The following is a 57671-nucleotide window of genomic DNA, read 5'->3' on the forward strand; positions in this document are numbered from 1 at the left end:
TTAAATATTCCTTCTGTGGAAAGAGTATTGGCAAGTGGATGGGATGAAACATCAAAAAACTTACCATTTAAACTTGTTTGATTTTCAATAAAACTAAATAGTGCATTTAATCTCTGCATTCCATCAATAATTTCAAAAACTGTCGGACCATCCTCTTCTAACTTAACTTCCGCTAATAAGATCAAAGGAATGGGATACTGTGAAATAACACTATCTATTAATGCTTCTTTTTCTGCCTTAGTCCAAACAAGTTTTCTCTGGTATTTTCTGTTTACTACTAACCTGTTTGTCCTGTATAATCTGTAAAATTCCATTACACTCATGCCTCTTGGAACAATGTTCATATTTTACTCTCTCTTTCTTTCTGTATTTTTTCCACACTGGATTTAGTAAAAATATACTACTATGAAATGAGTCTTTCAACCGCACATCAAAACCGTTGCTGTCACTTATGATAAGGTTCCCCCCGATTGATCTTCACCGCGCGATAAATCTGCTCCACCAGCACCAGGCGCATGAGCTGGTGCGGTAGCGTCATGCGCCCGAAGCTCAAGCGCTGCTGGGCGCGGCGCAGCACCTGATCGGAGAGCCCGTGGCTCCCTCCGATCACGAACACGACATGGCTCGTCCCGTAGGTGCCGAGCCGGTCGAGTTCGGCGGCCAGCTCCTCCGAGCTCCAGAGCTGGCCGCCGATGGCGAGCGCGATCACGTGCGCGCTCTCCTTCACCTGCGCGAGGATGCGTTCGCCCTCGCGCTCCTTCACGATGGATACCTCCGCTTCGCTTAAGGTGTCCGGCGCTTTTTCGTCCGCGACCTCGATCACTTGGAATTTGATGTACGGGGTCAGCCGCTTGGCGTATTCCTGGATGCCCTGCACCAAATACTTTTCCTTCAATTTGCCGACGCCAATGATTTGAATCAACATGAAGAATCCTCCATCCCTCATACATGGGTTATGTATTTATTATGGCAGGCGCTGCCTGCTTTCATTTTCTAAGGCTAAACGTGCAAAAAGGAGCGTGCTCCCACGCTCCTCTTTCGCTTTTTCACTTATGTCAGACCACCAGAAACTTGCCCTCCTGCTCGCAATGCGCACACTGCACCGGCGGATCCCAGTCGGAAAATTCCGTTTCCTTCAAATCCACGATGTCCGGAGCATCCTCGTATTCGTCCACGAACATGTCGATGGCAAGTTCCAAATGTTCTTTGCATACTACGTACATATCGAAAGCATCCCTTCCAGCGCTACACAAGGTTGTGATCCTGCCCTAGTTTTACTGACTTTAGCCCTTCATCAGGCGTATGCGCGCCCGGTTTTCCCAGAGCTTTCTTTTGATTATACCACGGACGGGCCTGCGGCGGGGGAAACTTCTGCCTGCCCGCAAAGGGAACCGCAAGCATCGTCGCATGCCGCTGTTCCCTTTCTTATTTTGGCTCCAATGCGTTTTATTGATCCGGCTTTTCCGCCAGCTTCACGTTGGTTGTCTGCTCTTTTCCGTCGCGATAAAACGTGACCTTCACGGTGTCGCCGATTTTGACTTTGTCGTACAGGAATTTTTTCATTTCCAGCGTCGTCGGGATCGGCGTATCGTTGAATTTTACGATGACGTCATTCAGCCGGAGTCCGGCCTCCTGCGCCGGTCCGATCGCATCCAGCACCACGACGCCTTCTTTGACGCCGCTTGGCAGCTTCAGCTCTTTGAGCTGGTCTTCCTCCAAAGGAGCATAGGAGTTGTTCAGGTCCATCGAATAAATGCCGATATACGGACGGGCAATTTTTCCGTGCGTCATCAGCTCGTCGACCGTCTTCATCACTTGATCCACCGGGATCGCGAATCCCAAGCCCTCTACCCCGGTATCCGCGATTTTCATCGTGTTGATCCCGATCACTTTTCCGTTCAGATCCACGAGCGCCCCGCCGCTGTTGCCTTCGTTGATGGCCGCGTCGGTCTGGATGACCTCCTGCTCCCAGTCGTATACGCCGTCCTGGTTCAGCGACACCGGCACCACGCGGTTCGTGTAGCTTACGATGCCGGAGGTCAGCGTATCGCCCAGCCCCAGCGGATTGCCGATGGCCAGCACCGTCTCCCCGAGCCGCAGCTTCCGCGAGTCGCCCATTTCGGCCACTTCGCTAATGTTTTTATCGTCTACGGCAAGGATCGCGATATCGTTCACTTTATCGGCCCCGACAAGCTTCGCCTTTTTCATCTCCCCATTGACCGTCACCGCCTCGAGCTCCTGCGCGCCTTCGATGACGTGGTTGTTCGTTATGATGAAGGCCTGCCCCTTGTCTTTTTTGAAAATGACGCCCGATCCTAAGGCCGACTCTTCCAGACTTTTATCCTTTTTATCGTCCTTGTAATTCACGATGCTCACGACGGTCGGACGCACCTTGGCCGCAGCCTGAACCAGTCTTTCATAGGGATCGGCGGCGCTGTCCACCTGCTTGGAATTCAGGGCGGCGACCGCATGCGGCGCCTTCCCGGAGGCAGGCAGACCCGTAATCATGCTGAACAGCAGCACGGCCACGAACGCACTGATAACCGAACTGATCGTTGCGATCTGAAGCGTCGACAGCCCGCGGCTGCTCCTGGATCTCGGCCAAATTTCCCGTGCCTTGCGAACACGGCCGAATACACGTCTGCGTTTCGTCACTTTGGTTGAATAAAAATCATCTTGAAACAGCCCCATGAGATCCTCTCCCCTTCGTTATCAAGCGCCTAAATTCCGTTTCTGCCGCCTTTCTCCAATACCCATATAGGTATGTAATCCATCCGATGTCCTATACCTAAAGATTACCTCTTCGGCGCCGTTTTTTCTGTAGTGCAAAAGTCTCCATTCGGAAAATATTTCCGAGCAAAGGGCCTACAAAGCAAACAGGCCGTTTTAAGCCAATATTGTCTCGGGATACAAGGCTGCATGTTCTTGAAAGTTAGGCTCCCATATATCTTAAACTAACCGATGGCCATAAAGGTTTCGTTTCGTCGGCCCTTTATTTTTCTATCACCCTAAAAATGCGCCTTCAAGCAGAAAATCAGGAAATTTTTATGGAAAATGGGCCGTTTTGCAAACCTTCTCTTTGAAAATAGGAATAATTCGGACGGCGGGCTACTAGAATAAAAGAGAATGCACCTCTTATACTCACAGCATACCTGAACATGATGGCATTCCCGCGGCAAAAAACGCGATGCTCCTGCCAAAATAAGGGTTGGGGGTCGAACGCCATAAGCCCACGCACAGCAAGGCATTTCAGGTTTTTCAGGTACTAATCATTGTACCACAAGGGGGCTTTAGGTCCCAATTGAAATCGAAATCGGCTGCTGGTGATTTGTGGAATCGATTCGCCTGTATTTGGAAAAAACAGTATTAGCGATCCAGGCGTCTTCAAAACGATAAAACGATATAAGGAGGAAGAACAGATGATAGAGCGGTTTCCGTCCGGCATGGACTACGTGCAGTTGATGGCCAAGCTTGGGGATTTGAAAGAAGAGCATTACCGCAATACCCTTGCCTTAAGCACCATCATCGAGCTGCTGATCGACAAGGGCATCCTCACCCGCGAAGAGGTGGAGAAAAAAGCGGCGGAGCTCGACCAGTTTATGGTTCACTCACCTTATCCCACGGTGTAGGGCGGTCGTAATACGTATCGCATAATTTGAACTCGCTGTCTTTATAAAAGCAGCCGCGTTCCTCCATGCTGTCGCGCACCGTCATTTTGGCCAAATCCATCATGTTATGGTCGCGGCTGAGATGGGCCAGGTACGTTCGCTTCAGGTCGCCGGTCAGCAGCTCGCTTAAGGCTTCCCCTGCGTCCTCGTTGGACAAATGCCCCATGTCGCCCAATATGCGGCGCTTGATGTTCCACGGATACCGGCCCATCCGCAGCATCTCGATGTCATGGTTCGATTCAAGCACAAGCACGTTCGAATCGCTGATGGCCTGCTTGACCTTGTCGCTCATGTAGCCGAGGTCGGTCGCCACGCTCAATTTTTCGTTTCCGTCGTAAAAGCAGTATCCTACCGGCTCGGCCGCATCATGCGAAATCCCGAACGATTCCACCCGCAGCGTGCCGAAGTCGCGAACCTCGCCGGTGCCCAGGACGACCCGGTTTTCCTCCGCGATTTTGCCGATGGACTTCTCCATCGCTTCCCATGTTTTCTCATTCGCATAAATCGGCAGGTCGTATTTCCGCGCCACGGCGCCGAGGCCTTTGATATGGTCGGAATGTTCGTGGGTGACCAGAATTCCGTCGATCTCCTCTCCCGTCACGTCCCGCTCCTTCATAAGCTCGTCAATCCGTTTGGCGCTCAGGCCCGCATCGATCATCAGCGTCGTTTCTTCGTTTCTGACGATCGTTGCGTTCCCCGTCGACCCGCTGGACAACACTGTAAAAGATATCCCCATTCCCGTTACTCCCTTTCTTTCTCGGTCTTCGGACTGGTCACAGTGACATCTCCGCTGATGCCCTGAACGTAATACATATCCCCGCTTTCCAATGTGAACCGCCACGACGGGGCGGCTACCTGGCTTTCCGAATTGTATACTTGCCCGTAATATCCAAGCTGTATGTCCTTGATCGCCGATCCCGGCGGAAGATGCCGCTCGACCAGCGTTTTCAGCGCGTTGCTCGCAGGCATCATTTTTTGGTGCTCTTCATCGTCCACCGCGGTGATTTCAACCGACGACTGACGGTAGGAGATGATCCGTTGCTCACTGTAATACAGCTCCAGCTGATCGTTAAACAGCGGCCATTTGTGGTCCACAAGCGTATGCATGACGAACCGGCCGGCCGCTCCGGCTTCCTGGATGCGTTCGAGCTCGCTTTTGGTCGCGTATTCGCTGGCCTGCGGGTCATACTGATAGTTCGCGATGTCCGGAATCGATTGCTTCAAGGCATTGACCAGCTCCCGTTCTTTGAAAATCAGCTGGCTTTCGATATGCTCCCCAAGCGTAACCTGCCGCCCGACGCTGTCCCCGTTGACGTATTGGTACGTAATTTTCGGCAGCTGCGGCGTCATGCTCGGAATTTGGCACAGCAGCTGGATCGACTTTTCCTTCATCACCTTTTGCGTGCTCTCCGATAAGGAGGCGAAATCCAGACTGGTGTCCGCCTGCTCGCGCATGTCGATCCACAGCTGGTACCCCAGCACCAGGTTCAACAGCAAAAAAGCGTATATCAGCACGTTTTTGGCCCGTCCCCAATCCATCGCTTCGCCTCCTTGAATCGTTTATGAAGCTTGTTCAGCGGCCGCTTCGCAGGCCCGCCAGCGGTTCATCCGCCGGCCGGTCCCGCCGCCAACCCGGATCTTGCGTTTCTCTATCGGATGGTACGGATTTGCCCGTTGGCCAGCTTCACCGCCCAGACCGGGGCCAGTTTCAGCTTTCCTTCATCCAGCTTGGGCAAATAGGCCGGGTACAGATCTTCGATCGGCGAATCCTTGCTGATGGCAAGCAGCATCGGCTTTAAGCCGTTTCCGGCCGGAAGCTTCTTCACCTGCTTCGATTGCCCGGGCTTCATGTAAATCAACGACCGCTCATAGGTGGACACGTTGCCCTGCTGCAGGTCCAGCTTCATTTTGCCGTAATGGAAGCCAGGCGTATCCAAGACGGGGTAGGAGCCGAAATACTGCTGGAACGCGACCTGGTTCTGCCCGACGCCGACGCTGGACAAATCCACGCGGTATTCGCCGTTCCAGCCCCCATGCTCATTCACGAAGTCCACGGCGGCCAACATATCCTTGCTGTCGCTGCTTTCCCCCGCAGGGGGCGCGGCCGGATCGGTGTAGCTCATCCATTTTTGCTCCTGGCGCACCTGCAGGCTGCGTTTCGAATCAGTATAGATCTCCGAGCCGTCCTTCTCCCGAATGTACCGGGTGATGCCCGGGTCGAAAAAGAGGCTCTGCTGCATTTGCGCCACCGTATACGATCCGATCTCCAGATCCGCCTCCACGACGTCGAGCGGCTTTTCCGGCACGTAATAAGCCCCGCCGTTTTGCATCGAGTACGGAATCCAGTTCTTGCCGAAATCCACGTGCTGCTGCACGTCCTGGACGGTCAAATCGACCTTGGCCGCTTCGTACATCACGTCCCCTTGGGTGCTGAAAAAGAGCGCGTGAGTCTTCGATTCGCTTGGCGCGTTGTAGATCCAAATCCGGTTGATGCGCTCCGCCCCAAACAGCGAATCGGGCTGAATCTGCATCACGCGTTCGAGCAGCGATACGGGAATTCCCGCGCCGAAGGTCAGCTCGATGCCGGGATGTTCGGTCCTGATTTTGTTCCAGTCCACGTTTTCCACGGATTCCCGCTGGAAATTTTCGAAGCTGCGCCCCTTGAGGCGCGCGTAGATCAATTTATAAAACGTCGAATTCGGATAAAAAACGGTATGCTTGCCTTCGCCCATATGGATGAGCATCTTGTCCGGATACACCATGTTTTCGATCCGCTGCTGCGGGCCCATGTTATCCGTCTTGATATAGGTATTGGTCGCTTTGGCGGCCGTATCGCTTCCCGGAAGCCGGTAGATGAGATAATAGCTCTGCACCAGGCTGCCCGCGACGAGCAGCAGCAGGAGGAGCGATTTCAACCGTTCCTTCATGACGCCACCCCCTCGTCTTCCGCCGGCGGCAGCGTAAACGTCACTTTCGTGCCCTGCCCAAGCTCGGATTGAATCGAAATGGTGCCGCCGTGCGCCATGACGATCTCCCTGGCAATGGACAAACCGAGACCGGTGCCGCCCATGCTGCGGGAGCGGGCCTTGTCCACCCGGTAAAAGCGCTCGAAGATCCGGTCCAGATCCTTCTTCGGAATGCCGATCCCCGTATCCTGCACGGCGATGGCCAGCATGCCCCCGGGCGCTTGCACGGCCCCCATCGTGATGCTTCCGCCGGGCTGCGTGTATTTCAGCGCATTGGACACCAGATTATCCAGCACCTGGTCGATCTGGTCGCGGTCGCACAGCGCTTTCGGAAGCCCGGCCCCCGCCTTGACCTCGGAGCCGATATCCTTCTGCTGCATCTGGAAGGAGAAGCGGTCCGCCACGTCCTCCAGCATCTCCAGCACATCGGTCGGCTGCTTGCGCATGAGGGCTTCCTTGCTGTCCAGCCGGGACAGGTGGAGCAAATCGGTCACAAGCCGGATCATCCGGCCGGTTTCGTTCTGAATGACTCCCACGAACCGCGAAGCCAGCGGCGGATCGTCCAGCGCGCCGTCATCCAGCGCTTCGGTATAGCTTTTGATCGTCGTCAGCGGCGTCCGCAGCTCATGCGATACGTTCGCCACGAATTCGCGCCGCGACGCCTCGAGCTTTTCCTGCTCGGTAACGTCCTGCAGCACGGCGATCGTCCCCGTAATGCCGACCTCCCGGCGGTGGATCGGGGTAAAGGTCACCCGGATCATATAAGACCGGTCCGCCTCCTGGCTCATTTGCAGCAGCATCGTCACGTACGTCCCCTCCGTGAACATCTGCGTCTGTTCCTCGCTCAGCCCGAGCACCTCGGCGATGGCGGAGCCGGACACTTCCTCTTCATCCACGTTCAAAATGGCCGCCGCGCGGCGGTTCATCAGAATGATGCGCCCCGCTTCATCCGTCGCGATCACGCCGTCGCTCATGTTGGTCAGGATGGAGGCCAGCTTCTCTTTCTCCTCTTCATTGACCAGCAGCGCTTCCCGGAGGCGGGTCGTCATATAGTTAAAAGCTTCGCTCAACTGCCCGATTTCATCGTTGCCGAAGACCGGCATCTTGAGGTCGAATTTGCCTTCGGCGACCGCCGTGGCATGCCGCGTCATTTCCTTGATCGGGTGCGTGATGGTATGCGCCAAAATGACGCCAAGCACCGCCGTCAGCCCGAGCGCCAGCAGGATGCCCGAAATGAAGATGTTGTTGACCCGCCCCATCGTCGTGTACAGCTCTTTCATCGAAGCGACGATATAGACCGCGCCGATGATTTTCCCCTTGTTGATCAGCGGTTTGGCGACGACCTTCTTGCGGACGTTGTCCTCGTCGATGACGTATTCCTCGTTGTCCTTGCTGCCTTGAAGGGCACGGCTCACCACCGTTTGGGTGTTTTTGCGGCCGACGATGTCCATATGCGACTGGTTGGACGTGATCAATACTTTTCCGCTTGCGTCCAGCACCTGGATTTCCGCCCCGTCCATATTGAACAGGTTCGTCACGATCGGCCCCAGGGTTTCGACGGAATTATTCTCGCCCGTATCGGCGGCGCTCTCCAGTTTCTCCGCAGCCAGCACAGACAAGAGCTCGGCTCTTTCCTGCAAATCTTGGGTGAAATTCCGGGTTAGCGAGTTTTTCATGGCACTCACGAAATAAACGCCAATCAGCTGCATGGCGATCAGGATGAGCAGCACATAAATAATGATCAGCTTCGCCTGAATGGTGCGGAAAAAGGAGGTCCACTTCATTTACAGGCCTCCGCTTTTGGGACTTCGCATCATGTAACCGAGACCGCGGCGCGTCAAAATATACTCCGGCTTGCTCGGGTTTTCCTCGATTTTTTCGCGCAGCCTCCGAATCGTGACGTCCACCGTCCGGACGTCCCCGAAATATTCAAAGCCCCACACCGCCTGGAGCAAGTGCTCCCTCGTCATCACTTTCCCGGCGTTTTTCACCAGATAATACACCAGTTCGTATTCCCGGTGCGTCAAATCGAGCGCCTCGCCGTCCTTATATACCAAATACATGTCCGTATCTATAAAAAGGTCAAACAGCTGAATGCCCCGCTTCGTCTCCAGCGCCGCCACGGCCGCCGTTTCGGTCCCCTGCGTCTTCGTCTGGCGCCGCATCTGCGCCTTCACGCGGGCCAGCAGCTCGCGCGTGCTGAACGGTTTCGTGACGTAATCGTCCGCCCCCATCTCAAGGCCCAGCACCTTGTCGATCTCGCCGTCCTTTGCCGTAAGCATGATGATCGGCATGTGGAGCCCCTGCGCGCGCACCTCGCGGCAGACGTCCATCCCGTCTTTGCCCGGCAGCATCAAATCGAGCAGCATCAGGTCCGGTTTTGTCGACAAGGCCATTTCAACCGCGCTGACACCGTCAAAAGTGCAAATGACCTCATAGCCCTCTTTTTCCAAATTAAACTTCAAAATATCGGCAATGGGCTGTTCGTCATCCACCACCAAAATGGTTCCCTGCATTCGCCTTTCACCCCGTTCATCAAAGCTTGTACAGTCCTTTTCCCATTTTACCATACCTGGCTTCGCGTCACATCCCGTTCAAGCGGCAATTCCTGGGCAGCCTCCCTCGAAGCGAAAAGGCACCGCCTCCCGGAAGAGGCCGTGCCATGTATTTGCGAACCTTGGATGTTGCGATATTCGTTGAATGATTGCTTAAACGGAAGCCGTATGACTAACGAATTAGTTCAAATACTTCATCGGATTTTGAATGGAGCCGTTTTTATGGATTTCAAAATGCAAATGGGTGCCGGTCGAATGGCCGGTGCTGCCCATGATGCCGATGGGATCCCCTTGGTCCACGCGCGCCCCGGTATGCGTCGAAATGCTTCTCAGATGCCCGTACAGCGTTTCATATCCGTTGCCGTGGCTGATGATGATCGCATTGCCGTAACCGCTGATCTGCCCGGTAAACGTGACGGTGCCGTCGTCGGCCGCCTTGATGGTCCGGTTGCCGGACACGATATCGATGCCTTTATGCATCCGGCCCCAACGCGAGCCGTAAGAGCTGGAAATGCTGGCGCTGCTGACCGGCAATGCGAACCGCCCCGTGCCCTTGCCGGGAACCTTCGTTCCTTGCAGCACGACCTCCTTGAGCGAAGGTTTGATCACCGTCTGTCCGACCCACTGCTCGTCCACGACTTTGCCGTTTTGTTTCGTCACGACGTAGTTCATGACCTTGAGCCCTTCCTGGCCGGGGCGAACCACCTTGCTTTTCCCTGCCGGAAGGTCCTTGGACTTGCGGATTTCGATATCCGGGGCCGTGGCCACCTGTTCGGATACCTTTTCCACCGTCGTCACCGTCAGAGGCGGCTTCGGCACGGTCAGCTTCAGCTGGTCGCCGATCTGCATGTATTTTTCCTTCACCTGCGGATTGTTCGCGAAAATCTCCTTTTGGCTCACGTGGAATTCTTCGGCGATCGAGCTGATCGTGTCGCCTTCCTGCACCGTGTACACAAGCGGAGCGTCCTGGCCCGTCGTGAGCAGCTTGGCCGCTTCCTCGGCCGTGAGTATTTTATTCGGATCGGCCTCCACCGGAGCCGAAGTGATCTTCTCTTCGATCCGCACCGACTTTACGGCAGGCCCGGCCGCCGTTTTTTGAGGCACGGCCTTGCCGCCGGCTGCCAGCTTTTTCACCGCCGCGCCGCCCGCTTGGGCAGCCTTCGTTTGCGGCACGAATTTCTGCTTCGCTTTTTCCACCGCGGCATTCACCGTCGCCTGGTCCTTCACGATGCCGACGACCTTGCCGTCCACTTTCAGCTCGACGCCTTCCGCGTAAGCCTTCAGCTTCCCGCCCAGCTTGTCCAGCGTTTCCCGCGTGTTCGGTTCCGCCTTAAAGCCTTTCTCCAGCTTCGTCGTAATCCCGTCGGTATGCAGCTTCATCGCCACATCCGGATATTTATTCTGATATTCCTGCCGTTTCTGGTCGTATAGTTGTTCAAGACGTGCCGGATCGTCAATCGTTCCGATTTCTTCCCCATGTATGTAGACATGATAGTAAGGGACGGTTTTGGCATCGACGTACTGATTGCCTGCAAAAACGAGGCCGGCAATCACGATCGCCGCTCCCGCCGTTCCTATGATCCATTTGCGGGCGGTACTCCACCGCTGCCGTTTCGGCGCTACAGGGCTAGAATGGCTGATGTCATGTTCTTGGTGCCTGAAAACCTGCACCGTCGGTGTTGCCTCTGCCTGCGTTCCTTCCGTCTGGCGATAATCGTTAGAACCTTTCATTTTACTCTCCCTTATGCTTTGCGTATCGGTGGGCTGGAATATAATCCAACAACAAAAAGGTTAAAATTTTGACACCTTTTTACGCCCTCGTATACTTTAACATAAGCTCCGTTAACAATTCAACTTTACGGAATTAGCAAAAAAACCCGCTTGGGATGCGGGCTTCACGGCTCCAACATTGGTTTCAACGCATTGTATTCCTCGGCGTTCAAATACCGGGAGATCGACGCTTCAATCGCCTTCGATTCGTCTTCGGTCAGTCCGTCCTCCATGGCGCCCGAAATTTTTTGAAGCTCCGCCGGGGGCAGCTTGGTGATCAGCATGTTGAATATTTGCTCTTTTTCGCTTCCGGTGAGCTCGCGCTTCTTTTGCAGGCCATCCGTGCCGCTCTGCTCCTCTGCCTGGGTCGATGCGCTTCCCGTTCCGGTATCCCCGGGGAGATCCTGGCCCATGACCGGGAACGCGTTATCCGGCGCTTTCTCTTGCTCCGCTGCGCCTTCCCCCGTACCGTCGCTGCCGCTGACGCCGCCGGATTCCGATCCGTCTGTTTCTCCGGATGCCGAATCGTTATCGTCCGTTGGTGACTTCCCGTCGGGTTCTTCCGGCGTTTTGGCGGCTTCCTCCTGATCCGCTTTCTTGTCCTCCCCGCCTCCGCCACTCAAACCGAACAACCCTTTCATCATGCTGCCGAAACCAAAAGATGGCCCTTCCAGCGTAATATTGAAACTGGACAACAGCGATTGCACATAACTGTTGACGATCAGTCCGGTCGTCATGATGGTCAAACCGCTGATCAAAAGCACCGTCAATACCGTTTTGACCAGCCACCGCGTCAATTTCATGCAAGTCTTCCTCCTTTTAAAACATGCTAGGATGATTGCAGCGTATAGAAAGATCGGCATCAATCTATGAAAGAGATTTGCAAAATCCTGTTTACTAGAAGTATTGACGGGTTGCGGCCGCTTTTAACCCATTCGGGCAAGAAAAAAAGCCCGCTCGCCGGAATTTTCCGGCAAGCGGGCTCGATTTGTAACGATAAGCAGCAGCGGTCGACTGAACGATCCGGACCGAAGCTTACTGCTTGCGATGATGATTAATAGATTGGCAAAATTTGATTCGTTTGGCTGCGGTTGCGTCCCACGGAGAAGATGGCGATCGGAATGCCGGTCAACTCGGACACGCGTTGAACGTAATTGCGGGTCGTTTCAGGAAGATCCTCGAGCGTTTTCGCTTCGGAAATATCCTCGTGCCAACCCGGCATTTCTTCGTACACCGCTTCGCATTCCGCCAGCATTTTCAGGCTTGCAGGGTAATGCGTGATCACTTCGCCGCGGTATTTGTATCCGGTGCAGATTTTAACGGCGTCCAGACCGGTCAATACGTCCAGCGAGTTCAAAGACAATCCGGTCAAACCGCTAACGCGGCGGGCATGGCGCACCACGACGCTGTCGAACCAGCCGACGCGGCGAGGGCGTCCGGTTACGGTGCCGTATTCATGGCCTTTTTCCCGGATGAAATCGCCGATTTCATCGTTCAGCTCCGTCGGGAACGGACCGTCGCCGACACGGGTCGTGTAAGACTTGGCTACCCCGATGACCTGGTTGATTCTCGAAGGGCCTACGCCGGAACCGATGCAGACGCCGCCGGCCGAAGGGTTCGAGGAGGTGACGTACGGGTACGTTCCTTGGTCGATGTCAAGCATAACGCCTTGCGCGCCTTCGAACAGCACTTTGCGGTTTTCGTCGATCGCGTCGTTCAGCACGACCGAAGTGTCGGTCACGTATTTGCGGATGACTTCCGCATACTCCAGATACTGCTTCAGCACTTCTTCCACGTCCAGCGGCTCGGCGCCGTACACTTGCTGAATGATTTGGTTTTTCTCTTTCATCAGGTGACGCAGCTTCAGCTCGAATTCTTCGGCATCCATCAAATCCGCGATCCGAATGCCGTTCCGGGCAGCCTTATCCATGTAGCAAGGACCGATCCCTTTCCGGGTCGTCCCTATTTTGTTCGGGCCTTTGCGGTCTTCTTCCAGTCCGTCCAATACCAGATGGTACGGCATAATGACATGCGCGCGGTCGCTGATGACCAGATTATCCGTTGTAAATCCGTTATCGTGAATGTAATTGATTTCTTCAATGAGTGCAGCCGGATTGATCACCATGCCGTTTCCGATGACGCAGGTCTTGTCGGAGTAAAACACGCCGGATGGAATCAAGCTCAGCTTATATTTTTTACCGTCAATCAGAATGGTATGTCCGGCATTGTTTCCGCCCTGATAACGGGCAACCACATCGGCGCTTTCCGCGAGAAAGTCCGTGATTTTTCCTTTGCCTTCGTCTCCCCATTGTGTCCCCACAACGACTACTGTTGACATTTTCATTCCCCCGCTTAGTGCGTATGGCGCACCTCGTTTTAATAATTCCTATGCATTGTGCGCGAAAAACCCCAACTCTATGCACGTTTTTCGCTTGTGTAATTGCATGAATAAACAATGTTCATAAGCCGCTTGGCCGGTTGAACCCCGTGTTAACGGACTCGAACCATAAGAGGATCGATTCCCAAAGCAAAGCAGCATTACCAGTGTAACAGTCCCCATTTTTAAAGTCAAATAAAAAACGAACAATCGCACATGGAGATGTACGATTGTTCGGAAATGGAAATGATATCGATCCATAAGTGCAATCGTGTTGCATGAACCCCCGAAAACGGGGAATCCGTTGTATAGAATCAAGCGGCTACATGGCGAATGGCTCGGCATGGTTGCGCTCGTAATTGACGAATTTATTGAAGTTTTTCAAAAAGACCAGCTCCACCGTGCCGACCGGACCGTTACGCTGCTTGGCGATGATGATTTCGATGATGTTCTTCTTTTCCGTCTCCTGATTGTAATAATCGTCGCGGTAAAGGAAGGCAACGATATCGGCATCCTGCTCGATCGAACCCGATTCCCGAAGGTCGGACATCATCGGACGTTTGTCCTGACGCTGCTCGACGCCCCGGCTCAGCTGGGACAAGGCGATGACCGGCACGCTCAGCTCGCGGGCGATTTGCTTCAGGGTACGGGATATTTCCGATACCTCCTGCTGCCGGTTTTCGCCGGGTTTGCCGCGTCCCTGGATGAGCTGCAAATAGTCGATAACGATCATGCCGAGGCCTTTTTCCTTCTTCAGCCGCCGGCATTTCGAACGAATATCCGCCACCGTCACGCCGGGCGTATCATCGATGTAGATTTCCGCTTCGGCCAGCGATGCAATTCCCATCGTCAGCTTGGCCCAATCCTCGTCCGTTTTGAAATCGCCTGTACGCATCAGGTTGGCATCCAGGTTGGCCTCGGCGCAAATCATACGGTTGACCAGCTGCGGCGCGGACATCTCCAAACTGAATATCGCTACGGTTTCTTTGGCCCGGACGGCAACGTTTTGGGCGATGTTCAGGGCAAACGCCGTCTTCCCCACGGAAGGACGCGCCGCCACAATGATAAGGTCCGAACGCTGGAATCCGTTCGTCATCTTGTCCAAATCGACAAAGCCGGTCGGGATGCCGGTCGTGGTACCGCCTTGCTGGTTCAAAACCTCCACGCGGTCGAACACTTCCATCAGCACGTCGCGGATGGCGACGAAGCCGCTGCCGGTCCGGCGGTTGGAGATCTCCAGAATCCGGCGCTCCGCGTCGCTGAGCATGCCGGCCACGTCTTCTCCGCCGCTGTATCCTTCGCTTACGATTTGCGTAGCGGTGCGGATCAAACGGCGCAGCATCGATTTTTCTTCGATAATCTGCGCGTAATACTCCACGTTGGCTGCCGTCGGCACCGCATGGGCAAGCTTGGCCAAATAGCTGACGCCGCCCACATCCTCCAGTTGGCCTTTGTCCTGCAGCCGTGAAGTCAGTGTAACCAGATCGATTGGCTGATTCTCTTCTCCGAGCTGGATCATCGCCTCATAAATCAGCTGATGTGACGCGTCATAGAAATCCTCCGGCTGCACCCGCTCCATCGCGGTGATCATCGCTTCGCTCTGCAGCAGAATGGCCCCTAGAACCGCCTGCTCCGCCTCCAGATTCTGCGGGGGAATCCGGTCGAAAAAGAGCTCTCCGCCCATCTTATTCCTCCGTAACCTGAACCTTCAGCGTCACTTTCACTTCAGGGTGCAGCTTGACGGTCATCTGCGTAACGCCCAGGTGGCGGATCGGCTCTTCGAGTTCGATTTTCCGTTTGTCGATTTTGATGCCCGAAGCAGCCAGCGCTTCGGCAATTTGCTTGCTCGTAATGGCGCCGAACAGGCGGCCGCCTTCGCCGGCTTTGGCCTTCAGCTGCACGGTCATCTCTTCAAGCTTTTTGCCAAGCTCCTGCGCTTCGATTTTTTCCTGCTCCTTGCGTCTTTGCTCAGCCGCATTCTGGTTTTCGAGCGTCTTCATGTTGCCTTCCGTCGCCGGGCGCGCCAATCCGCGCGGCAGCAGGAAATTGCTTGCGTATCCCTCGGATACGTCCTTGATTTGGCCTTTTTTACCTTGACCCTTAACGTCTTGCAGAAAAATGACTTTCATTCGAACAACCCCTCTTTCTCCTCAATTTGCGAAAGAACCTCAAGCAGCTTCTGCTCGGCCTCCTCCACGGTTCCCTTCAATTGGACGGCCGCATTGGTCAAATGACCGCCGCCGCCAAGCCTTTCCATCACGACCTGGACGTTCATCCGGCCAAGCGAACGTGCGCTAATGCTGATCAAGCCGTCAGGCCGTTCGCTGATCACGAACGATGCGACCACATCCGTCATATTGAGCAGCGTATCCGCAGCTTGGGCGATGAGCAGCTGCGGAATGACGGTCCCCGGTTCGGTCACGGCAAGAGCGATATGATCATATACCATTTTAGCATGCTTGATGATTTCTGACTTTGCCAGATATTCCTGTAAATCTTCTTTCAGCATCCGCTGGATTTGGATCGTGTCGGCGCCGCTGCGGCGGAGGAACCCTGCCGCCTCGAACGTGCGCGATCCGGTATGGAGCGCAAAATGCTTCGTGTCGACCGTGATGCCGGCCAGCAGCATCGTGGCCTCCATCGGCGTGAGCTGGATTTTTTCGTGGATATATTGCAACAGCTCGGTCACCAGCTCCGATGCGGACGACGCGTACGGCTCCATGTAGACCAGCACCGCATCGTTGATGAACTCCTCGCCCCGGCGGTGATGGTCCACGACGACGATCCGGCTTGCATTTTGCACGAGCTTCGGCTCCATCGTCATGGAAGCCTTATGGGTATCCACGATGACGAGCAAGCTGTGCGGGCTCAGAAGAGCCAGCGCCTGCTCCGGCGAAATGAACCGCTCGAACAGCTTTTCGTCCTTTTGAACCTGATCCATCATCCGGTCAATGGACGGATTTCTTCCGGGCAGGACGACGTAAGCCTCGACGTTGTACATTTGGGCAGCCTTAAGCACGCCGATGGAAGCGCCGATGACGTCCATGTCCGGCATTTTGTGTCCCATAATAATAACCTTGTCGCTTTCCTGCATCAAATCGCGCAGCGCATGGGCGATAACCCTGGCCCGTACCCGGGTGCGCTTCTCGACGGCATTGGACTTGCCTCCATAGAAGGACAGCCGCTGCCCCGCCTTGACCGCCGCCTGGTCGCCCCCGCGCCCAAGCGCCATATCCAGCGAGGATTGCGCCAGTTCCCCTAACTCGTTGATGCTTTCCGCACCGAATCCGAGCCCGATGGAGAGCGTCATCGGCACCTTCAGTTCCGCGGTCATTTCCCTGACTTCGTCCAAAATAACAAACCGGCTTTTTTCCAGCTCCTGCAGCGATTGATAATTCAGCATCATCAAATACCGGTCCGATGACAACCGCCGCAGGTATACCCCGTATTGTCTCGCCCATTCCGTAATTTCCGTCGTCACCCGCGCGATCAAAGAGGTTCGCTGCTGGTCATCCATCCCTTGGGCGGCTTCATCGAGATTATCCATCATGATGATGCCGATCGCCAGCTTCTCGGCCTCGTATTTCTCGCGCAGCACCACCATATCGGTAATGTCGTACAAGTAGATCAAACGTTCTTCCGGATTCAGCATCAAATGAAAATGCGATTCCCCGATTTTGATCTCGGTGTGGATCTGCTTCCCGTCCTTGGCAGCGTCCCGATGCCCGTCCTTATGGCCTTCCTTCTTGTCGTTCAGCATCGGCGTCAGCGAGGGAAACAGCTCCTGCAGCGAATCGCCGACCAACGTTTTTTGGCCGAAAATTTTGCACACGTAACGGTTGTTCCATTCGACCGTCTTATCCTCGCCGTATAGCACGATCCCGAACGGCAGGGCGCTGATCGCTTCGCCCTCGACCCTTTTGACGCGAAAGGACAAGCCGTTGATGTATTCCAGCAGGTTTTTTCTGTACCGCATTTCCGCCTTCAGCAACAGGTAGCATAACGCCGCCACAAGAATGAGGCTTATGATTCCAAGCGGCCAATTGTACCGGGTCACGATAATGACCAAAAGCAGCATCAGCATAAACGCCCATACGGTATAATAGCCGTGCCAGCGCTGTTGTAGAAATTTAGGCATGACTCCCACCCTAACGTTTTGATTTAGTCATAAATTGACGCAGCGGAAATGCCAAGTCCAAAATCCCGATGATCCGCATCGGCGGAAACAGAAGGATCGGAATCGCAATAAGCAGCGGCACGATCGGGTGCCATTTTTTCGTATGCCCCAAGTAATAGAAAAAACCGATGGCTTGAATCATGAAACAGATGTGCAGGAGCGGCACCAGATTCGCTGCGATCATCGTCAGAAACGGACTGTCTGCGCGGCGGGCGAACACTTCAATGATGACTCCGATCAAATAATACCAAATCAAGGACCGCGGCAGCATCCATTCCCGCGCAGGCTTCAGCTTAGGAACATGGAACGCCGTGCTTTCGATGATCGGCCGCGCCAGCGCATGCGTGATGACGGCCATCATAAAGGAGCTGACGATCATGGCAAAAGGAATCATTTGCATGGTGGCGTCGCTCACCATCTGCATTTGTTCGGGCGTCCACATCATGTCGGTCACCAGCGGATTGTTTCCGCCGACGTCCTTCAGCGGCGACATCGTCATTTTTACGATATCATGCACATAGCTGGACAGGTCGAAATGCAAAAACACGGTGCCGATCAGCAGCAGTATCAGCATTTCGGCCAAAATCGTGCCGGCTCCGGACATCAGCGTTCGCAGCGCGGGCCTTTTTTTCTTGTAAGCCCAGCCCATGACGAGCGCGGGTATGACAAAATATACGGCCAAGAGCAAATTCACCGGATGAACGATGAAGGCGATCAGCCATACCGGGAGTACATGAAGCAAAAAAGATCTCGTATTTAGCGTTGCAAACAGAATCGTGGCCGGCAAAACCAAAAAAAACACCGTCACGATGGACAAAGGAGAAAGCAAGGAAAGCAGCAGAAGCAGATATACGACGCTCCATACTACCGATGTCCAGCGCATTTTCAATGTCTTCACCTCTTACGCATATGTTCTTCGAGCGCGGAAATATCCTGGTACCAGTCCTCTAGCTGGTGGCCTTCCTGTTTGTGTTTCTTTAATTTATCGATCAAAAGATCATCCAGGTCACGGTATGACATCCCCAGCCTGCGGGCCAATATGTAAGAGCTCATGATCAAACTTGCAAGACTGTCGCCAACCCGGGTCGTGCTGCCTTCCCACAATGCCTTGAACAGCCTCGATACGTGGTCCACTACTTCGGTTTTAAGCCATTCGATCACCTTGGCGCGCTTGGCTACATCCAAATCTTTAGGCATATTCTGAAGCTCACACTCCCTGAAAAAGCTTTATTCTCCATTATAGCATAAAAGAGTCCCGCCCACGAAAAACGGTCCCTCGGTCCCTTGCGTCCGCAACGAACGGTAAAATCCCGCCGCCATGTGATGCCTTAAACCAAAAAACTCCATCCTGCCGTTTTCTGATATTGTCAAAAAGACCTGCCCGAATCGTCTTCATCAAAAGCAGGTCTTTTTCTCATTCTATGCCTTTTGGCTCTAAGGTAATCGCAGCTTTTGCAAAAATCGAACGTCTTGAGCGCGGTAAAACGTAAATATGATTTCCTAAAACGAAAACTTATATCGAATTGACTGATTCTTTGGACACAAATCGTTCGCAGTATTCGATAATCTGGCTTCTGCGGACGATCCCGATAAAGCGGTTCATGTCGTCCACGACCGGCACGAAGTTCTGCACTTTGGCCAAATTGATCAAGTCTTCCATATTCGCGTCGATCGACACCGGTTTGTTGTTCATTTTAAGCGGTACGTCCTTCAGCAGATACTTGGACGCATTCTCGAAATTGATTTTCCCGCCCGAGTTTTTCATATGCCACAGCAGATCGCCTTCGGTCACCGTTCCGGCGTAAGTTCCGTCCTTGCCCAGAATCGGCACCGCCGTGTACCTGTGGTATTCCATTTTTTCGAGGGTTTGCCTCAACGTCGAGTCCGTCGTTACCGTAACCACTTCCTGTTTAGGCAGCAGAAAAAACGCGATGTTCATATCGGATCATCCTCCTCTGCAGCTTCTTCCAGCTTCCCTCGTCTTCTTACGGCGTAACCCTGCGATCGTTTCAGGAGGACACAAAATCAGCAGCCGCACCTGTGGCTGCCGATTTTATTCAAAAGGGTACATGACCTTTGCTGCATTTTATCTTGCGAGGGAACGCCCTGAAGAGGCTGTTCTCATTTTGCCGTGCCGTCCTCTTTCGTCGTGTCATCGTCCGGCAGCATCAGCTGGTCGGAAGGCGTGTCGGGATTTTCCCAACTGTCGATGAGCGCTTTCGCTTTGTCCACGTCTTTGGGGATCGGCTTGTCGTAATATATTCCGTTAATTTTCATGCCTTCGCCCATGATCGTATAGCTTGTAAACTGGGCTTCCGATCCGGTCAAAATTTGTTTGGCCAGATCGATGATGAATTTGGGCTGCATATCCGTCTGGAAGTTGTCGCCCATAATGTCGAGCAGCTCGGGAATTTTGGAAATTTGATTCAGGCGCAGCATCCGGTTCGCTACCGCATCCAAAAACACCTGCTGCCGCTTCGTGCGATTAAAATCGCTGTCCTCCCGGTAGCGCACATAATTCAAAGCTTCCTCGCCGTCATAAATCGGTTTGTTGGCTTTAATGGTGAATTTCTCATGGTCGCGGCCTTTGTTCACGATATCCTTTTTGATCGGCAGCTCCACCCCGCCAAGCGCATTGACGGCATCCTTCAAACCTTGGAAATTGATCGTAGCGTAATAGTCCACCTCGTGATCGAGGAACGCCTCGACGGTATCCTTGGACATTTGCTGTCCGCCGAACGCGTATGCATGCGTAATCTTATCCTTCTTCCCTTTGCCGATGATCTCGGTGTACGTATCCCTTGGGATGGAGATCAGCAGCACTTTCGAATCCTTCGGGCGCACGACGGCATAAATCAGCGTATCCGAACGCGCCGGTTCGTCCTTGCGCTGGTCGGAACCAAGCAGCAGGACCGAAAAAGGCTTATTCTGATACACGACCGGTTCGGCCGGTTTGGTCGGCCCGTTGTCCCTCGACTCCAGCGGCTGATACGATTTCTGGAGCGAGCTCTCCACCTGTTTGGACAGAAATAAATCAAAGGCCATCACCGCGAGCTGCTTGCGGAACACATAAGAGCCCCCCGCAACCAGAAGAATGATCACGGCAATGGATATATATATTTTTGTTCTCTTTTTCATTCAATGATTCCTTCTTTGATTAGAATAAAAAGTCCTAACTCAAACAAAAACGGGAACCTTCCAGCCTCCTTTCCTATTTAAACGGATCCCGGAAGAATGACGCATTTCGATGAAAGGGCGATCCGTTTAGGCAAAGATAAACGACATTAACATTGTAAACGGTATTTTTGCAAAAAGAAACCGCAGAACGGTGTCGATTCATAAGAAAAACGTCTATCGACGTACTTTCACAGAAGACAGACCGCCTTTAAACGTTGTTTTTCTTGCAATATCCGGATGCAGCGGCTGTGTAGTTGTACTTTCTGACATTATGAAAAAAAGGTTCCTTTGCCGTTAAAAATGGGCAGTTTTTCCGTGAACAACCGGTAACCGAAAAAGACTAACGGAATGAGCAGGGCCGCAATGCAAAGCATTCGGCGGGTATGGCATACCTAAAAGGCAAAAAAGCAGCCTTGTACCGGTTTTCCGGCACAAGGCTGCTGATGAACATGTCGTATTCAATGAACGCTCAGGAGGACCCCAATCCTTCCTTGATTAGCCGTTTTGTCGACTGTGTTTCAATTAACGATTTAATTTGCTCATGTCGGAGCCGCCTTCGACGCCGATCGGGAAGTGGCAAGCCACCTCGCGGCCCGGCTTCACTTCCTGCAGCTTCGGCTCGACCTGGCTGCATTTTTCTTGAGCAAACGGACAACGGGTATGGAAACGGCATCCTGACGGCGGGTTGGCCGGGGATGGAACGTCGCCCTGCAGCACGATCCGGCTGCGTTTTTTGGTTGGCGACGGCTTCGGTATAGCCGACAGCAGAGCAGCCGTATACGGATGCAGCGGCTCCGCGTACAAGCTTTCCGTTTCGCCGACTTCCACCATTTTACCCAAATACATGACGCCGACGCGGTCGGAAATGTGGCGAACGACATTCAAGCCGTGCGCGATGAAGAGGAATGTCAGTCCCATTTCCTTCTGCAGCTTCATGAGCAGGTTAATGACCTGCGATTGCACCGACACGTCAAGCGCGGATACCGCTTCGTCCGCAACGATAAATTTCGGCTTGAGCGCGATAGCCCGGGCAATCCCGATCCGCTGGCGCTGACCGCCGGAGAATTCATGCGGATAACGGTTGCGGCGCGTTGGATCCAGACCGACCATTTCCATCAGTTCCACGACGCGCGCATCGATTTCTTTGGCGGACATTTTCGTATGAATCTTCAATGGTTCGCCAATGACGTCCTTAACGAGGAAACGGGGATTCAGCGATCCGAACGGATCCTGGAAAATGATCTGCATTTCTTCGCGCATTTTGTTCAGCTCGCGGTTGCTCAGCGCATGAACGTCGCGGCCGTTGATTTTGACGGAGCCTTCCGTTGCGCTTTGCAGGCGGAGGATAACCCGTCCGAGCGTCGATTTGCCGCAGCCGGACTCCCCTACCAGGCCGAAAGTCTCGCCTTCGCGGATCGTGAGCGATACGTCGTCCACCGCTTTGACGTTGCCGACGACGCGGTTCAACAGCCCTTTATGGATCGGGAAATATTTTTTGACGTTGTTGACTTCCACCAAATTTTTAGCCATGGATGTTATCCCCTTTCCCGGCTACGGCTGCCTTGCCGTTTTCTTCGAACAGCCAGCATTTTGCGTAATGCTCGTCACCGACCTGGATGTCTCCAGGCTCGACTTGGCGGCATTTGTCCATCACATGCGGGCAGCGCGGATTAAAGCGGCAGCCTTGCGGAAGGTTGCCCAGCGCCGGAATCGTGCCTTTGATCGTGTACAATTCGCCGCCGCGTTCCCCTTCGAATCCCGGAATGGATTGCAGGAGGCCAACCGTATACGGATGGGACGGATTCGAGAAGATTTCTTCGACCGTTCCCTGCTCCACGATGGCGCCTGCGTACATAACCGCGATATGGTCGGCCATTTCGGCAGCTACGCCCATATCGTGGGTAATGAGCAGGATCGATGTGCCGAGCCTTTCCTTCAAATCCTGCAGCAGGTCCAAAATTTGCGCCTGAACCGTTACGTCGAGCGCGGTCGTCGGTTCGTCGGCGATCAGAAGCTCCGGTTTGGAAGCCAGGGCGATCGCGATGACGACGCGCTGACACATCCCGCCGGAGAGCTGGTTCGGATACTGCTTGGCGCGGATTTCCGGCGAAGGAATGCCGACCATGCGAAGCAGCTCGATGGCTTCCTTCCATGCTTCGTCCTTGGATTTGTTTTGGTGAAGGCGCAAGCTTTCGGCGATTTGCTCCCCAACCGTAAATACGGGATTCAACGCCGACATCGGATCCTGGAAAATCATCGAGATTTTATTCCCGCGGATGCTTCTCAGTTCCTCTTGTTTTTTCTTGACCAGGTCTTCACCTTTAAAATTGATGCTTCCTTCCAGAATGACGCCGTTGGCATAATCGATCAGACGCATAATCGACATCGAGGTGACGCTTTTGCCGCTGCCGGACTCGCCGACGAGACAAAGCGTTTTTCCTTTTTCAATCGCCAAAGAGATGCGATCCGTTGCTTTCACTAAACCTTTTTCTGTCAAAAAGCCTGTGGTCAGATTCCGGACTTCGAGAAGTTTTTCCGCCATTTTGCTAACCTCCTCCGGGATTTTTTCTGTCTTGGATCAAGGGCGTCACGGATCCCGTCGCCAATGAAGTTAACGGCCAGCACGACAATCAGGATACACAAGCCCGGATAAACGGCCAGCATCGGATTGGTCAGCATGAACTCCTGCGAATTGCTCAGCATAATCCCCCAGCTTGTTTGCGGCATTTGGATACCGAGGCCCAAATACGACAAACCGGATTCGTTCAAGATGGCACCGCCGACCATCAGCGTGGCGTTAACGATAATCGGGAAGCTTGCATTGCGCAGCAAATGCCGGAAAATGATGCCCCAGCTGGAAACCCCGGTGGCTCTGGCCGCTTCGACATACTGCATTTCGCGCAGCTGCAGGAATTGTCCCCGCACGAGGCGGGCAACCCCGGTCCAGCTTGTGAGCGCCAATATTAATATGAGGTACATCATTTTAGTTCCGAAAATTGCCATGATCAGAATGTTGATGAACAGGCTCGGCAGCGAAATCATCACGTCGATCAGACGCATGAAAACCGTGTCGACCCAACCGCCGAAATAACCGGAAATCGCGCCGATTAACGAGCCTAAAAACACGGCGATAATGGCGACGGAAAAACCGACCATAAGCGAGATGCGGCTACTGTAAACAAGGCGGGAAAAAATATCCCGGCCCAACTCGTCGGTGCCAAGGATATGCTTGCCCGATCCCGGCTTCAAGTTGGAGTTCATCATGTCGACTTTCGCCGGATCAAACGGGGCGACATGTTTTGCAAAAATGGCAACAAGGACAAAAATCAGCAAGACGACAAGGCCGGTCATTGCATATGGGTTATGCGAAAATTTTTGCCACACGAGCTTCCACGGCCCTGGGGGTCTTTTAGCGGGAGGAAGCGGTGCGTTTTCCGGTGCCATCGGGTCTGCCGGCTGTACGTTCGGAGCGGTTGCGGCATTCATGTCGCTCATTAAGCTTTTCCTCCTTTGCGTCCGATTTGAACTCGTGGGTCTACCAATTTATAAAGAATATCAGCTATCAGGTTGCCAAGCACCACCGCCACGGCGGTAATCATCGTAATGGCCATCAGGACCGAATATTCGCGGGACCTTGCCATATCGACGAACAAACGCCCCATTCCCGGCCAGTTAAATACGTTTTCCGTAAGGGTGGCCCCCGCCACGAGGCTTGCCAGGTCCATACCTAATACTGTAATGATCGGAATTAATGCATTGCGGAGCGCATGACGGAAAATAACTTTACGTTCAGGAACACCCTTCGCGCGAGCGGTACGGATATAATCCTGCTCCAATACCTCCAGCATGCTTGAACGGGAGTATTTGACATAACCGGCCAAATTAAGGAGAATCAGCACGGTCGAAGGCAAAATCAAGTGCATAAACAAGTCGCCGATGTTCCCTTGCTTATCCATGGAATACATGTCCGAGAGCGGCAACCAATCCATTTTCAACGAGAAAAACTCCTGCAAGATGATACCGAACCAGAAGGCCGGCATCGCAAAACCGATATAAGTGACGAAGTTGGCCGTCTGATCAGATAAGCCGTATTCGCGTGTACTGTTGTAAATCCCCCACGGAATGGCGATGATCAAACTTATAACCCAGGAAAAAGACATCAAGACAAGCGTGTTTTTTACGGCAGGCCAAATCACGTCGCCAACAGGAACATTGTTTTTAAACGTATATCCCATATCGCCTTTTAACATGTTTTTAAGCCAAATGACGTACTGTGTAGGTACTGGTTTGTCCAGACCCAGGTTATGCTTTTGAATCGCTGCGGTCTCAGGCGAAAGTCCCGGGGAAATCATCATTTGGGTCGGACCGCCCGGTGCAGCATGCATCAAGCCAAATGCAGCCACCGAAACCAAAAACAATACCAATATGGATTGCAGCAAGCGGCGGATGAGATATTCAGTCATAATTGATCCTCCTAAAATTAAACGTACGCGACACCGCAACCATCCGAAAACGCAAAAAAGGGCGAGGGGAAGATGTCTTCCCCTCTAGCACGTTTGCGCCCCTAAATTGTGATCCAATTTATTATTTTGCGTCGTCGATCCACCAGTTGATTGCGTGGAAGAAGTAGCCGTAAGCAAGCGTTGCTTCTGGTTTGTCTTCTTCTGCAAATTTAATCTTCTTGGACATTGCTGTTGGTGCACCATATTGGTACATAAAGATGTAAGGCAGGTCAGTCGACAGGATTTTCGCAGCTTCTTTGTAGATTTCGGCACGTTTTGCTTGGTCTACCGTCGAAGTGCCTTGCTGCCAGAGCTTATCCAATTCAGGGTTGTTGTACCATACGTTGTTTTGGCCGGTTGGCGGCGTGAACTTGGAACCGAAGATCGTTTCTTGGTCCGGATCCGGATTGTTCAGGGACCAGCCGATCAGAACGGCTTCGAATTTACCAGGGTTCAGGTTTTGGTCAACCCATGCGGAGAAGTCGAGCGCTTTAGGCTTCACTTCAATGCCTACGTCAGCCAGGTTTTGCTGGATAACCGTTGCCACGCCTTCACGACGGCTGTTGCCGGCGTTGTATTGCAGTTCGAAGGAGAAGCGGTGTCCGTCTTTCTCGAGAATGCCGTCTTTGCCAGGCTTCCATCCGTCTTCAGCAAGCAATTGTTTTGCTTTTTCAGGATTGTAGTCATAGTGGGTAGCGGCTTCCTTCGGATCTGCCCAAGAACCTGGAAGGAACGGTGCGTCCATAACCGAACCGATGCCTTTCAGAACGTTGTCGATCATGCCTTGACGGTTGAGGGCGTATGCCATCGCTTGTCTTGTTTTCGGGCTGGACCATGGAACGTATTTATCTTTGAAGTTGTCGGCTTTGTGGTTCAGGCCGATGTATTCGTATTGAGGACCTGGAGTCGGATCGACAGACAGGTTGTCTTTGCTTTTCAGCACTTCCAGCTGAGTTACAGGAACGCCGTTCGCCAGGTCGATGTCGCCTTTGATGAGGGCTTGGACTTCCGTGTTTTGGTCAGCATAGATTTTGTAAACGACTTTTTGGATGTGAGGCTTAGGACCCCAGTAATCCGGATTCGCTTCAAACGTCAAATATTCTTTTTGTTTCCACTCCGTCCATTTCCAAGGGCCGCTTGTAACGGTTTTGGCAGGATCGGTACCGTATACGTATTTTTGCATTTCTTCCGGCTTCACGTCTTTGAGGACGTGCTTCGGAATGATTTCCATAGCAAGTACGTATTGGAATGGAGCATATACTTCTTTCAGCGTCACTTTGAACGTGTGATCGTCAACTTTTTCGACTTTGCTCACTTTGTCGAATCCCGTGATTCCAGGAGCGCCCGCTTTAGGGTTGCGAACCGTTTCGATCGTGAAAACAGCGTCGTCGGCAGTGATCGGCTGACCGTCGCTCCACTTTGCGTTGTCTTTCAGTTTAACGGTGTATTCCAAGCCGTTTTCGGAAATCTTCATTGGCTCTGCAGCCAAGGACCAAGGCTCAACGGCCACTTTACCGGAACGGTCGATGTCGAAAATTTTAGCGAACAAAAATTGCTCAGCGTCGCCCGAAGCCGTGTCCTGCACGTAGATCGGGTTAACGCTAACGATGTCGGATGTGCTTCCGAAAGTCAGCGTGCCGCCGTCTTTAGGCGTGCCGGCCGCCGGTTCTTCTTTTTTGTCACCTTCGCTTTTTGCCGGCTCTTCTTTCTTCGGCTCGTCTTTAGGCGCATCGGCGGTTTTGGAATCGCCGCAACCTACGAACAGAGCGCTGACAACAGACAATGATACCAATAAGGACAACCACTTTTTCTTACTTGCCATTACCATATTCCTCCCCTTTGAAAATAAAATGATGGATACCTGCAATTGCTGCATGGAACATCCCAAAAGCCCGACTAATAGTCCAAGCGAAGCTTGTCCGCCGGCTATCAGGGACTTTTACACCTGTGTTAAATTCGTTCTACTGCCCCGAATTACGCCTAACGCATTTCCCCCTCTAGTGTTATAGCCATGTAAAAAGCCAGGGTGACGGCAACAGGTGAAGCAATATATTAAAAAATTAATATATCCAAATGTTAGGAGATTGCGGCACCGAATCCGCTCCGGGAGAGAGATAAAAATTGTGAACAACCCGGACATAATTACGGATACCTAATAACGCAATAAAGCATTAATGCTTTAAATGACCATCGGTCAATTGAAATCAGCAAAAAGGGTATCGATTTGTGCTGGGTAAAACTTCCTACATAAATTTAATGTAATGATACGTGTAAATTAAACTCACGTCAATATTTTTTTAGGCACATCGGATTAATTTTTTTAATGACGCAAAACAAGCGGCAACAATGGGTTTATCGTGAAAATAGAAACCATTTCTTTTCGGATTTTAATGTTAAAGAGCAGAGGATGCCTGAGTAAGAAATGGTATATTCGGAAGTGACAAAAAAATTGAATTCGCTTACAACGATTGGACAACACCCCGCTGTCAGGTTACCTAACATGAGGAATATCCAATATAATACGATCAAATTTACTGGAAAGAGATACATCTGTCAATGGCAGGATTATCCTCTAATTCATGTAAATGTAATCATTTACATTCGGTTATTTTCTTGGCGTTTACAAAGTTTAATAAACACTACCCTAATCTATTTTACATGAACGGCCATTTTCCTCCTTTTTCCTAAAAGTTCCTAAAAAAATACCGGGCCTTTTCTTGTGAGGAAAAGACTCGGTACGCCGTATTAAGCAAAATGGCATGCAACAAAATGATTTGGTTCGGCCTCTCGGAAAACCGGGTTTTCCTGTTTGCAAATATCGGAAGCCATCGGGCATCGCGTATGGAATTTGCATCCTGAAGGCGGATTCGCGGGGCTCGGGATGTCGCCCTGCAAAACGATTCGCTCTCGCTTTAGCGTCGGATCCGGAATTGGGACCGCTGACAGTAGGGCTTTTGTATATGGATGCAACGGACTTGCGAACATCGCCTTTTTGTCCGCCATTTCCACCATGGAGCCCAAATACATGACGCCGATCCGGTTGCATAAATGCTCGACGACGCTCAGATCATGGGAGATGAACAGATATGTCAGCTGCCGTTCCCTTTGCAAATCGCTAAGAAGATTGATGATCTGCGCCTGAATGGAGACATCTAAGGCGGATACGGGTTCATCGGCGACGATGAAATCGGGATTTAGGATCAGCGCCCGTGCGATCCCAATCCGCTGCCTTTGCCCGCCCGAAAATTCGTGTGGAAAACGGTCGTAATGATAGCTCGCAAGCCCGCAGATCTCAAGCGTTTCGATCACTGTCTTCTTCAAGTCGGGTAGGAATGAAAAATTTGCTCCGCCCTCGGGATCCCGACCAGATTGATCAGCTCAATCGCCCGTTTTTTCGCCGCCTTTCGGTCCAGCAGGAGATGGAGGATCAACAGTTCGGTAATCTGTTCGCCGATGGTAAGAACCGGGTTCAAGGACGACATCGGCTCCTGAAATATGATTGAGATTTCATTGCCGCGGATTCTTCTCATTTCATTATTGTTCATTTTCAGCAGGTCTTTGCCTTCAAAAACGATTTCCCCGCCGACAATGTTCCCCGGAGGGGATTCGACGAGCCGCATGAGCGACATGGCGGTTACGCTTTTGCCGCAGCCGGATTCGCCGACGACGCATAACGTCTCCCCTTCCCGAATCGTAAAACTGACATCATCGACCGCCTTGACGACGCCTGCGGAAGTTCGGAAATGAGTTTGTAAGTTTCGAAATTCAACCAGATTTTTCGCCATATTCGAATCCCCTATTTTTTCGTTTTCGGATCTAAGGCATCCCTTAGCCCGTCGCCTATCAAGTTAATCGCTACGACCGTAATGAGAATGCATATGCCCGGAGGAATCCAAAGCCATGGTCTTTTTTTGAAAACAATCATATCATTCGCTGCTGAAATCATATTTCCCCATGAAGGTGTCGGAGGAACAACACCAATCCCTAGGTAGCTCAGAAACGATTCATATAAAATAGCACCGGCAACTCCAAGTGTCGCAGATACGATGATGATAGGGAAGCGCAGAGATCGCGAAAATAATAATCGATATCCCGATCAAAGTCGGGATCATCTGCAGAAGTCTTCGGATAATGTATCGTTTCATACAGATTCCTCCTGGCTTCATAAGCGGACATGCTCAGCCCCCGGACTTCCCCGGAAGCTGAGCTCTTGAATCTCATCAAATTGTCGATTATTGCGGAATTTCCACGGTATACAATCCATAAGAGAAATCTTTGTAAGGAGCCAGATCAAAGCCTTTCACCCGTGCATTGATTGGCCACATATCTCTTCTCTCGTACATAAAAATGCATGGTAGATCATTATTGATCTCTTGATACATCTCCTTGTTAATGGACTAGTCGTATTTTGTAGTTTTTATTGTTAAAGTTGAAGGATGGGCAAGGAAATTAATGCAAGCCTTTGAGAGATTAGGCTATGGAAGGAGCAAAAATAGAGACTTTGGGAAAAGAGGTTTTATGAAGGTCGTACAAATCGAGTAGAGGGAAACCTCAGGCTTCTCACACCACCTTGCATGCGCGATCCGCGCACTAGGCGGTTCCAGAACGATAACGAAGCGACAACCGATTTAAGATGTTGGAAAGGCGATATTCTCCCCATTCCATAAGGTATAGGTTTAGGCCTATAAACCGCTCTTACATGGACATGGCTTCGGTTCGTAAACTCCCGCGTACTCTCTCCTTAATCTAAAAATCTTCCAAGGGGCAAAGCAAAGCGTCGCTTGGCGGTTTGATACAAAACTAATACCAATCAATTTCTAGTTATATGACTGCTCTACCGCGATGCGAAGTGATTCCGCAATTCAGTCGCACAGGTCAATTGACTCCTGCCTGGTGTATTTGACGAAGTGGTTCAATGATTTTAACTAAACCGATATACATCAGAAATAAGCGATCTAGTATCAGTTGTTATTTTCAACAGTAGTTCTGACATTTTTGAAGAAACGCTCCATTTGTTCAGCCTTCTTAACATCAGCCACCGTCTTAAAAACTTGAATTGCTTGCTTGACATCATTCTCTCCATCAATTCTTCTACCTCCGTTATATTTTAAGATTCCTTGAAAATATAATAATATGGTTTTCTCATATAATTGAGTAGATAACTTCACATGTTGCCCCAATTGTTCCACAAAATTTTGTGCTAGTTTATACTTACCAAGCGATAAATAATGAGAAATAGCATTTATTAAAAATGTAAATAAAACTTTTTCAAACAAGCGAATTTGGCTATAACCATTCAAATCTCTTATTAAACGTTTGGACGTAGCTAGTATAAAATCATCATCAAATATATACAGGCAATTTAATAATATAGATAGTTCAAATGCACTCCAATTCTCGACTTTTCCAATATGCCCCTTTAGCACTTGAACGTACTGTTGATGTGTATTCAGAAAATCGGCAATTGAATTTCCGGAAGTTTTTATGATTGCTCCTTTTATTCCCATATAAAGAGCGAGATAATACATGTCGTCTGTGCTTTTATAAAGCTGGAGTATTTCGCTCAATCGTTTATCATTGATCGTTCTGTTAGAATAAAAATCCTCGAACAATTGTGCCGACAACTTATGCTTTTCATTTATCTCCAAATCTAAGAAATATTGAAATTCATCTAATCTAACGTTCATTTTATCCAAATAGAGAACAAGGGTTCCAAAAGGAATATCATTCGTTTGTGTTTCGTATGATGCTAGAGTCGTTCTACTAGAAATGCCACGACTCAAAGCAGACTGACTAATATTTCGCTCCACCCTCAACTTTTTCAACAGTATACCTGCCTTCATAAATTACCTCCTCAAAATGAAATATGACGAAATTCTGGTCAATATTTACAATTTGCTCAATTAATATTATAAAATGCAAGTACCTAAATTAGAAGGAAGTGATTAAAATCTGGGAATTGTGGCTATGAGATTATTCTAAGGAAAGCACCCACCGAAATTTGTGTAAGCGGTGTCAATGGGAACGAAGTATCTTTGTGAGCACTTCTTCTCTTTTAAGGAGAAGAGATATTATATAGTGCTACTATCGTGTAGAAAGGAGGATGTATATGTCCATCAATGAATTACGTGCTCAATATCGTTCTTCTGAGGGGCGAGCGAAGCAAGGTTTTGTCTCGCCGATTGGCGAAGTTGATGAGCAACAGTTAAAGGAAATGGTTGCTGGTAGTGGGGTTCCAAATAATTTTGGGATATTTACAACAATGCAGGATGATTGTAGTACCCTTTGGACTAAATGCGCTTGTACGTACAGACCAGAAGATGTACCATTTTGCTAACAAATAGTAGGTAACTTTTCGGAAGTAAGATGGTAAATTGTTACCTTCTTACTTCTGATTTTAATGTGGGAATGCAGGTTAATGGTTCTAAAACGGTTAGAGATAATGAACTGTAATGTTAATAGCTGCTTGTTCTAGTTACCCTGAACAATAAATCAATTGACGATATCAGACGGTGTTGCGCAGTCTATATATACTCGAATAATAATCATTCTTTACATGTGATAATTTTAGGAGTGAATAGGTGATGAGTGGAAAACACGTCCAGTTAGATAAGTACAGTGTTATTCATACAAAATGGGAGGAGAATCTGAACCGAATATTAAATGCTACTAATGTTAGGGAAATAATTGGAATAGAATCTACTCCTATAATCCGTCCGTTCCTAATAGAATTTTGGCGTAGTCTTCAGGAAGATCTAAATAATGTTGATGCTAGACTAAATAGTGGACACCGAGAATCGAGAATGCGACAATAAACCTAGCAAAATCGAGGTGTCCGAAGATGAGTCAGAAATATGACAAAGAGTTTAAAATCCAAACCGTAAAAATGATTCAGGAACAGGGGAAGCCGGTGGCGCAGGTCGCCCGAGAATTGGGCGTATCCGACAATACTCTGTACCGCTGGATCAACGAATTCAAACAGGATCCGGTCAATGCGTTTCGCGGCAGCGGCAACCTGAAAATCGAGGAAAAAAACCTTCTCGAAATGCAGAAACGAATCCGCCAACTCGAGATGGAGAACGAAATTTTAAAAAAGGCGATGCACATCTTCGCAAAAGACCGGAACTGATCTTTGCGTTTATCCACAAACACCGCTCCAAGTATCCGGTATCGGAGATGTGCAAGGTTTTGAACGTATCCCGGAGTGGTTATTATCAATGGACCAGGCGCCAGGAAAGCGAGCAAAATAAACGTCGCCGAGAACTGGAACAACAGATTAGCCGTATCTTTGTGGACTCGCGTCGCCTGTACGGCAGCCCGAAGATCGCTCAAGTCTTGCGCCAGCAAGGTGTTCGGGTATCCGAAAAAACGGTCGCCCGCATCATGAAGGAACTGGGGCTTAAGTCGCGCACCGTCAAGAAATACAAGGCGACGACGAACTCGAACCACAATCTGCCAGTGCATGACAATGTGCTGAACCAGCAGTTCAGGGCACAAGCTCCCAATCAAGTCTGGATGGCGGACATCACTTACGTTCCGACAGACGAGGGATGGCTCTATGTCGCGAGCGTGATGGACTTGTACACGCGCAAAATCGTAGGCTGGCACGCCGATGAGCGAATGACCAAGGAATTGGTCCTGCAAGCTCTGGATCAGGCTTACAACCGTCAACGGCCGAAAGGCGAAGTCCTGCATCATTCCGATCGCGGCAGCCAATACGCATCTCATGAGTACCAAAAACGGCTCTTGAAATACGGGATGAAATGCAGCATGAGCCGCAAGGGCAACTGCTATGACAATGCCTGCATCGAATCGTTCCACAGCGTGCTCAAAAAGGAACTCGTCTATCTGGAGAAGTTCAGAACCCGCAAGGAAGCCCAAAGTCGGATTTTTGAATACATCGAGTTTTTCTACAACCGGAAACGCGTACATTCCGCTATCGGGTATCTTACACCTTTTCAATACGAACAAATGTACGGTCAAATTGCGTAATTTTCTCGATTCTGGCTGTCCAATCTATTGACAGAGGTCCATGTTAATGCAGATATTATTGATAGACCTCAAGTTGAACAAGGGCTCATACAAGCGTGTGTACAACGGTTGTCTTCATTGCAGATCAAGACGACGATGCTAGAAATAACCATTGCTAGTCGGTTAGGTGAATTAACAGCTGAATTGCCCAACGAGCGATATCAAGAGTATTTTAAACTGTTAGAAGATCCACATCATTTAAAGGTGTTCTTCGATACATATCCAGTGTTAGCTAGGTGTTTGACAGAACACACGTTAATGTTTAGCTCATATGTTCGTGAAATTATTGTTCATTACAGTTCTGATTGGATAAAATTCAATTCGAAGATGGGAAATGGTTGCAATTTTGATTGTCTATCTGGGATAGAGATTGGAGCAGGAGATACCCATAACGCAGGTAAATCAGTTGCAATCTTAAAGTTTAACAGTGGTGCTAAACTAGTATATAAACCCCACTCCTTACGTATAGATGAATGTTATAGTGCTATGCTTGATTGGATTAATCAGAGGGGTATTAAGTATTTGTTGAGCAGTCCAAATGTGCTTAATTGTGGAGCTTATGGATATCATGAGTTCATTAGTCATACTCCATGTCAATCTATTATGGAAGTAGAACAGTTCTATTATCGTTTAGGTGCATTAACGGCATTATGCTATATATGTGGGTCTACCGATTATCATAATGAGAATATTATCGCAAGCGGATCTCAACCGGTATTAATTGATTTGGAGACAATATTTACTCCATTAACAGAGACCAAATTGCAGCATACGCTAGGTGAACAAAGTCTACGAACGGTATTTTCATCTCTTATGCTACCAGGAATTTATTCTCCTAATTCACTGTTGGATATCGATTTAAGTGCGGTAGGCGGTCGAGGGGGACAGAAATCGCAATTAATGAAGATCCAGCGTATTAATAATGTTGCCACGGATGAAGCTTCTTTGATTGATGACAATTATACGACAGCTGAAAGACAAAATCGACCATTATTAAATGGCGAATATATCGACGTCTTGACGTATACGAAGAATATAATCGAGGGTTTTTGTGATTTGTATCGCTTACTGCTTACGCATCGCGATACTTTTGTTCGTGACATACTCTTGCCATATTCTGATGCTACTGGTCGTCATGTATTTCGCGCGACAGACGTGTATGGAAAGTTATTATCACATAGTATGCATCCAGATTATTTACAGAATGAATCAGATCGCAATCGCTTACTAAATATTATGGCTAATAACTCGACATTTCCACCACAAGCTGTTATTGAACGTGAGATTGAACAAATGCAGCGGCAAGATATTCCTTACTTTATGTTCTCACTTAATAGTCATGACTTATATGATATGAATGGAGTCTGTATACGTGATTTTTATCCGATGTCAATTATTGAGTTAGTTGAACATTACCTGGTGCAGTTATCTGAAGATGATCTTAGTAAACAAATGCAATATTTGCGCTGGTCTCTCTCTAGCTTGGATGACACTCATCATAATGATGGTCATTCATATAGTAAGCGTTCGGATATGTACGATCGCCATACTACAGTACTAGTCCATAATGAAAATAGAATTGCGCAATATCAGCAATGCGCGACATCAATTGGTAATAGTATAATTCGTCGCATTGTCAAAACAAATGATACTAATATGTTATGTATTGGCTTTGCTATGGTTGGAGAAGAGAATAAACATAAGCCAGTATGGTTAGAACACAATATGTATAATGGTTTAGGCGGTTATGTGTTATATCTCGCTCAACTAACGCATATCACTTGTGACCAGCAGTATCGGGAAATGGCACAACAGCTGTTGAATGCTATACAGTCTAACAAGTTGAAACTGGATGTAGATAGTGAATCGCTTAAAGAGATAACGACTTCGACCTCAGTTTTTTTAGGGGAAGGTGCTCATATTTATGAACTCAATTATTGTGGGTTGCTATGGAAAGATGATACCTTGCTAGAAGATGCTAAGAGTAGGTTACCCGTATTGATAGAGGCAATAGAACAAGAAACTGAATATGATATTATCGCGGGACTTGCAGGTTGTATTATCGTTATGCTTCGTGTCTACGAAGCTTTGCATGATTTAGCATATTTGCATGTGGCACAAGCGGCTGGGGAACGCCTTTATACATTAATGGAGGAATTGAATTTTGATGCTGAATCAAAAGTATCTCCTGACGGACTGACGAACCAATATGTAGGTGATAATTATAGTACAACGAATGGTCAAGTGTTGCTGACGGGTTTATCTCATGGTGCAGCCGGGTTAGCATGGGCGTTCACATGGCTTGCTAGATTAAGTAATAATTATAGTAATCAGTCAACCTGTCAACAGTATTTGATAATGGCGAATCGTTTGCTCGTATATGAAAATCATTACTATTCGGAAATTGAAAAAAACTGGAGAGACTTACGCTATACAGATAGTCATGTATTTGCTGACTTTTGGTGTCATGGTGCACCTGGTATCGCACTTGCTCGCGCAGAAACTATGTTTCAGCTTGAAGCAATGAATCTCCTACATACACAAGAGTGGAAATTTGTTAATCAAGATTATAAGAATGCACTGCAGACGTTGTTGAATCGTGGGAATGCATATAATAGTTTTTGTTTGTGTCACGGTATATTAGGCAATTCCGATATTTTACTTCACTTAAGTAAACTAACGAATGATCCTAATCTGACGGATGTTGCAAATGATTGGGCGTTACAAGCAATTGTAGATTATGAGTCATATAAGTCATCTGACCGCTTAATTGCAAGGTTGGAGTGTGATGGATTAATGACAGGGATTGTTGGGATGGGGTACGAATACTTACGATTGTTAGATAATCGAGTGCCGTCTATACTTGCATTTGAATTGCCATTATACTCTAATGTTAACGTTTAGTTGAATATGGGGATGATGCGTTTGAATGATGAGATCACCGATGGCGCGTACCTTTCATGCAGCAGACGGAGTGAGGGGCCTGCTGTTTGGCAATGATCATGGATTACTATAAGAGTAGTATAAGTATGTATGATTTACGTGAAGCAATAGGCAGTGGACGTGATGGGGCTAGTATGTATCAGTTGAAGAAGACAGCCTACCAGCTTCAGTTTACAGCAAAATGTTATAAGTCAGATTTGTCATTGTTAGAGACTTTACAATTACCAGTTATTGTTATGTAGGATGAACATCATTACGTTGTTTTGGAGCGAATCAAGAATAAGAATGATTCAAGGAAGAAGAAGTATACGATTATTGATCCTGCTAGGTGCAGGAAAGTCAACTTTAGTCAATCTGTTGATTGGCTTATTTCAATCAACAGCAGGTCGTATTTGCTATGATGGCATAGATTCAAATAAATTAGACATGCAGCATATACGTAAGCAGATTGGTACTGTGCCTCTGAATATTTATCTATTTAATCGCAGCATCCTGAATAATATTAGATTCTCTGCAGCTGAAGCAACAATAGAAGATGTGATGGAGGCAGCGAAAGCTGCTCAAATTCATGATGAAATCATGCAGATGCCGATGAAGTATCATACGATGATAAGTGAGATGGGGATGAATCTATCAGGTGGTCAGCGGCAACGGATTGCATTAGCAAAGGCACTATTAACTAAACCGGCAGTTCTATTGCTTGACGAAGCCACTAGCTCACTTGATCATTTAAATGAAAAAAGACTTGATCGTTATTTGTCTAAGATTGCATGTACACGCATCGTTATTGCTCATTGCTTAACTACCGTGATGAATAGTGATGTCATTCTTGTATTAGACCAAGGACGTATTAGTGCTATATGGACGCATGAACAATTATTAGAGAAGTCAGATTATTATCAACGCTACACTATGGTGATCTAGCCGTAGTGTGAATTATTATATTAAATTTGGGTGACCTTGAATTTAATATCCAATATGTTCCTTGTATTATATTTATTATAAGTTTATCATATTTATTGAATATATAGGAAAAGGAGGGTGTATATGAAAAAAAGATTGGTTTTGATTGGTTTAACAGCAGTAATGGTATTTTCCTTAGCTTCTTTTGTTTCAGCAGCTAAATCACACACAATTACTCCTCAATGTGCTAATAAGCCTAATCAAGACTGCGATATGGACCAATGATTTTTGATGTTCTGATGGCTGAACGATATGGAGCCGTTTAGAATTATCACAATGACAGAGGTAATCATGATGAATATTTTTGCACTGGTTATTATTTGACTCTTCAGCACTAACAGTAAATTGAGATGGAATTAGCCTATAAATTTATAAAGAATATTTGAAAATTGGACAAGGGAATTGGTTCAGTTGCGAGCGAGGCGCTCCATACTTCCAATTCCCTCTTATTACTTCAGGGAAAAATCAACTTTCCAGCCAATTAATAGACCATATCGACGTTGTATTTCTCGGAGCAGTAACCACAAGCTTTGCGTTTTGCTGTTTGAGAGTGGCTATGTCCCCCTTCAAGTAAACCGTTCGTTATCCTTGGCACACTTCTGTCACTGGCTCCAAACGGCATCGTAATCCCCTTTCTATCCAGTCTTTGCCACCATAAGAGGGATAGAAGAGAAAGTAATACTGTATGAGTGGCTCGAAGAAGGCGAGGGACATCTTATGTTTAAATAACAAAGAAGAGGTCTTTAATTCCGGCCCCTTCTTAGTTGTTCTATAAATTAAGACTGGCGCCGAACTCCGACCGTTACAACTTCGCAAGGGCCTGCAGCAAGCTCTGCATTGGCGGAAGCCGTTGCCAGCTTGTCGCTGCTGTCCTCTTCCAAAATCGTCGTCTTGTACATGGAAGCAGTGCCCTGCATCAGCTCGAGCTTCAAGTCGGCCTTCTCGCGTTTCATGTTGTACCAGCGCAGAATGTCGTCTCCGGTCTGCTCGCTGACCTTCCATGCCGAAAATGCCAAGCCGTTGTCCGCTTCCCATGCGTATGGCGCATGGACGGCGGTGATGCTGCCTTCATGCAGCCCCGTCTGCGCAACCGTCCAAGGAATCTGGAACTGATACGCTTCCCGGTACGCGCCCGATTCGATGCCATCGCCGTTATGAGGGATGATTTCGAGGTGGACGGTATGCTCGCCGAGGCATTGCGCTTCAGGCGTAGGGAAATGACCCCAGTCGCCAAGCTCGCCGACGGAACGAAGCAGCGTTACGGCGATCGTGTTGCGTCCGTCGCGCAGAACCTCGTATTCGTTCAGCCCGCGGTTTGCGACCGTCAAGCCGGCGCCGGCGCCGCTGACGTCAACAAAAGCCTGCTGGTGCTGCGTATTGCTTGGGTTCTGCCATTCCTTCGCAGGTTCGACATCGCGAACGGCCACTTCGAACATCGAGTCGACTTGGTACTTGGAAGCTTCGATGTCGGTAGGCATGAGCATGCGCACGCGATGGTCCTTCGCCTGGTTGTTGAAGCTGGCTTCGATGTGAACGCCTTGTCCTTCCCGCTCCAGGCTGACAAGCGTGCGGATTTTCATCGGAACAGTTTCTTTCACGCGCTGCGCTTTGCGCACAGGGTAATAAACCAGTTCCACCTGCTCCCGGTCGAGAAGCTCGTCGGCGGACGCCGGGATTTCCCAATCATGCACGATTTCGAGGACGGCCCGGTAAGGCGTGTCTTCGACGACGCGGATGGAAGCCGCGAGATCTTTCGTCGTCAGGGCCTCTTCCCCTTCCGGCTGTTTGTACATGTACTCGTTGCCGATATCGCCGGTGTCCTCGTAGATCATCAGATCGTTAAACACGCGGCCGGTGCGCTTGTCCGTGATCGACAGGCTGCCGTTCGGCGCCGCTTCCACCCGCAGGATGCCGTTTTCGATGACGTTGCCGCCTTTGACCAGGGAATCCTTCTGCACCTGAAGCCCTGTCGCCGCTTCTCCGGAAACGAGCGCATAAGCTTTCAGGCCGAGCGCAGGGATTTGGCTTGCCTCAAACGTCACGCGGACGGCGCGGGCCATATAAGGTTGACGGAACTTATCGTCCGGCAGGTCATAACCGAAACGAAGGCCCAGATCCTCGAGCGTAAAAGCTGCCGGGTTGCCGTCGGCATCCACGACCGCGCGCAAGCCAAGGTCAAAGTCCTTCATTTGGCTTCTCATGTCTTCGAAGGAGTGTCCTTCACGGAAGTATACGCGTTTGACGTCCAGATCGACGGACACGGTGCCGCTGCGTTTCCATCCGGTCGTGTTGAACACGACAAACGGAACAGCATCTTCCCCATAGCTGCCGAATACCGAAGTATTCACCGCATCGGCGACCGCCTGCTTGCTCTCGTCGATGATCGATTCCGCGACGTCGCGGCTTTTCGCAAAACGGGTTACCATTTCGCGATGCACTTCATCCACGCTGCAGCCGCAGATGCTGTCATGCGGATGGTTTTGCATCAACGTTTTCCAAGCATACGTCAGCATGTCATGCGGATATTCCTGTCCGGCAAGACGGGCATACGATGCCAGCGGCTCCGCCACCTTTTCCAGAAGCGTCTGCCCGAGCTGGTTCATTTGCTTCAGATACACGCGCGAGGAAGCCGTATTGACGAGCGTCCCCCAGCCGTCGGTGCGCTGGCTGCGAAGCTCGCCGCGGACGACGGAAAGCTCGCCTTCCTTCGCTTTTTTCACGGCTTCAAGGTATTTAGGGAAATTGGAGTGCACGAACTCCGTATCCGGGTACAGCTTCCGGGCTGTCTCGAGCGCCTCCGCCAGATCGGTTTGGATCGGCTGGTGGTCGCAGCCGTTCATGTACAGAAGCTCAGGCGTCGAAGCGTATTTCTCGGCGTCGGCCAGCTTTCTGTCCCAGAATTCTTTGGCTTCCTCCGGATCAACCGGAACTTCGTTGCCGTTGCTGTACCAGTTGGCGAACAGGATGCCCAGCACGCGGGAGCCGTCCGGCCCTTCCCAGATCAGCTCGGAGAACGAAGATTCATAATCCGAATCGGCTACCGTATTGTTGAAGCCCGTCGGCTTCACGCCGCGGCCGAACACTGCATTGTCGATGCCGGACTGGCGCATCAGCTGCGGCGTTTGCCCTACCAGGCCGAAGGTGTCCGGGAAATATCCGATTTTGGAAATTTGACCGTAACGCGCGGCGTCCTTATGGCCGACCTGCATGTTGCGGATGTTCGCTTCGCCGCTCGTCAGGAACGCATCCTGCAGAATATACCACGGGCCGATGAAAATACGGCCTTCGCGGATGTATTTTTCCAGGCGCTCCTTTTGCTCCGGACGAACCTGCAGGTAGTCTTCCAAAATGATCGTTTGGCCGTCCAAATAAAAGCTTTTGTATTCCGTATCCTTTTCCAGCGTATCCATCAGCACGTCCATCAGGCGGATCAAGCGCATGTGGTGTTTTTCATACGGCAAATACCATTCACGGTCCCAGTGGGTATGCGAAATGATATGCGCGGTTCGTTTTGGTTGTGAAGTCATGAAAGTCAATCCCCTTTTCTGTAAGTCCGTGCCTGCCGCTTTCGGCGGCCAACCGGTCGAGGAATCCCCGTAGTGAGATCATATGCTTGCCCAATATACGTTTCGTTTGCTACTGATGCTTGCATTATCGGCTTCTTTCGGACAAACCGGAAGCCTTCCGTTTGTCCATTCCACACGAACAATGACAGGTTATGCTCTATATCACAAATTAGGGAGTTTTTCCCTTTTTTTATTCGAGTCCAATTGATTTTCATCGTCTTGCCACGTCACATATTATACTTAAATATGTCCTCATCGTATATAGAAACCTGCGATTTTTCGCAAAATGTTCTTCTTGGATACGTCCATCCCCCAGGCGGCGTTTCATAAGGACACGCTGGGTTCCAGCTTTAAGCCGTTAAAACGGGATGAAGAATAACTGTCCGCCATATGAGGACAGTTGTTTCATTTTTGAAAGCCTCGCCGGCCGCCGCAAAAAGCTCAATTCATCTTCATCCGCCAGCTTAAGAGCGAGGCTTTCTTATCCCAAAGCGTTTCTAAGCTTAGACGCCTTCCACACGGATTTCCACTTCGTCCGGACGGTACACCGCAGTAATGCGGCCTTCCCGGTCCGTGGCAAACAATACGCTCCGGTCGCTTTCCAGCGTAAAGCTATAAGCTGCCCCGGTGCGCGGATCCTGAACCTTGACGGAAGCATCCCAGCCGAATTCGGAAACAAACACGTACAGGTTTCCTTCCTTAAAGCTTAATTTCCGTCCGTATACCCCCGGAAGCTCGCCGCCGGCAATCCAATGCATGTCCTGCCCCACGCCTGCGGCTTCGGCCGCATACTGGTACAGCTCCACGATCGGCTCGTCGCGGCCGTTCAGCTCCAGCGGAAGGCTGCTCCAGATCAGGCGTCCCTTGCCGAGCGGCATGTCGACGACATGGTCCATGGATCCTTGGGTTCCATCCGCATCAGCCGGGCTTTCCTTGACGACCTCCGCAATTCGCCGGTGGCCGAAAGAAACGGCCATCGGACGGCCGCCCAGACCCAGCATTTCCTCCCTGCGGACGTTGGCGAGCTTGCGTTTGCCAAGCACCTCGTCCATGCGGTCGCTAGGCCGCCAGTAGGCATCGAGGCCGAGCGGTCCGGTCACGAGAAGCGTTACGCCCGATTCCTTGACGAGGGCGATCAATTCTTCCAGAGCGCCGCTGTCCATATTATGCGGGCTTGGTACCATGATCAGCTTCGGCGTTTGCCGCCGCAGCGCGTCCAAGTGATATTCGGATGCCCCTCGGAACGGAATTTTGAGATCATAGGACATCAGCCGCGTCAGGCGGGTCGTCGATTGGAACGCCAAAGCCCGGTTGGAAAAATCATTCGAATACGGGAAGACGACGGCGACATCTTCAAGCTCGCGGTCCGTGAACAAGTCACGCGTTTCCGCAATGAACCGGCCAAAATCATAAGAGACGTCGGCCTCCGGCTTTTCCGTGCCGTCCGCCCGCAGGGCGCCGATATGCGACTCGTTAGCGTTGTCCATATAGAAGTTCGTGTTCCAAATCCAGTGAATCGCTCCGGCTCCCCCCGTCGAGAAGGCGTACGCGTATTTGCGCTCCAGAATGTTGCGCAGCTCCGCTTCGGAGCGCTTGGCGCGTCCGTCCGGCGTTTCCACGTACATGATGCCCGTTTCCTGAATCAGGTTCGGCTTGTCGGGCGTTTTGGCGAAAATGCCGTCCCAAACCAAATAATCGTTCAGCCACCAGGAGTGCACCGTCGTATAATCAACGGCTTTCTCGTAGAAAAACGGCGAAGGACGCTGAGCGCCGAGCGCCTCGTCCTGGCCGACCGTCACGAGATGGTTCGGGCACAGCTCTTTGATGGTGCCAACGAGCTGCTCTGCCCAAACGTTGTGCATATCCATCGAGAAGAGGCAGTAATCGAGCCATCTGGTTCCTTTTTTGGCCTTATGCATATCCTGTACGTCGAAGTTGATGTCCTCCGCTTCGGGAATGACCACCGACTCGAAATCGGGCAGCTGGTCCGGCGACATGTTCCAGGCCTCCTGAAGGCTTCTTATATCGCCGTGACGCTGTTTCAGCCACTTCACGAACGCCTGGCGCTCGAACGGATCCCTTGCGGAACGCGGGCCTTCCGAGAAAATCCGCGGCGGGTCGAACATCGAAGGCTCGTTGATCAAATCCCAATCCACATGGGTCGTCGCCGTATGGCGGCTGACGATGCTGCGGATGAATCTCTTCTGAGCCTCCACGCTTTGCGGATCCAGATAAGGATTGACCCCTTCCCAAGTCTCCGGCGTGAAGGAGAAAAACGTAAAGGTTACCTGCAGACCGTGGCGTTTGGCCGTCAGGAAAAAGGCGTCGATCGCGCGCAGAACCTCTTCCGACGCGTGTCCGTCAACCTGCATGATATTCCGGTATGCCGTCCATACGCCGGTACGGATCCAGTTGATGCCGGCTTTGGCCATTTGGGCCATATCCCGCTCCCAAACGTCTACGTTCGGCAGGAACAGAAACTTGCGGGCCACGTCGGAGGTCATGTACGTCATGCCCACGACAGGCAAAGGCCGTCCGTCCTTGACGAAATAGTCGCGGCTGCGGCTGATCGGCTCCCCTCCGGCCAGCAAACGGTCGTCGCGTCCCCAGAAGCCTTGGCGCAATATCCGCACTTCGCCGTCGGGACCTTCCGCGCGGCAGCGAATCCGGTACAATCCGCTCTGAACGTCCAGCGGAACCGGAATGCGGACAAAATTTTGCTCTTTGCTCACTTGGGCTTCGAATTGGCGGTTCCAAACCTCGCCGCCGTCTCCCTCATGGCGGACTTCCAGCGCAAAGCTCCATGTTTCGGGAGCCTCGGCCCGCTCGTCACCGCGCTGCAAAATTTGCGTCTGAAGCGTCAGCACGGCGTGTTCGCCCGTTTCATAGGAAGCATAATTCGGCTTCAGCGAGAGCTCGGTGACCCCTTTGGCGCAAAAACGCGCCCATGCCAATAACCGCTCTGCGCCGCCATTGTCCCAGAATGCCGCCTTCAGCGGCAGGAAAACAAACATCCAGCGCGAACCGGCAAAGGTGACGCGGGAGTTTTCCCACAGCACGACCGGCGCGGCGATTTCGCGCCCTTCGGCGCTGACCCCTTTCAGCAGCGGATAAATCTGCGTGCTCATCGGGCCCGCCGATCCCATCTGGTGAGGCAGGTCGCTGCTTTTGGTCGTATGCGGCACGAGGTTCCACACATCGTCCAATTCGAAAAGCCCTTCTTGTCCCGCAAGAAGCGGAATGCTGTCCGAGGCCGCAAACGAGGCGACCTTCGCCGTATCCACCCGCAGAGCTTCATGAATGTACAGCTCTTGATGGTACGCCGTCTGTTCCGTTTGGGGAACCCAGGATCCGTTCTCCAAAGAAACCGGACGCTTAAAAGGCGCCCCTCCCGCGCTGATCAAACTTCCCCCCCGATGAAGGAAAGCCGATATTTCCGTCCACGCGGATTTTGGAAAATAAGGGGCGTGCAAATTGACGAAACAGCCGTTTTCAAGCCCGCGCAGGGCATCGGCAAGCTCTGCGGCGCCGACGACTTTTACGCCCTCCGTTTTCCCGAACGCCCCGGCCTGCGGGATCAGGCCCGCCGCCGGGAAATCGGGATCGCAAAAAATGATGATTCGGTTTTGGCTCATAGCAATCCTTCCTTCATCGCTTTATAAACCAACTGCGAGAACAGGCTGTTCGACCAAGCGAACCATTTCCGCGTGAAGATGGTTGGGTCGTCGGCATGGAAACCTTCATGCATAAAGCCCGTGTCCGCGTCGGTTGCTTCCAGCATTGCGATCATTTCCAGTTTTTCCTCGGCCGTCTGCGCCGTCAATCCCTGCATGGACAAGGCCATGTGCCAGATATAATTTTCCGGCGTGTGCGGGCTGCCGATGCCTTTGGCCGCCTTGCCTTCGAAATAGAACGGGTTTTCCTTGCTGAGGGCAAACCGTCTCGTATTTTGGTAAATCGGATCGTCGGCCGTCGTGTAGCCCAGGTAAGGAATGGACATCAGTCCCGGCGTGCCCGCGTCGTCCATCAGGCAGTAGTTGCCGAAGCCGTCGGTCTCATAGGCGTAAATCGGCCCGAATTCCGGATGGCGGTAAATGCCGTACAGCTGAATGCCGTGATTGACTTCGATTTCAAGCTCCTTGAGCTCTTCAAGGAGATCCATGTCACGGAATACCCATTCGGCAAATTCCTGCATTTGGCGCAATGCGACCACCGCGAACATGTTGCCCGGAATGTTGTAATGGAAATCGCAGGCATCGTCGCTGGAGCGGAATCCGGACCAGATCATGCCCGTGTAGTTCACCGGCATCCCCAATCCGTTGTTGCGCAGCGAATCGGTCAAAATGCCGTTGTTCCGCGTGAAACGGTACGGCGACAGCTCAAAATGGCGCTGCTCGGTTTTGAATACGTCGACGATTTTACGCAACGCCGCTTTGAAGTTGGCATCGAAAATATCGGTAAGCTCCGTCTCTTTCCAATACAGGTAGGCTAGACGGATGACAAAGCACAGGGAATCGATTTCAAATTTGCGTTCCCACACCCAAGGCGACATTTCGGTCTTATCGGTGGTATTCCAATGCCAGTCGTTCGCCGATTCGTTGAAGGCATTCGCGTAAGGATCGATTTGAACGTAGTGGATATGGCGTTTGATCAATCCTCCGATGATGCGCTGCAGATCGGCGTCATTTTTGGCAAACGGCACGTAGTGAATCACTTGCTCGACGGAATCCCGAAGCCAGGAGGCGGGAATGTCGCCCGTGATCACGAAGGTCGTTCCATCGTCCATCAGTTTCGTCGTCGTTTCCAGCGTATTCGGGAAACAATTTTTGAACAGCTGAAGCAGCTTGGGCCGGTGGGCCAGCTTCTCTTCGGCTTCTTGGATTACGTCTTGAATAGCCTGCGGCAGCTCAAGCTTAGGCATCGGTATTTTGGGAAGTCTGAATTGTTCCAATTGAAGAACGCTCCTTTGTAAGCAAAAATGAAATATGAAGCACGGTTTGATGGCTAACGAAAAAAGTCATAAAACCGGCATTCCCGCGGGTGAAGACGCGCAAGACCATGCATAGTCCCTGCGGGAACCCGGATTGAAAAACACGGTATATCCTATCGGAATCGGTTATCGGAGGAGTACCGTTTTAATCTCGAACGGAGCAAAAGACAAGGTCAGACGTCCTTCGTCCGGTTCCAGCCTCTGAACGGGCTCCTCCAGCGCATTCGAAAGATAGGCCTCCTCAAAAGCATACGGCCATTGCAGTTCGATCTGCTCCCGGCCGCCGGAAGATTCATAGAACCGCAGAATCGCGCCGTTTCCGTCTTCCGCCGGTTTTACCGTATCCAGCACGACATGCCGGCTATCCAAAGATATGAGGGACTGCGCGGCAGGGCGCGTCCCTTTCTTGCCTGCTTGCAGCGGCAGCACGGGGAGCTCTTGGTTCAGTTCCGCCGCATGGCGGACCGTATGGGCGTCTCTCCAGTCGCCGCTGTGCGGAAGCAGCGAATACGTAAAGTCGTGCTCGCCGAGATCGGCGGTTGCATCCGGCCATTTCGGCGCGCGCAGCAGCGACAAACGGATCGTGCTGCCCTGAACGTCATAGCCGTATTTGCAGTCGTTCAACAGGCTGACCCCGTATCCATGCTCGGATACGTCCACGAAGCGGTGCCCGCATACCTCGTACTGGGCCTGCTCCCAGCTGGTATTGCGGTGTGTCGCCCGTTCCAGCGATCCGAACGGAATTTCATAGGTCGCCTTTTCCGTCACCACGTCGATCGGAAAGCCCACTTTCAGCAGCTTGTGCGCTTCATGCCAGCTGACATGCGTTTGAAAGTCGATCCGTGGATCATGATGATAAAAGATGACGTCCTGCGTGATTTCGGATTGGCCGATCCGCCAACGGAAGCGGAGCACATCCTTGGTGCGTCCCGAGAGTACCAGCCGTTTCTCCAGCAGCTCCGCTTCTCCCGCCGGCTGCTGCTCGTACCGCGTATCGATGTCCCATGCGTCCCATAACGTCGGTCGGTCATGGAAAAAGTGGAACCGGTTCGCTCTCTCGCCCGACTTGACGATCTCCCGCCCGGCTTTTTTGTCGAACAGCCCGATCATCTCGCCGCGCTCGTTAAAACGGGCAAGGTAATAGGAAGTTTCCCATGTATCCCCGAACGCTGCAGCGTCTTCCGTTTCTGAAGAGAATAATGCTTCCGGCGGCGCCTTCAGCCAAACGGTTTTATAGCCGAATGCGGGAATATCCGGCACGTAAACGGATATGCCGCCCTCGACCCGGTCGGTTTCGAGCCTTGCGCCCTGTTCGTCATAAGCCTCCAACGCGCCTTGCTGCGTTTCAATGCGGATCGTCGCGCTTCGGCTCCAGCCCAGGCTGTTGAACACGGCATACGGGATTCCATCCTGCCCGGTCGTGTCGATCGCCGCAGCGATTGCCTGAACGCCTTCCTGCAGCCCCGACTTCCCTTTATTAAAAATTTCTCCGTATTCTTTATCGGAGGTTTCGTACGTTTCCGTAATGGCCGAGCCCGGAATGATGTCATGGAACTGGTTCAACAGAATCAGCTTCCAGCCTTCATGCAGCTGCTGCAATGCGGCTTCCCGCTTCGATGCGGCCATGTCCGGCTGCGCCAACGAATTCCATAGCTCCGCTTCCCGGTATAACGCTTCCGCTTTCCGGTTGTTCCGTTTGTTGCGGGCATGGGTCGTATAGGTTCCCCGGTGAAGTTCGAGATATAAGTCGCCCCGCCACGTCGGCAGCGCGGGATTCGCTTCGGTAATGCGTCCAAAAAACTGCGCTGCCGTGCTGTAGCGGCTTGCAGGTTGTCCAACCATCAGCTCGGAACGGTCGATATATTCCAGCATTTCGCGGGTCACGCCGCCCCCGCCGTCTCCATGTCCGTAGAGCAGCATTTGCTCGTTATGCTTGGACTTCTCCCGGTAAGACTGCCAATGGTCGTGGATGTCTTTCGGCAGCGTGTGTTCATTGACGCCATGGTTGAGATAAGACAAAATCGGCGTCCCGTCGATGCCCACCCAATGGAACAAATCGTACGGAAACCGGTTGGTGTCGTTCCAGCCCAGCTTGGTGGTCATGAAATAATCCACTTTTCCGTGCTTTAAAATTTGCGGCAGCGAGGCGCAATACCCAAACGTATCGGGCAGCCATTCGATGTTCGACGTCTTGCCGAATTCCTCCTGATAGAACCGCTGTCCGTATAACATTTGGCGGATCAGGGATTCGCCGCTCGGCAGATTCAGGTCGGGCTCGACCCACATGCCCCCGACGAGCTCCCAGCGCCCTTCCGCGATGCGGGCCTTCACCCGCTCGAACAGTTCAGGATCGTTGTCCTTCAAAAAGGCGAACAGGAGCGGCTGGCTTTGCGCATACCGATACTCCGGATACTCCTCCATCAGCCTGTCGACGGTCGAAAACGTCCGGCTGGCCTTTCGCACCGTTTCCCGCACGGGCCACAGCCAGGCGATATCGATGTGGGACTGGCCGACCATATGCTCCAATCCTTCGGCGTTTCCGCCGATGTCCCGAACTTCCCGTCTTAGCTCGGTTTCGATGTCGGCAATCCTGCTCCCTTCGCGGATCGCGGCCGCGTCCATGTTCACGAATCGGTCCATGGCCCGGTGCAGCGCTTCCATCAGCCTCACCCGCCGGAAATCCTCCTGCGGCAGCAGCGCGGTGGAATCCCGGACGATCGTAACGGTATACATCAAGCTTTGTACCGCCCGGTTCGGTTTGACGAGTTGGCTTGTAATCGAAGTGATCGGAGGCTGGATCACAGCCTGTTGGTTCAGCGGATCCACGGGCTCCGGCACCGGATCGAACAGCTCGATTTCCAGCTCCGGAGATTCGCCGACGACGCGCGGGTCCAGCGTAACGTACGTATGGTTCCGGTCCAGCCCTTGATAGGAAGCTCCGTTGACCCGGAGCAATCCTTCGCCGCCCGACTTGAACACAAGGCCAAATGGCTCTTGCGTCCATTCGGCCGGTAGTTGCAGCTTGGTTTTAAAAAAGTAGGTCGTCCCCTGCTTGCTCGGAAACGAGTTCAATCCCTGCCCTTCCGGATAAGGAGCCGAATTCTCGTATTCGCCCGGCAGCTTATAATAAGAACGAGTAATTTCCCAGCGGCGGTACTCCATTTGCTCAAGCCACTGGTTTTCCGACAGTTCGCGGATAAAACGTCTGATCCGTTCCATCATCCATCCTCCCGTACAGTCAAAGACGTACTCAGCGTATCGTTTACGTTCCTTCCGATGTGGACTTGGAACAGACCCGGTTCAACAACGGGTTCCAGATCCCGCCCAATGTACTGCAGTTGCTCTTTTCCTATTTCAAAAGAAACCGTTTTGGTTTCTCCCGGCGCAAGCTCAACCTTGGCGAACCCTTTCAGTTCCATCAGCGGCCGGCTGGCTTTGCTGACGGCATCCGAGATGTAAAGCTGAACAACCTCTGCTCCGGCCCTGCCGCCGGTGTTGGTTACATCCACCGATACGATCGCCGATTCGTTCGCTCCGATGGAATCCTTCGTGATGTTCAGGCGGTCATAACCAAAGGTCGTGTAGCTGAGTCCGTATCCGAACGGATACCGCGCTTTCGAGTCTTCCTCCAAATACCGTTTGCCGCGCGACCGTTTGCCGTTGTAATAAACCGGAAGCTGTCCGACATGCTTCGGCACGGACACGGTCAGCCGGCCGGACGGATTGACGTCGCCGAACAAAATGCCTGCCACCGCATGCCCCCCTTCCTGTCCGGGGTACCATGCTTCCAGAATGGCGTCGGCATGCTCGTCGATCCACGGCTCGGCGATCGGACGCCCGTTGATGTAAACGACGATGAAGCGTTTGCCGAGCTTATGGATCTCCTGCATCAGCTCCAGCTGCACGCCGGCAAGGCCGAGCGTCATGCGATCGATCCCTTCGCCGCAGTCCATGTCGTTCCATGAGTTGTCCGAAACCTTCGAAGCCCCCGTTTTCAGGTCGATGGTCCCTTCCCCGAAATCGCGGGCGCTGGAACCGCCAACCACCATCACGACGGTATCCGCTTGCTTCGCGCAAGCGAGCGCGTATTCAAAGCCCTCCCGGTCTTCGCCTTTGATCCGGCATCCGGGTGCGTACAGCACGCGCTCAGACTCTTTCGCTAGCCTTGCCCGGATTCCCTTCAAAACCGTCGCCACTTTTTCCGGCGGCTGCGGCGACGTGTAATCGCCCAACTGGTTGTATCCGGCATCGGCATTCGGCCCGATAACCGCGATTTTCCCGCAGCGGTCATCAAGCGGCAGCGCTCCGTTTTCGTTTTTGAGCAGCACGATGCCTTCTTCGGCAAGCTTGCGCGCCAAACTTACGTGCTTTTCGCTGCCGATGACGCGCGCGGCCCGATCCGGATCCACATAAGGATTGTCGAACAAACCAAGCTTGAACTTCAGGGTCAGCACCCGAAGCACCGCGCGGTCCAATACTTCGACGTTCAGCCGACCTTGATGAAGAGCCTCAAGCAAGTAACGCCCAAACATTTCGCCGGACATTTCCATGTCGATGCCCGCCTCGATCGCCTGCACGGATGCGTCCAGACCATCTTCCGCCACGTCATGTCCCGCAGCCAGCATGTCGATCGCCCCGCAATCGGTAATGACCATGCCGTCGAATCCCCATTGCTTCCGCAGCACTTCTTCCAGCAGCTCGGTATTGACCGTGCACGGCACGCCGTCAATTTCGTTGTAAGCGGGCATGATCGAAGCCGCTCCGGCTTCGACAGCCTTTTTAAACGGATACAGGTCGACTTCCAGCAGCTCGCGCCAGCCCATATGCACCGGGCCGGCATTGCGTCCGCCCTCGGAGCTGCCGTATCCGGCAAAATGCTTCAGCGTGGCCGCTACGCTGCCGTCGCTGTCCAGACGCTCCCCTTGAAGCCCCTGGACCGCCGCGGCCGCAAATTCGCCGATCAGGTACGGGTCTTCGGAGAAACATTCCTCCGTTCGTCCCCAACGCGGATCACGCACCACGTCGAGCACCGGCGAATAAGTTACCGCTCCCCCTTGGGCGCGGGTTTCCGCGGCTACCGCGCGGCACATTTCGCGGTACAGCTCCACGTTCCATGTGCTGCCCAGCAGCAGCGGCACCGGGAATACCGTGCCGTCGATCGCCATATGCCCATGCGAGCATTCCTCCCCGATCAGGATCGGAATGCCGAGACGCGAATGTTCCACGGCGTACCGCTGGAGCCGGTTGACGGCCTCGGCGCCTTCTTTGGCCGACAGTCCGTTTTCCAATGTGACGCCGGTCCACGGATCGGCGCGCAGCACCCCGTAGAGGGAGCCTACGCCGCCGTTTTTCACCTGCTCTTTGAACGTTTCCGTCAAAGTCACGGCGCCGTCTTTGTATTCATAGGTTTGCCAGCCGAACGGCTGCACCAGCTGGCCCACCTTTTCTTCCAAAGTCATCAGGCCTAGCAAATGCCCTGCCCTTTCCTCAACCGATTTCGTTTTGTCCTTATAAAGCAACATCTCCACTCTCCCTATCCGTTTCTAGTGATGTTGTTATTCTTTTACGGCACCCACGGTCAAGCCTTGAACGAAATAACGCTGGAAGAACGGATATGCAAAAATGATCGGCAATGTGGCCAGTACGACCATCGCCATCCGGGACGTATCCTGCGGAATGGACTGCAGCGCCGCCATGCTAAGCGAAGTGTTCGCCGAGTTTTGCTGAATGAATTGAATGCTGGATTCGATCCGCATGAGCATCGACTGCAGCGGCACCAAATTCGGATTGTCGATGTACAAGAGAGCGTTAAACCAGTCGTTCCAGTAGCCAAGCGTGCTGAACAAACCGATCGTTGCGAGGCCGGGCAGGGACAAAGGCAGCACGATGCGCAAGAAGATATAGAAATCGCCCGCACCGTCGATCCGTCCCGACTCGATAATCGCCTCGGGAACGCTGGTGCTGTAAAACGTCCGAAGAATCATGATATAAAAAGCATTCATAGCCAGCGGCAAGATAAGGGCCCATAGGCTGTCTTTCAGACCCAACAACTGCGATACGACCATGTAAGTCGGAATCATGCCGCCGTTGAACAGCATCGTCAAAATGGCAAATATGGAGAAAAATCTGCGGTAGCGGAAGCTTTTCCGCGAAATCGCATAAGCGTAAAGCGAAATCAGGATCAAGCTGACGATCGTGCCTACGACAGTGACAAGGATCGTTACCCCGTAAGAACGGAGCAGCGTATCCCCGCTTTGAAATACGAACCGGTAGGCTTCCAGACTCCATTTGGCCGGAAGCAGGCGGTAGCCGTCCGTTGCCAGCGTTTTTTCATCCGTTAAAGAGATGATGACGACGAACAAAAAAGGAAAGACGCATATGAAGGCGAACAATCCCGCGATGATGTTGAGAACGACGTTCCAACCGGGGGACACATGATGAAAATCCCGTTTTTTTCTGATGACCTTCGCCATAATTCTGACACTCCTTTCAAATCTTTTAGAACAGGGCGCTGTCTTTGTCGATTTTGCGCACGACAAAGTTGGAGACGATGACAAGAACAAAACCGACGACCGATTGGTAAAGCCCTGCAGCCGTACTCATGCCGATTTCCCCTGTCGTTTTCAGACCGCGGTATACGTACGTGTCGATTACGTTCGTCACCGAGTAAAGCGTGCCGGAGTCTCTCGGAACTTGATAGAACAGACCGAAGTCGGCATAGAAAATGCGGCCTACCGCAAGCAGCGTCATAATGATGATGATTGGCGAAAGCATCGGAATCGTGATATTGCGGATTTGCTGCCATTTGCTGGCGCCGTCGATCATGGCCGCTTCGTAAAGGGATTTATCGATGCCCATAATCGAAGCCAGGTACACGACGCTGTTATATCCGACCGACTTCCACAAACTGACGAAGATCAATATATATGGCCAATATTTAGGATCCGAATACCATTGAACGGGCTCTGCGCCAAACCAGCCTAGAATCTGGTTCAGCATGCCGCGGTCCATGCTCAGGAAGCTGAACGCAAAATAGCCGACGATGACCCAGGAAAGAAAATACGGGAGGAACATGCCGGTTTGATAAATTTTGGCCATCGTTTTGCCGACGAGCTCGGACAGCAAAACGGCCATCGCGACGGAAAGCACGAGTCCTATAATAATAAATGCGATGTTGTACAATAACGTATTGCGCGTAATGGTGTAAGCATCGTTTGTGCTGAACAGGAACTTGAAGTTGTCCCAGCCTACCCATTTGCTGTTGAAGATGCTGGCCCAAAAGCCGTCGCGGCTGAAACGGTATTGCTTGAAAGCGACGATCGTACCGACAAGCGGCAGATAGGAAAAGAAGAAAAACCATATCGCACCGGGCAGCACCATAAACAGCATGACTTTGTTCTTTAAGAGGTTTTTAAAAAATGCAGCCATCGTGTTCCCTCCTGAATGTTGAAAAATGAAAAAGGATCGGGCGAAATCATCACCCGCCCGATCCCAAAAATGTCGTTCAATTGTTACTTGTTATTTGCGGCTCTCCATTCGTCGAGCTGTTTTTGGGCTTCGGCCATGACTTTGTCAAGACCGGCTTGCTTGAAGGCAGCGATTGCTTTCGGCAGGTAGGTTTCAGGATCTACGGTACCGGTCATCAGGGATGCCCAGAATTGTTCTTTCACGTTTTGAACGGCAGCCATTTCGGTTGCGACTTTCGTGCTGTCAAAGTTGAAGCTCAGAATTGGAGAATTTTTACCCGATGCGTTGAACTTCTTGAATTGATCCCATTTGTCGTCCGGATCATTCGGATTCAGGTAAAGCAGCATGTTGTTGCCCAAAGAGTAAGACGGCATGTCGTAGTTTTTCGATTCCGGAAGGTTTTCCATGTGCTTGTCGTCAACCTTCTTGTAATGAACGCCTTCGATGCCGGAGTCGACCATGTTGCGAAGCACTGGATCCGTGTTCAGCAGGTTCAGGAATTCCATCGCTTTTTCAGGATGTTCGGAGTTGGCCGAAATCGCCATGATCGAACCTTGAACGGAAGTGTTCGTAATGATCGGATCGCTTGCCGGCGACGAAACGACAGGATATCCGTAGCTTGCGGACCAGCTGTTGTCGGCCAGCGGCTGGGTTTGCGCGCGGTCCATGAACCAGTTGCCGGATGTCATCAAGTCGCTCGTCGAACCTGTCGTTGCGGCTTCAGGCGCGATATAACCGGCTTGGTAATACTTGTGCATCGTAGTCAGCGCTTGCTTCATTTCAGGCGTTTCCAAAATGTCCACGATTTTATAATCGGTCGTGTCCAGTTTGACCGCCATTGGCAGGTTCTGAATGACGTAATCGTAAGGAACGTAAGGAACGTAGTTTTTGTCCATGGCGAACGGCGTTACGCCAGGTTCTTTTTCCTTGATCGTCTTCAGAAGCGGCTCGATGCTGTCGAGCGATTTTACTTTCGTGATGTCGAAGTTGTATTTGTCTAACAGCTTTTTGTTAAAGCGCCATACTTCTTGTTGAGGAAGCTCTTTATTGGCAGGAATGCCGTAATTGTGGCCGTCGACCTTGGAGCCTTCCAGGAAAGCAGGATCGATCGTTTTCTTGATGCCTTGTCCGTATTTTTCAAGCAGGTCGTCGAGTTCCATGAACGCGCCTTTTCTTGCGTTTTGCACGTAATCGAATCCGCCCGCCGCCGTGAACACGATATCCATCGGTTCGCCGGATGCTACGTTAACCTGCATTTTTTGCGCGTAATCGCCCCAGTCGACCATTTTCATCGTAACGGTTGCATTGATTTTTTCTTTGGTATATTTGCTCACTTCCGCCATGACCTTGTCCACGTCTTTTTGCGGCGTTCCGATGGTGTACCAGATCAGGTTGACCGGTTTTTCGGAATCTTTTCCTCCGGAGGCGGAATCGCTTTCGGCGCTGTTGCTTCCTCCCCCACAGGCACTGAGGACAAGCGTCAAGGCCGTCAACATGGCCAGTGCGAACGAGAAGCTTTTTTTACTCTTGCTCATGTGTAAATCCTCCCTTTTGAATGCTTCAAGCATCTCTTCCCGGCCCGGCTCGCGGGCGGGCGCCAGATGCGTTTCTCTATTTAAGCGCTCTGGCTTGTCTGTACTAACTAAGTTAACCTTACCGAATGAAAGCAGTTTCAAAAAGAAGATAAATCTAATAAATCAGGGTACAAATTAAAGAAAAGATTCGATTTTTGCATGATTTTGTCAATTCGGCTGAAACCGCTTTTAATTCCCGCTCCGCCGCTGATGATAACGCTCTTAATTTTCCTGAAAACAAACAAAAATACTCTGAATGAAAACGGACCCGAATTTTGATGCAAAGTCCATTTTCATCCAGAGTATGCGGCTTGGATCACCCCAAGCTTTTATAATCCGTCGGGGAAATCCCGACGTATTTCCTGAATTGTTTATAGAAGTACCCCGTTTCCCAATAGCCTACGTTCCTAGCGATTTCGTGCACCTTCAGGTTGGTGTTCTTCAGCTGCTCCTTCGCTTTTTCGATCCGGTATTTATTGATGTATTCCGCAAACGACTCCCCGGTTTCCTTATGGAAAAGCTGTCCCAGATAGACCGGATGGATATGGTATTGCGCACCAAGCGTTTTCAGCGAAAGTTCATCGGCATAATGCCCGTGAATATAACTGAGCACCTGGCTGACCACCGGGTTCTTGACGTCCTGCAGCAGCGAAGACACCGTTGCTTTGGCCACCGATTGAAGCGAAGCGGCCAGTTCGTCGAATGTGCCGCTGTTCCGGACGTCCGTCAGCGCTTGTTTAAAGATATCCGACTCGTCCGTATGCTTGATCTGCTCCAGCTCCATCTTGAACCGGATGACGAGCTCCAAACCGGCGTTGCGGAGGTCTTCCGGCCGAATGCCCTCCATCCCCTGCATTTGCAGTAAATCCGCTTTGATTCTCCGCTCCAACCCCTCAAGATCCCTGGCCAAAATAAGCTTGCTGTATTCCTCCCAGTGGATGGACAACCGGCCATCGCCGCCATCGCTTCTTCCTTCAAGATTCCCGTAATCCAAAACGGAGCGGTCGGGATACACCATAAAATACTCCAGCGATTTTTTAGCCTGCCTATAGCTGAGCGAAGCTTCCTCCGGAAGCTGCACCACGCTGCCTACCCCGATTCGGACAGGGACGCTTAATGGCGCATATTCGTCGGAAAGACGCTCAAGCCGTTCCATAAAGTTCTTTTTCCCTTCGGTCCAATGCTGCATGCACCCGATCCAAACCAGGTCGCCGTCTACGTCGCGGAAAGACGTAATCCCTTCCGATTTGCTCCAACGCTCGCCGATCCGGTTCAAGCCCTCCGTCGTCTCCCCGTTCGTCCGAATGACGGCAACGATCAAATACGGCTTCATCAGATCAAGCCCCAGCAAATCGGCCCGTTCCCGGAATTCCGCCTCGCCGATTTGTCCTGTCAACCACCGGTAAAGCGTATTGTCCTTCAAAATTTGCATATCGAAGGCATCGTACAGCTCGTCGGATTTCATGCTGTTCATCTTTTCCACCGTATTGCGCAGCGTGGACTCCAGTTCCTCTACGTTGATCGGCTTCAGCAGGTAGTTTTCGATGCCCAGTTTCATACCCTCTTTCAGGTAGTCGAACTCATTAAACCCGCTGAGGATGATCACCTTTAACTCCTGATGAAGCTTCCGGGCTTCCGCGATGAGGCTGAGGCCATCCATCACCGGCATGGATATGTCGGTAATCAGCAGGTCTGCGGGAATCGAAGCCAGCGCCTCCAGCGCCTGCCGTCCGTTTTCCGCATGCCCGACGATTTCCAGGCCGAACGACGCCCAATCCAAAATATCGTACAATCCTTCAATGATAAACGGTTCGTCATCCACAATAAATACTTTATACATGTTCAGCATCCGTTCCTTCCCGGCTTGGATAACGCACGGTAATGACCGTGCCCTCATCCGGCCGACTTTGAATCTCGATTCCGTATGCAGGCCCGTACAGAAAACGGAGACGGCTATGAACGCTTCGGAGTCCGAACATTTTGCCGCTTTCCTCCGGTTTCTCCAGCTCCTCCCGAATTTCGTTCAAGCGATCCGGCTCGATTCCTTTTCCGTTGTCGCACACTTCGGCGATGAGCATATCGCCTTCTTCCCTGATCTCGACCGACAAGCGATTATCGTACCTCTCCGTTCGAATGCCGTGAATGATATAGTTCTCTATGATCGGTTGGAGCGATAGCTTCATGACCGATTTATCGGCGAGCTCCGGATCATAAGTGATCGTATAATCAAACCTGTCCTTGTACCGTATTCTGAACAGCTCGAGGTATAGACGGCAGGTTTCCAGCTCGTCTTTCAGCGTGTAATTCCTTTTTTGCTGCACCAGGCTTTTGAACAGGACGGACAAGCTATAGATCATTTCCCCGACGTCTTTTGCTCCCTGGGAAATCGCCCTCATCCGGATAACTTCCAACGTGTTATACAAAAAGTGAGGGTTGATTCGGGCCTGAAGCGCGACAAGCTCCGTCTGTTTCTGTTTGATTTCCGCCTTGTATACCCGTTCGATATACGCATTCAGCTCATCCAGCATATCGTTGAAGCTCCGCGAGATTTGCCCCAGCTCGTCCTCGCGCGGATCGTCGATTCTGGCGGCAAAATCGCCGTTTTTTACCTTCCGCGTAAATTTGATGATCCGGTTGGTCCGATTGGCAAAATTGATGATGAACAACGCCGGGAAAAGAACCGCAAACAAGATGCAAATCGCGCTGATCGTAATGATCGTCTGCCGCACGCCCGAATAACTTGATGCGATTTCATTTTTCGGAACGGCGCCAATGACCACGTATCCCCCTTCGGCGGATATCAGCTTGTTAATATACATGCTTTCCCCGCTTCGGGTCAGTCCCGCCTGCGGATCATCAAAAAGCGAATCCGTGACGTCGACGTAAGGATAGGTTTTGCCGTAATATTTTCCTTCCGAATCAAAAAGGACGTCTCCCGACGAAGA

General features: G+C 51.3%; 42 protein-coding genes and 2 pseudogenes (2 of these 44 cut by a window edge). 7 read left to right on the forward strand and 37 right to left on the reverse strand.

Annotated features, from left to right (window positions below):
- The 4 genes from NYE48_RS27310 to NYE48_RS27325 form a co-directional block, all read right to left on the reverse strand.
- On the reverse strand, positions 1 to 344 hold the 5' end (the start) of the coding sequence (locus tag NYE48_RS27310; RefSeq protein WP_341000555.1) for a GmrSD restriction endonuclease domain-containing protein. It extends 1444 nt beyond the left edge of the window; 344 of the gene's 1788 nt are visible here — the first part of the coding sequence; the start codon lies at positions 342 to 344; its stop codon lies off the left edge, out of view.
- A 101-nt stretch (positions 345 to 445) separates the two neighbouring features.
- Complete coding sequence (rlmH, locus tag NYE48_RS27315; RefSeq protein ID WP_339325256.1) at positions 446 to 925, reverse strand: 23S rRNA (pseudouridine(1915)-N(3))-methyltransferase RlmH; 480 nt, start codon at positions 923 to 925, stop codon at positions 446 to 448.
- Between the two features lie 130 nt (positions 926 to 1055).
- Positions 1056 to 1223 (reverse strand): CxxH/CxxC protein, encoded by a 168-nt coding sequence (locus NYE48_RS27320; protein ID WP_081992415.1) that lies wholly within the window; start codon positions 1221 to 1223, stop codon positions 1056 to 1058.
- A 223-nt stretch (positions 1224 to 1446) separates the two neighbouring features.
- Positions 1447 to 2691 (reverse strand): S1C family serine protease, encoded by a 1245-nt coding sequence (locus NYE48_RS27325; protein WP_212952693.1) that lies wholly within the window; start codon positions 2689 to 2691, stop codon positions 1447 to 1449.
- 728 nt (positions 2692 to 3419) lie between these two features.
- Here NYE48_RS27325 and NYE48_RS27330 point away from each other — a divergent pair.
- On the forward strand, positions 3420 to 3629 hold the full coding sequence (locus tag NYE48_RS27330) for a hypothetical protein (RefSeq protein ID WP_036710643.1): 210 nt from the start codon (positions 3420 to 3422) through the stop codon (positions 3627 to 3629).
- Here NYE48_RS27330 and NYE48_RS27335 read toward each other — a convergent pair.
- The 23 genes and pseudogenes from NYE48_RS27335 to NYE48_RS27445 form a co-directional block, all read right to left on the reverse strand.
- A complete protein-coding gene (locus NYE48_RS27335; protein WP_036710646.1) occupies positions 3598 to 4404 on the reverse strand; it encodes an MBL fold metallo-hydrolase in 807 nt (268 codons plus the stop codon). The two genes, NYE48_RS27330 and NYE48_RS27335, sit on opposite strands and share 32 nt — an antisense overlap.
- Positions 4405 to 4409: 5 nt before the next feature.
- The gene (yycI, locus tag NYE48_RS27340; protein ID WP_341000556.1) at positions 4410 to 5207 is read right to left on the reverse strand and encodes a two-component system regulatory protein YycI; all 798 of its coding nucleotides are present in this window, start codon (positions 5205 to 5207) and stop codon (positions 4410 to 4412) included.
- A 110-nt stretch (positions 5208 to 5317) separates the two neighbouring features.
- Positions 5318 to 6595 carry a YycH family regulatory protein gene (locus NYE48_RS27345; protein WP_212952691.1) on the reverse strand — a complete coding sequence of 426 codons (1278 nt, stop codon included), beginning with the start codon at positions 6593 to 6595 and terminating at the stop codon, positions 5318 to 5320.
- Complete coding sequence (walK, locus tag NYE48_RS27350; protein ID WP_212952689.1) at positions 6592 to 8418, reverse strand: cell wall metabolism sensor histidine kinase WalK; 1827 nt, start codon at positions 8416 to 8418, stop codon at positions 6592 to 6594. The genes NYE48_RS27345 and walK overlap by 4 nt, the downstream gene beginning before the upstream one ends.
- Complete coding sequence (yycF, locus tag NYE48_RS27355) at positions 8419 to 9150, reverse strand: response regulator YycF (RefSeq protein WP_341000557.1); 732 nt, start codon at positions 9148 to 9150, stop codon at positions 8419 to 8421. It abuts the gene before it with no gap.
- A gap of 219 nt (positions 9151 to 9369) precedes the next feature.
- Complete coding sequence (locus tag NYE48_RS27360; protein WP_341000558.1) at positions 9370 to 10920, reverse strand: peptidoglycan DD-metalloendopeptidase family protein; 1551 nt, start codon at positions 10918 to 10920, stop codon at positions 9370 to 9372.
- A 164-nt stretch (positions 10921 to 11084) separates the two neighbouring features.
- Positions 11085 to 11762: a hypothetical protein gene (locus NYE48_RS27365; protein WP_341000559.1), complete on the reverse strand. Its 678-nt coding sequence runs from the start codon at positions 11760 to 11762 to the stop codon at positions 11085 to 11087.
- 251 nt (positions 11763 to 12013) lie between these two features.
- On the reverse strand, positions 12014 to 13297 hold the full coding sequence (locus NYE48_RS27370) for an adenylosuccinate synthase (RefSeq protein WP_341000560.1): 1284 nt from the start codon (positions 13295 to 13297) through the stop codon (positions 12014 to 12016).
- A 361-nt stretch (positions 13298 to 13658) separates the two neighbouring features.
- Positions 13659 to 15020, reverse strand: coding sequence for a replicative DNA helicase (gene dnaB / locus NYE48_RS27375; RefSeq protein WP_212952685.1), 1362 nt, complete (start codon positions 15018 to 15020; stop codon positions 13659 to 13661).
- 1 nt (position 15021) lies between these two features.
- Complete coding sequence (gene rplI, locus NYE48_RS27380) at positions 15022 to 15465, reverse strand: 50S ribosomal protein L9 (protein WP_036710672.1); 444 nt, start codon at positions 15463 to 15465, stop codon at positions 15022 to 15024.
- Positions 15462 to 17474, reverse strand: a complete 2013-nt coding sequence (locus NYE48_RS27385; RefSeq protein WP_036710675.1) for a DHH family phosphoesterase — start codon at positions 17472 to 17474, stop codon at positions 15462 to 15464. The genes rplI and NYE48_RS27385 overlap by 4 nt, the downstream gene beginning before the upstream one ends.
- A gap of 10 nt (positions 17475 to 17484) precedes the next feature.
- Entirely contained in the window at positions 17485 to 18396 is a 912-nt protein-coding gene (locus NYE48_RS27390; RefSeq protein ID WP_341000741.1) for a DUF2232 domain-containing protein, read from the reverse strand.
- 11 nt (positions 18397 to 18407) lie between these two features.
- Entirely contained in the window at positions 18408 to 18710 is a 303-nt protein-coding gene (locus NYE48_RS27395; RefSeq protein ID WP_036710678.1) for a MazG-like family protein, read from the reverse strand.
- 316 nt (positions 18711 to 19026) lie between these two features.
- A complete protein-coding gene (locus NYE48_RS27400) occupies positions 19027 to 19452 on the reverse strand; it encodes a CBS domain-containing protein (RefSeq protein ID WP_036710681.1) in 426 nt (141 codons plus the stop codon).
- Between the two features lie 182 nt (positions 19453 to 19634).
- Positions 19635 to 20651, reverse strand: a complete 1017-nt coding sequence (locus tag NYE48_RS27405) for an LCP family protein (RefSeq protein ID WP_036710684.1) — start codon at positions 20649 to 20651, stop codon at positions 19635 to 19637.
- 561 nt (positions 20652 to 21212) lie between these two features.
- Positions 21213 to 22220 carry an ABC transporter ATP-binding protein gene (locus NYE48_RS27410; RefSeq protein WP_036710687.1) on the reverse strand — a complete coding sequence of 336 codons (1008 nt, stop codon included), beginning with the start codon at positions 22218 to 22220 and terminating at the stop codon, positions 21213 to 21215.
- Positions 22213 to 23232: an ABC transporter ATP-binding protein gene (locus NYE48_RS27415; RefSeq protein ID WP_341000561.1), complete on the reverse strand. Its 1020-nt coding sequence runs from the start codon at positions 23230 to 23232 to the stop codon at positions 22213 to 22215. The genes NYE48_RS27410 and NYE48_RS27415 overlap by 8 nt, the downstream gene beginning before the upstream one ends.
- Complete coding sequence (locus NYE48_RS27420; protein ID WP_445324048.1) at positions 23199 to 24185, reverse strand: ABC transporter permease; 987 nt, start codon at positions 24183 to 24185, stop codon at positions 23199 to 23201. Before NYE48_RS27420 ends, NYE48_RS27415 begins: the two co-directional genes overlap by 34 nt.
- Positions 24185 to 25153 carry an ABC transporter permease gene (locus NYE48_RS27425; protein ID WP_341000562.1) on the reverse strand — a complete coding sequence of 323 codons (969 nt, stop codon included), beginning with the start codon at positions 25151 to 25153 and terminating at the stop codon, positions 24185 to 24187. The genes NYE48_RS27420 and NYE48_RS27425 overlap by 1 nt, the downstream gene beginning before the upstream one ends.
- A gap of 121 nt (positions 25154 to 25274) precedes the next feature.
- On the reverse strand, positions 25275 to 27014 hold the full coding sequence (locus tag NYE48_RS27430) for a peptide-binding protein (RefSeq protein WP_341000563.1): 1740 nt from the start codon (positions 27012 to 27014) through the stop codon (positions 25275 to 25277).
- 923 nt (positions 27015 to 27937) lie between these two features.
- A pseudogene (locus NYE48_RS27435) lies at positions 27938 to 28977 on the reverse strand (ABC transporter ATP-binding protein).
- Positions 28978 to 28988: 11 nt separating this feature from the next.
- Positions 28989 to 29249: pseudogene (locus NYE48_RS27440) on the reverse strand (ABC transporter permease); the annotation flags it as partial.
- Positions 29250 to 30153: 904 nt separating this feature from the next.
- The gene (locus NYE48_RS27445) at positions 30154 to 31035 is read right to left on the reverse strand and encodes an Rgg family transcriptional regulator (protein WP_341000564.1); all 882 of its coding nucleotides are present in this window, start codon (positions 31033 to 31035) and stop codon (positions 30154 to 30156) included.
- A 266-nt stretch (positions 31036 to 31301) separates the two neighbouring features.
- Here NYE48_RS27445 and NYE48_RS27450 point away from each other — a divergent pair, with 266 nt between their 5' ends.
- From NYE48_RS27450 to NYE48_RS27470, 6 genes are all read left to right on the forward strand, one after another.
- Positions 31302 to 31529, forward strand: coding sequence for a hypothetical protein (locus NYE48_RS27450; RefSeq protein WP_341000565.1), 228 nt, complete (start codon positions 31302 to 31304; stop codon positions 31527 to 31529).
- Positions 31530 to 32033: 504 nt separating this feature from the next.
- A protein-coding gene (locus NYE48_RS27455; RefSeq protein ID WP_341000115.1) for an IS3 family transposase occupies positions 32034 to 33184 on the forward strand; the annotation gives its coding sequence in 2 pieces (ribosomal slippage) (positions 32034 to 32289 and positions 32289 to 33184; 1152 coding nt in all).
- 27 nt (positions 33185 to 33211) lie between these two features.
- Positions 33212 to 36127, forward strand: coding sequence for a type 2 lanthipeptide synthetase LanM family protein (locus NYE48_RS27460; RefSeq protein ID WP_341000566.1), 2916 nt, complete (start codon positions 33212 to 33214; stop codon positions 36125 to 36127).
- A gap of 86 nt (positions 36128 to 36213) precedes the next feature.
- A complete protein-coding gene (locus tag NYE48_RS28280) occupies positions 36214 to 36408 on the forward strand; it encodes a cysteine peptidase family C39 domain-containing protein (RefSeq protein WP_445324049.1) in 195 nt (64 codons plus the stop codon).
- Positions 36409 to 36424: 16 nt separating this feature from the next.
- Positions 36425 to 37090 (forward strand): ATP-binding cassette domain-containing protein, encoded by a 666-nt coding sequence (locus NYE48_RS27465; protein ID WP_341000567.1) that lies wholly within the window; start codon positions 36425 to 36427, stop codon positions 37088 to 37090.
- 123 nt (positions 37091 to 37213) lie between these two features.
- Positions 37214 to 37354 carry a hypothetical protein gene (locus NYE48_RS27470; RefSeq protein WP_341000568.1) on the forward strand — a complete coding sequence of 47 codons (141 nt, stop codon included), beginning with the start codon at positions 37214 to 37216 and terminating at the stop codon, positions 37352 to 37354.
- Between the two features lie 551 nt (positions 37355 to 37905).
- On the opposite strand, the gene NYE48_RS27475 is transcribed toward NYE48_RS27470, so the two are convergent.
- The 10 genes from NYE48_RS27475 to NYE48_RS27520 all read right to left on the reverse strand — a co-directional run.
- Positions 37906 to 40656 carry an alpha-mannosidase gene (locus NYE48_RS27475; protein WP_341000569.1) on the reverse strand — a complete coding sequence of 917 codons (2751 nt, stop codon included), beginning with the start codon at positions 40654 to 40656 and terminating at the stop codon, positions 37906 to 37908.
- A gap of 542 nt (positions 40657 to 41198) precedes the next feature.
- A complete protein-coding gene (locus NYE48_RS27480) occupies positions 41199 to 44330 on the reverse strand; it encodes an alpha-amylase family protein (protein ID WP_341000570.1) in 3132 nt (1043 codons plus the stop codon).
- Positions 44327 to 45646, reverse strand: a complete 1320-nt coding sequence (locus NYE48_RS27485) for a glycoside hydrolase family 125 protein (protein ID WP_036710710.1) — start codon at positions 45644 to 45646, stop codon at positions 44327 to 44329. Before NYE48_RS27485 ends, NYE48_RS27480 begins: the two co-directional genes overlap by 4 nt.
- A 165-nt stretch (positions 45647 to 45811) precedes the next feature.
- A complete protein-coding gene (locus NYE48_RS27490; protein ID WP_341000571.1) occupies positions 45812 to 48904 on the reverse strand; it encodes an alpha-mannosidase in 3093 nt (1030 codons plus the stop codon).
- Positions 48904 to 51207 carry a glycoside hydrolase family 3 N-terminal domain-containing protein gene (locus NYE48_RS27495; protein WP_341000572.1) on the reverse strand — a complete coding sequence of 768 codons (2304 nt, stop codon included), beginning with the start codon at positions 51205 to 51207 and terminating at the stop codon, positions 48904 to 48906. Before NYE48_RS27495 ends, NYE48_RS27490 begins: the two co-directional genes overlap by 1 nt.
- Before the next feature lie 33 nt (positions 51208 to 51240).
- Positions 51241 to 52158, reverse strand: a complete 918-nt coding sequence (locus NYE48_RS27500) for a carbohydrate ABC transporter permease (protein ID WP_212952023.1) — start codon at positions 52156 to 52158, stop codon at positions 51241 to 51243.
- A gap of 25 nt (positions 52159 to 52183) precedes the next feature.
- Positions 52184 to 53113: an ABC transporter permease gene (locus tag NYE48_RS27505; protein ID WP_036710713.1), complete on the reverse strand. Its 930-nt coding sequence runs from the start codon at positions 53111 to 53113 to the stop codon at positions 52184 to 52186.
- A gap of 83 nt (positions 53114 to 53196) precedes the next feature.
- The gene (locus tag NYE48_RS27510) at positions 53197 to 54687 is read right to left on the reverse strand and encodes an ABC transporter substrate-binding protein (protein ID WP_036710718.1); all 1491 of its coding nucleotides are present in this window, start codon (positions 54685 to 54687) and stop codon (positions 53197 to 53199) included.
- A 355-nt stretch (positions 54688 to 55042) separates the two neighbouring features.
- On the reverse strand, positions 55043 to 56566 hold the full coding sequence (locus NYE48_RS27515; protein ID WP_212952021.1) for a response regulator transcription factor: 1524 nt from the start codon (positions 56564 to 56566) through the stop codon (positions 55043 to 55045).
- Positions 56559 to 57671 carry the 3' portion of a sensor histidine kinase gene (locus tag NYE48_RS27520; RefSeq protein WP_341000573.1) on the reverse strand. The gene runs 723 nt beyond the window's last position, so 1113 of the gene's 1836 nt are visible here — the last part of the coding sequence; its start codon lies off the right edge, out of view — the gene reads right to left on this strand; it ends in the stop codon at positions 56559 to 56561. The genes NYE48_RS27515 and NYE48_RS27520 overlap by 8 nt, the downstream gene beginning before the upstream one ends.

This window comes from Paenibacillus sp. FSL M7-1455 (genome assembly GCF_038004655.1).
GTDB classification, from domain to species: Bacteria; Bacillota; Bacilli; order Paenibacillales; family Paenibacillaceae; genus Paenibacillus_AQ; species Paenibacillus_AQ cookii.

Bases quoted from the DNA above. Each gene is read 5' to 3' on its own strand.
- NYE48_RS27390 (WP_341000741.1), bottom strand. From the start codon at position 18,396: ATGCGCTGGACATCGGTAGTATGGAGCGTCGTATATCTGCTTCTGCTG.
- NYE48_RS27420 (WP_445324048.1), bottom strand. From the start codon at position 24,185: ATGAGCGACATGAATGCCGCAACCGCTCCGAACGTACAGCCGGCAGAC.
- NYE48_RS27425 (WP_341000562.1), bottom strand. From the start codon at position 25,153: ATGACTGAATATCTCATCCGCCGCTTGCTGCAATCCATATTGGTATTG.
- NYE48_RS27475 (WP_341000569.1), bottom strand. From the start codon at position 40,656: ATGACTTCACAACCAAAACGAACCGCGCATATCATTTCGCATACCCAC.
- yycF (WP_341000557.1), bottom strand. From the start codon at position 9,150: ATGCAGGGAACCATTTTGGTGGTGGATGACGAACAGCCCATTGCCGAT.
- rlmH (WP_339325256.1), bottom strand. From the start codon at position 925: ATGTTGATTCAAATCATTGGCGTCGGCAAATTGAAGGAAAAGTATTTG.
- NYE48_RS27370 (WP_341000560.1), bottom strand. From the start codon at position 13,297: ATGTCAACAGTAGTCGTTGTGGGGACACAATGGGGAGACGAAGGCAAA.
- walK (WP_212952689.1), bottom strand. From the start codon at position 8,418: ATGAAGTGGACCTCCTTTTTCCGCACCATTCAGGCGAAGCTGATCATT.
- NYE48_RS27415 (WP_341000561.1), bottom strand. From the start codon at position 23,232: ATGGCGGAAAAACTTCTCGAAGTCCGGAATCTGACCACAGGCTTTTTG.
- NYE48_RS27320 (WP_081992415.1), bottom strand. From the start codon at position 1,223: ATGTACGTAGTATGCAAAGAACATTTGGAACTTGCCATCGACATGTTC.
- NYE48_RS27365 (WP_341000559.1), bottom strand. From the start codon at position 11,762: ATGAAATTGACGCGGTGGCTGGTCAAAACGGTATTGACGGTGCTTTTG.
- NYE48_RS27325 (WP_212952693.1), bottom strand. From the start codon at position 2,691: ATGGGGCTGTTTCAAGATGATTTTTATTCAACCAAAGTGACGAAACGC.
- NYE48_RS27385 (WP_036710675.1), bottom strand. From the start codon at position 17,474: ATGCCTAAATTTCTACAACAGCGCTGGCACGGCTATTATACCGTATGG.
- NYE48_RS27430 (WP_341000563.1), bottom strand. From the start codon at position 27,014: ATGGCAAGTAAGAAAAAGTGGTTGTCCTTATTGGTATCATTGTCTGTT.
- NYE48_RS27360 (WP_341000558.1), bottom strand. From the start codon at position 10,920: ATGAAAGGTTCTAACGATTATCGCCAGACGGAAGGAACGCAGGCAGAG.
- NYE48_RS27330 (WP_036710643.1), top strand. From the start codon at position 3,420: ATGATAGAGCGGTTTCCGTCCGGCATGGACTACGTGCAGTTGATGGCC.
- NYE48_RS27505 (WP_036710713.1), bottom strand. From the start codon at position 53,113: ATGGCTGCATTTTTTAAAAACCTCTTAAAGAACAAAGTCATGCTGTTT.
- dnaB (WP_212952685.1), bottom strand. From the start codon at position 15,020: ATGGGCGGAGAGCTCTTTTTCGACCGGATTCCCCCGCAGAATCTGGAG.
- NYE48_RS27515 (WP_212952021.1), bottom strand. From the start codon at position 56,566: ATGTATAAAGTATTTATTGTGGATGACGAACCGTTTATCATTGAAGGA.
- NYE48_RS27500 (WP_212952023.1), bottom strand. From the start codon at position 52,158: ATGGCGAAGGTCATCAGAAAAAAACGGGATTTTCATCATGTGTCCCCC.
- yycI (WP_341000556.1), bottom strand. From the start codon at position 5,207: ATGGATTGGGGACGGGCCAAAAACGTGCTGATATACGCTTTTTTGCTG.
- NYE48_RS27400 (WP_036710681.1), bottom strand. From the start codon at position 19,452: ATGAACATCGCGTTTTTTCTGCTGCCTAAACAGGAAGTGGTTACGGTA.
- NYE48_RS27405 (WP_036710684.1), bottom strand. From the start codon at position 20,651: ATGAAAAAGAGAACAAAAATATATATATCCATTGCCGTGATCATTCTT.
- NYE48_RS27510 (WP_036710718.1), bottom strand. From the start codon at position 54,687: ATGAGCAAGAGTAAAAAAAGCTTCTCGTTCGCACTGGCCATGTTGACG.
- NYE48_RS27335 (WP_036710646.1), bottom strand. From the start codon at position 4,404: ATGGGGATATCTTTTACAGTGTTGTCCAGCGGGTCGACGGGGAACGCA.
- rplI (WP_036710672.1), bottom strand. From the start codon at position 15,465: ATGAAAGTCATTTTTCTGCAAGACGTTAAGGGTCAAGGTAAAAAAGGC.
- NYE48_RS27490 (WP_341000571.1), bottom strand. From the start codon at position 48,904: ATGGAACGGATCAGACGTTTTATCCGCGAACTGTCGGAAAACCAGTGG.
- NYE48_RS27470 (WP_341000568.1), top strand. From the start codon at position 37,214: ATGAAAAAAAGATTGGTTTTGATTGGTTTAACAGCAGTAATGGTATTT.
- NYE48_RS27495 (WP_341000572.1), bottom strand. From the start codon at position 51,207: ATGTTGCTTTATAAGGACAAAACGAAATCGGTTGAGGAAAGGGCAGGG.
- NYE48_RS27480 (WP_341000570.1), bottom strand. From the start codon at position 44,330: ATGAGCCAAAACCGAATCATCATTTTTTGCGATCCCGATTTCCCGGCG.
- NYE48_RS27445 (WP_341000564.1), bottom strand. From the start codon at position 31,035: ATGAAGGCAGGTATACTGTTGAAAAAGTTGAGGGTGGAGCGAAATATT.
- NYE48_RS27345 (WP_212952691.1), bottom strand. From the start codon at position 6,595: ATGAAGGAACGGTTGAAATCGCTCCTCCTGCTGCTGCTCGTCGCGGGC.
- NYE48_RS27410 (WP_036710687.1), bottom strand. From the start codon at position 22,220: ATGGCTAAAAATTTGGTGGAAGTCAACAACGTCAAAAAATATTTCCCG.
- NYE48_RS27395 (WP_036710678.1), bottom strand. From the start codon at position 18,710: ATGCCTAAAGATTTGGATGTAGCCAAGCGCGCCAAGGTGATCGAATGG.
- NYE48_RS27450 (WP_341000565.1), top strand. From the start codon at position 31,302: ATGTCCATCAATGAATTACGTGCTCAATATCGTTCTTCTGAGGGGCGA.